This is a genomic window from Stutzerimonas chloritidismutans, from assembly GCF_020783375.1.
Lineage (GTDB): Bacteria > Pseudomonadota > Gammaproteobacteria > Pseudomonadales > Pseudomonadaceae > Stutzerimonas > Stutzerimonas kunmingensis.
Genome location: NZ_CP086067.1, coordinates 791,226 through 847,943, shown reverse-complemented (window position 1 = coordinate 847,943; position 56,718 = coordinate 791,226). Strand labels below are relative to the sequence as shown.

Annotated in this window: 48 protein-coding genes and 1 pseudogene (2 of these 49 running past the window's edge); 19 read left to right on the top strand and 30 right to left on the bottom strand. The window is 62.9% G+C overall.

Annotated elements, in window-relative coordinates:
- The 5 genes and pseudogenes from LLJ08_RS03865 to LLJ08_RS03845 form a co-directional block, all read left to right on the top strand.
- Window positions 1-434, top strand: partial view of a tyrosine-type recombinase/integrase gene (locus LLJ08_RS03865; RefSeq protein ID WP_228208261.1) — the 3' end only. Its footprint begins 805 nt before the window's first position; 434 of the gene's 1,239 nt are visible here — the last part of the coding sequence; its start codon lies off the left edge, out of view; its stop codon occupies window positions 432-434.
- 226 nt (window positions 435-660) lie between these two features.
- Window positions 661-915, top strand: a pseudogene (locus LLJ08_RS03860) (helix-turn-helix transcriptional regulator); the annotation flags it as partial.
- 147 nt (window positions 916-1,062) lie between these two features.
- The gene (locus LLJ08_RS03855; protein WP_228208260.1) at window positions 1,063-1,800 is read left to right on the top strand and encodes a phage antirepressor KilAC domain-containing protein; all 738 of its coding nucleotides are present in this window, start codon (window positions 1,063-1,065) and stop codon (window positions 1,798-1,800) included.
- Between the two features lie 80 nt (window positions 1,801-1,880).
- Entirely contained in the window at window positions 1,881-2,717 is an 837-nt protein-coding gene (locus tag LLJ08_RS03850; RefSeq protein ID WP_228208259.1) for a helix-turn-helix domain-containing protein, read from the top strand.
- Window positions 2,698-3,525 carry a hypothetical protein gene (locus LLJ08_RS03845; protein ID WP_228208258.1) on the top strand — a complete coding sequence of 276 codons (828 nt, stop codon included), beginning with the start codon at window positions 2,698-2,700 and terminating at the stop codon, window positions 3,523-3,525. Before LLJ08_RS03850 ends, LLJ08_RS03845 begins: the two co-directional genes overlap by 20 nt.
- Before the next feature lie 433 nt (window positions 3,526-3,958).
- Here LLJ08_RS03845 and LLJ08_RS03840 read toward each other — a convergent pair whose 3' ends face one another.
- The 6 genes from LLJ08_RS03840 to LLJ08_RS03815 all read right to left on the bottom strand — a co-directional run bounded on the left by LLJ08_RS03840 (window position 3,959) and on the right by LLJ08_RS03815 (window position 15,427).
- A complete protein-coding gene (locus LLJ08_RS03840; protein WP_228208257.1) occupies window positions 3,959-7,831 on the bottom strand; it encodes an RNA-directed DNA polymerase in 3,873 nt (1,290 codons plus the stop codon).
- Window positions 7,828-9,462, bottom strand: a complete 1,635-nt coding sequence (locus LLJ08_RS03835) for a restriction endonuclease subunit S (protein ID WP_228208256.1) — start codon at window positions 9,460-9,462, stop codon at window positions 7,828-7,830. The genes LLJ08_RS03840 and LLJ08_RS03835 overlap by 4 nt, the downstream gene beginning before the upstream one ends.
- Window positions 9,459-10,928, bottom strand: a complete 1,470-nt coding sequence (locus LLJ08_RS03830) for a type I restriction-modification system subunit M (protein ID WP_228208255.1) — start codon at window positions 10,926-10,928, stop codon at window positions 9,459-9,461. The genes LLJ08_RS03835 and LLJ08_RS03830 overlap by 4 nt, the downstream gene beginning before the upstream one ends.
- 8 nt (window positions 10,929-10,936) lie before the next feature.
- The gene (locus LLJ08_RS03825) at window positions 10,937-12,115 is read right to left on the bottom strand and encodes a restriction endonuclease (protein WP_228208254.1); all 1,179 of its coding nucleotides are present in this window, start codon (window positions 12,113-12,115) and stop codon (window positions 10,937-10,939) included.
- 24 nt (window positions 12,116-12,139) lie between these two features.
- Window positions 12,140-14,503: an EcoAI/FtnUII family type I restriction enzme subunit R gene (gene hsdR / locus LLJ08_RS03820; protein ID WP_228208253.1), complete on the bottom strand. Its 2,364-nt coding sequence runs from the start codon at window positions 14,501-14,503 to the stop codon at window positions 12,140-12,142.
- Window positions 14,504-14,779: 276 nt separating this feature from the next.
- Window positions 14,780-15,427 carry a peptidase M15 gene (locus LLJ08_RS03815; RefSeq protein WP_228208252.1) on the bottom strand — a complete coding sequence of 216 codons (648 nt, stop codon included), beginning with the start codon at window positions 15,425-15,427 and terminating at the stop codon, window positions 14,780-14,782.
- Window positions 15,428-16,245: 818 nt separating this feature from the next.
- Between LLJ08_RS03815 and LLJ08_RS03810 the strand changes: the two genes are divergently transcribed.
- Complete coding sequence (locus LLJ08_RS03810) at window positions 16,246-16,530, top strand: hypothetical protein (RefSeq protein WP_228208251.1); 285 nt, start codon at window positions 16,246-16,248, stop codon at window positions 16,528-16,530.
- 401 nt (window positions 16,531-16,931) lie between these two features.
- Here the strand turns inward: LLJ08_RS03810 and LLJ08_RS03805 are convergent, their stop codons facing one another.
- Window positions 16,932-17,387, bottom strand: coding sequence for an NUDIX hydrolase (locus LLJ08_RS03805; RefSeq protein ID WP_228208250.1), 456 nt, complete (start codon window positions 17,385-17,387; stop codon window positions 16,932-16,934).
- A gap of 224 nt (window positions 17,388-17,611) precedes the next feature.
- Between LLJ08_RS03805 and LLJ08_RS03800 the strand changes: the two genes are divergently transcribed.
- Complete coding sequence (locus tag LLJ08_RS03800; RefSeq protein ID WP_228208249.1) at window positions 17,612-18,226, top strand: LysE family translocator; 615 nt, start codon at window positions 17,612-17,614, stop codon at window positions 18,224-18,226.
- 191 nt (window positions 18,227-18,417) lie between these two features.
- Here LLJ08_RS03800 and malK read toward each other — a convergent pair whose 3' ends face one another.
- From malK to LLJ08_RS03785, 3 genes are all read right to left on the bottom strand, one after another.
- Window positions 18,418-19,533, bottom strand: coding sequence for a maltose/maltodextrin ABC transporter ATP-binding protein MalK (gene malK / locus LLJ08_RS03795; RefSeq protein WP_228208248.1), 1,116 nt, complete (start codon window positions 19,531-19,533; stop codon window positions 18,418-18,420).
- An 82-nt stretch (window positions 19,534-19,615) separates the two neighbouring features.
- Window positions 19,616-21,244, bottom strand: a complete 1,629-nt coding sequence (locus LLJ08_RS03790; protein ID WP_228208247.1) for an alpha-glucosidase — start codon at window positions 21,242-21,244, stop codon at window positions 19,616-19,618.
- 144 nt (window positions 21,245-21,388) lie between these two features.
- The gene (locus tag LLJ08_RS03785; RefSeq protein WP_228208246.1) at window positions 21,389-21,937 is read right to left on the bottom strand and encodes a sugar O-acetyltransferase; all 549 of its coding nucleotides are present in this window, start codon (window positions 21,935-21,937) and stop codon (window positions 21,389-21,391) included.
- A 175-nt stretch (window positions 21,938-22,112) separates the two neighbouring features.
- Here LLJ08_RS03785 and LLJ08_RS03780 point away from each other — a divergent pair, with 175 nt between their 5' ends.
- Entirely contained in the window at window positions 22,113-22,736 is a 624-nt protein-coding gene (locus LLJ08_RS03780) for a glutathione S-transferase family protein (protein ID WP_228208245.1), read from the top strand.
- 38 nt (window positions 22,737-22,774) lie between these two features.
- On the opposite strand, the gene LLJ08_RS03775 is transcribed toward LLJ08_RS03780, so the two are convergent.
- The 5 genes from LLJ08_RS03775 to malE all read right to left on the bottom strand — a co-directional run bounded on the left by LLJ08_RS03775 (window position 22,775) and on the right by malE (window position 29,908).
- Window positions 22,775-23,203 (bottom strand): hypothetical protein, encoded by a 429-nt coding sequence (locus tag LLJ08_RS03775; protein WP_228208244.1) that lies wholly within the window; start codon window positions 23,201-23,203, stop codon window positions 22,775-22,777.
- Window positions 23,204-23,339: 136 nt separating this feature from the next.
- On the bottom strand, window positions 23,340-26,087 hold the full coding sequence (gene malT / locus LLJ08_RS03770) for an HTH-type transcriptional regulator MalT (protein WP_221103231.1): 2,748 nt from the start codon (window positions 26,085-26,087) through the stop codon (window positions 23,340-23,342).
- Between the two features lie 99 nt (window positions 26,088-26,186).
- Window positions 26,187-27,077: a maltose ABC transporter permease MalG gene (gene malG, locus LLJ08_RS03765; protein WP_179485742.1), complete on the bottom strand. Its 891-nt coding sequence runs from the start codon at window positions 27,075-27,077 to the stop codon at window positions 26,187-26,189.
- A 10-nt stretch (window positions 27,078-27,087) separates the two neighbouring features.
- Window positions 27,088-28,653, bottom strand: a complete 1,566-nt coding sequence (gene malF / locus LLJ08_RS03760) for a maltose ABC transporter permease MalF (protein WP_228208243.1) — start codon at window positions 28,651-28,653, stop codon at window positions 27,088-27,090.
- A gap of 67 nt (window positions 28,654-28,720) precedes the next feature.
- The gene (gene malE, locus LLJ08_RS03755) at window positions 28,721-29,908 is read right to left on the bottom strand and encodes a maltose/maltodextrin ABC transporter substrate-binding protein MalE (protein WP_228208242.1); all 1,188 of its coding nucleotides are present in this window, start codon (window positions 29,906-29,908) and stop codon (window positions 28,721-28,723) included.
- Window positions 29,909-30,160: 252 nt separating this feature from the next.
- Between malE and LLJ08_RS03750 the strand changes: the two genes are divergently transcribed.
- Together LLJ08_RS03750 and LLJ08_RS03745 are read left to right on the top strand one after the other, a co-directional pair.
- Window positions 30,161-32,230 carry an alpha-amylase gene (locus tag LLJ08_RS03750; RefSeq protein ID WP_228208896.1) on the top strand — a complete coding sequence of 690 codons (2,070 nt, stop codon included), beginning with the start codon at window positions 30,161-30,163 and terminating at the stop codon, window positions 32,228-32,230.
- On the top strand, window positions 32,227-33,342 hold the full coding sequence (locus LLJ08_RS03745) for a protein kinase family protein (protein ID WP_228208241.1): 1,116 nt from the start codon (window positions 32,227-32,229) through the stop codon (window positions 33,340-33,342). The genes LLJ08_RS03750 and LLJ08_RS03745 overlap by 4 nt, the downstream gene beginning before the upstream one ends.
- Before the next feature lie 160 nt (window positions 33,343-33,502).
- Here LLJ08_RS03745 and mta read toward each other — a convergent pair whose 3' ends face one another.
- Window positions 33,503-35,164, bottom strand: a complete 1,662-nt coding sequence (mta, locus tag LLJ08_RS03740) for a glucan 1,4-alpha-maltotetraohydrolase (RefSeq protein WP_228208240.1) — start codon at window positions 35,162-35,164, stop codon at window positions 33,503-33,505.
- Between the two features lie 387 nt (window positions 35,165-35,551).
- Here mta and LLJ08_RS03735 point away from each other — a divergent pair, with 387 nt between their 5' ends.
- Complete coding sequence (locus LLJ08_RS03735) at window positions 35,552-36,844, top strand: maltoporin (RefSeq protein ID WP_101275073.1); 1,293 nt, start codon at window positions 35,552-35,554, stop codon at window positions 36,842-36,844.
- Between the two features lie 122 nt (window positions 36,845-36,966).
- Window positions 36,967-37,890, top strand: a complete 924-nt coding sequence (locus tag LLJ08_RS03730) for a MalM family protein (protein ID WP_228208239.1) — start codon at window positions 36,967-36,969, stop codon at window positions 37,888-37,890.
- Between the two features lie 61 nt (window positions 37,891-37,951).
- Here LLJ08_RS03730 and LLJ08_RS03725 read toward each other — a convergent pair whose 3' ends face one another.
- From LLJ08_RS03725 to LLJ08_RS03665, 13 genes are all read right to left on the bottom strand, one after another.
- On the bottom strand, window positions 37,952-39,793 hold the full coding sequence (locus LLJ08_RS03725) for a nitric oxide reductase activation protein NorD (RefSeq protein WP_014819182.1): 1,842 nt from the start codon (window positions 39,791-39,793) through the stop codon (window positions 37,952-37,954).
- 82 nt (window positions 39,794-39,875) lie between these two features.
- A complete protein-coding gene (locus tag LLJ08_RS03720; protein WP_015275765.1) occupies window positions 39,876-41,300 on the bottom strand; it encodes a cbb3-type cytochrome c oxidase subunit I in 1,425 nt (474 codons plus the stop codon).
- A gap of 44 nt (window positions 41,301-41,344) precedes the next feature.
- A complete protein-coding gene (locus LLJ08_RS03715; protein ID WP_014819180.1) occupies window positions 41,345-41,785 on the bottom strand; it encodes a c-type cytochrome in 441 nt (146 codons plus the stop codon).
- Window positions 41,786-42,053: 268 nt separating this feature from the next.
- On the bottom strand, window positions 42,054-42,560 hold the full coding sequence (gene ahbB, locus LLJ08_RS03710) for a siroheme decarboxylase subunit beta (RefSeq protein WP_014819179.1): 507 nt from the start codon (window positions 42,558-42,560) through the stop codon (window positions 42,054-42,056).
- A complete protein-coding gene (locus tag LLJ08_RS03705) occupies window positions 42,535-42,978 on the bottom strand; it encodes an Lrp/AsnC family transcriptional regulator (protein WP_041016046.1) in 444 nt (147 codons plus the stop codon). Before LLJ08_RS03705 ends, ahbB (LLJ08_RS03710) begins: the two co-directional genes overlap by 26 nt.
- Entirely contained in the window at window positions 42,971-43,483 is a 513-nt protein-coding gene (ahbB, locus tag LLJ08_RS03700; protein ID WP_014819177.1) for a siroheme decarboxylase subunit beta, read from the bottom strand. The genes LLJ08_RS03705 and ahbB (LLJ08_RS03700) overlap by 8 nt, the downstream gene beginning before the upstream one ends.
- The gene (locus LLJ08_RS03695; RefSeq protein WP_014819176.1) at window positions 43,480-43,938 is read right to left on the bottom strand and encodes an Lrp/AsnC family transcriptional regulator; all 459 of its coding nucleotides are present in this window, start codon (window positions 43,936-43,938) and stop codon (window positions 43,480-43,482) included. Before LLJ08_RS03695 ends, ahbB (LLJ08_RS03700) begins: the two co-directional genes overlap by 4 nt.
- Window position 43,939: 1 nt before the next feature.
- A complete protein-coding gene (locus LLJ08_RS03690; RefSeq protein ID WP_014819175.1) occupies window positions 43,940-45,115 on the bottom strand; it encodes a cytochrome D1 domain-containing protein in 1,176 nt (391 codons plus the stop codon).
- A complete protein-coding gene (locus LLJ08_RS03685) occupies window positions 45,112-45,453 on the bottom strand; it encodes a c-type cytochrome (RefSeq protein ID WP_014819174.1) in 342 nt (113 codons plus the stop codon). Before LLJ08_RS03685 ends, LLJ08_RS03690 begins: the two co-directional genes overlap by 4 nt.
- An 18-nt stretch (window positions 45,454-45,471) precedes the next feature.
- Window positions 45,472-45,786, bottom strand: coding sequence for a c-type cytochrome (locus LLJ08_RS03680; protein WP_045665498.1), 315 nt, complete (start codon window positions 45,784-45,786; stop codon window positions 45,472-45,474).
- Between the two features lie 322 nt (window positions 45,787-46,108).
- Window positions 46,109-46,984, bottom strand: a complete 876-nt coding sequence (locus tag LLJ08_RS03675; RefSeq protein ID WP_101275077.1) for an ethylbenzene dehydrogenase-related protein — start codon at window positions 46,982-46,984, stop codon at window positions 46,109-46,111.
- Between the two features lie 47 nt (window positions 46,985-47,031).
- The gene (locus LLJ08_RS03670; RefSeq protein WP_003298726.1) at window positions 47,032-47,637 is read right to left on the bottom strand and encodes a cytochrome c3 family protein; all 606 of its coding nucleotides are present in this window, start codon (window positions 47,635-47,637) and stop codon (window positions 47,032-47,034) included.
- Window positions 47,638-47,706: 69 nt separating this feature from the next.
- Entirely contained in the window at window positions 47,707-49,389 is a 1,683-nt protein-coding gene (locus tag LLJ08_RS03665; protein WP_045665496.1) for a nitrite reductase, read from the bottom strand.
- A 332-nt stretch (window positions 49,390-49,721) separates the two neighbouring features.
- Between LLJ08_RS03665 and LLJ08_RS03660 the strand changes: the two genes are divergently transcribed.
- The 7 genes from LLJ08_RS03660 (at window position 49,722) to LLJ08_RS03630 (ending at window position 56,092) form a co-directional block, all read left to right on the top strand.
- Complete coding sequence (locus LLJ08_RS03660) at window positions 49,722-50,534, top strand: CbbQ/NirQ/NorQ/GpvN family protein (RefSeq protein ID WP_014819171.1); 813 nt, start codon at window positions 49,722-49,724, stop codon at window positions 50,532-50,534.
- Window positions 50,518-51,105 carry a cytochrome c oxidase subunit 3 gene (locus LLJ08_RS03655; RefSeq protein WP_228208238.1) on the top strand — a complete coding sequence of 196 codons (588 nt, stop codon included), beginning with the start codon at window positions 50,518-50,520 and terminating at the stop codon, window positions 51,103-51,105. The genes LLJ08_RS03660 and LLJ08_RS03655 overlap by 17 nt, the downstream gene beginning before the upstream one ends.
- A 3-nt stretch (window positions 51,106-51,108) precedes the next feature.
- Window positions 51,109-51,357: a cytochrome C oxidase subunit IV family protein gene (locus LLJ08_RS03650; RefSeq protein ID WP_014819169.1), complete on the top strand. Its 249-nt coding sequence runs from the start codon at window positions 51,109-51,111 to the stop codon at window positions 51,355-51,357.
- A 169-nt stretch (window positions 51,358-51,526) separates the two neighbouring features.
- Complete coding sequence (gene nirJ, locus LLJ08_RS03645) at window positions 51,527-52,708, top strand: heme d1 biosynthesis radical SAM protein NirJ (RefSeq protein WP_228208237.1); 1,182 nt, start codon at window positions 51,527-51,529, stop codon at window positions 52,706-52,708.
- A gap of 70 nt (window positions 52,709-52,778) precedes the next feature.
- Window positions 52,779-53,615 (top strand): uroporphyrinogen-III C-methyltransferase, encoded by an 837-nt coding sequence (gene cobA / locus LLJ08_RS03640; RefSeq protein WP_014819167.1) that lies wholly within the window; start codon window positions 52,779-52,781, stop codon window positions 53,613-53,615.
- Window positions 53,606-55,129, top strand: coding sequence for a nitrite reductase (locus tag LLJ08_RS03635; RefSeq protein WP_228208236.1), 1,524 nt, complete (start codon window positions 53,606-53,608; stop codon window positions 55,127-55,129). Before cobA ends, LLJ08_RS03635 begins: the two co-directional genes overlap by 10 nt.
- Window positions 55,130-55,231: 102 nt before the next feature.
- Entirely contained in the window at window positions 55,232-56,092 is an 861-nt protein-coding gene (locus LLJ08_RS03630; RefSeq protein ID WP_014819165.1) for a LysR family transcriptional regulator, read from the top strand.
- Window positions 56,093-56,116: 24 nt separating this feature from the next.
- On the opposite strand, the gene LLJ08_RS03625 is transcribed toward LLJ08_RS03630, so the two are convergent.
- Window positions 56,117-56,718, bottom strand: the 3' portion of a protein-coding gene (locus LLJ08_RS03625; protein WP_179485726.1) for an HPP family protein. 538 nt of this gene lie beyond the right edge of the window; the window shows 602 of its 1,140 coding nt (coding positions 539-1,140); its start codon lies off the right edge, out of view; the stop codon is at window positions 56,117-56,119.

The following is a 56,718-nucleotide window of genomic DNA, read 5'->3' as shown; positions in this document are numbered from 1 at the left end:
CAGGGCTTTGGCTAATCCCGGCGGCAAGAATGAAGCGCCGTCGCGAGCACTTGGTTCCGCTGCCAACTCAAGCAGTTCAGCTCCTACGCGACCTACATTTCCTGACCGGAGCATACCCGCTGCTGTTCCCAGGTCGCGGCAACACCACTAAGGCACGCAGCAACACCGTATTCTTGATGGCACTTCGCCGTCTCGGCTATGAAGGGCGCCAGACCGGCCATGGCTTCCGCCATCTCGCCAGTACCATCCTCAACGAAAACGGCTTCGACTCGCAGCATGTGGAAGCCCAGCTATCCCATGTCAAGGAAGGGGTGCGGGGCGTCTATGACAAGAGCACTTACCTAGAGCAGCGCAAGGTCATGATGCAGTGGTATGCCGACCACCTGGACATGCTGGCAGGTGGAAATGTGGTGGAGCTCAAACGTCAGGCGTAAAGGGCATCGGTGATACGTGCCCGGGTGCTGGAATTTGAGGTAACTGGGGGAACTGAGGCGCGGCGTGTAAATACGGAGGGTCCAGCGGTTCTCGCATGCAAAAAGGCTATTGAAATAGAAAGGCGCTGTCAGGTTACAGAGGCATAAAAAATCTTGCTTCTACTTGTTTACAGACACGGAGAGTCACATAGCGTTGGGGACCACACCAGCCAATGTGGTTCTCAAAATGTTTATTCAGCCTACTCATCTCGTCCCTGATGCTGCGAGCGTTCAGCCTTTCGACCCCTCTCTGGTCATCATCCGGATCCCCGACGTCGAGAAGATCACCAGCCTCAAGCGACCGACCATCTACAAGCGCCTCAAGGACGACCCGACCTTTCCAAAGCCTGTCCCTCTGAGTGACAGCACTGCCCGCGGAGCTCCAGTTGGCTTCGTTTTGGCTGAAGTCCAACAGTGGGTACGTTCTCGCATCGCAACTCGCACGAAGGTTAAATGCCTTCCGTTCCAAGGTGGCGGCTCGCCGCTCCATGGACGTGATGAGCTGGCGTCGCGTGAAATCCTGGCGGCACAGAGAGTAGCGTCGAGCACGGATGGCGTGCTTCAGTTTGAAAAACACGAGGTGGTCTAAATGAAAACGACCACCCGTCCCGGAGGCCTGAGCAGCTGGGCGCACAGCCAGAACTCCTTCTCCTGCGTAAGCAAAGTGACTATATCTAGCCGCGAGGTTGCGGAACTGGTTGGTTCGCGTCACGACAATGTGCGCGTGGCCATTGAGCGACTGGCCGAGCGCGGCGTGATCGCTTTACCTGCAATGCAGGAAAAGCTCACCGCAGGCCGCCCGGCCATCGAATACGTCTTCGCCGGTGAACGCGGCAAACGCGACAGCATTATTGTTGTCGCCCAGCTCTCGCCGGAGTTCACTGCGGCACTGGTGGACCGCTGGCAGTCGCTTGAGGCCCAGCAGACTCCGCGTATTCCGGAGACTTTCGCCGAAGCCTTGCGCTTCGCTGCCGACCAAGCCGAGCAGATCCAGAAGCAGCAAGCATTCCTTGCCATCGCAATGCCCAAGGCCGATTTTGTCGACCGCTACGTCGGGGGAACCGGCCTGAAGGGCTTCCGCCAGGTGGCCAAGCTGCTGCACGCAAAGGAGAACGACTTCCGCGTCTTCCTGCAGGACAAGCGCATCATGTACCGCTTGGGCGACGAATGGATGCCGTTCGCCGAGCACATTGACGCCGGCCGCTTCTCGGTGAAGACCGGTCAGGCAGAAAACGGTCATGTCTTCAACGCCACCAAGTTCACCCCGAAGGGCGTGCAGTGGATCGCCGGTCTGTGGGCTGTGCATCAGCCGGAGGTGGCAGTGTGAGCTTGCATGACCTTCTTGACCGTCCGATTGCCTTTCAGCGCGCCTTCGTCTCCCTCGGTGCCGGCATCACTGGCGCTCTGATGCTGAGCCAGGCGATCTACTGGTCGAAACGCACCAACAACGCTGACGGCTGGTTCTACAAGACCATGGAGGAATGGGCGTCCGAAACCGGAATGACCCGCTCCGAGCAGGAGAGCGCGCGCAAGAAGCTGGTGAGCGCCGGCGTGCTTGAGGAGAAAAAGAAGGGCGTCCCGTGCCGCCTGTTCTACCGGGTAAACATGGATGCGATCCGCACAAGCTTGCTTGCAGAAAACCCGCATTCCAGTCTGCAGGATTCCTGCAAACACGGCTGCAGAAAAGCTGCAAGCAAGCCTGCAGGAAAGCCGCTCGCTATTACAGAGACTACAGCAGAGATTACTGCAGAGACTACGACAGACACCTTTCCGGGCCAGCCCGCTGAAGCGGCCTTGCCGGCTGTCGTGGACGCATCACCTCGCATCGAGATCCCCGCAGACATGCCAGGCCCAAAGGAGCCGAGCTCGAAGACCTTCAAGGCCTGGGCCAACTACGCCTTCGCCTACCGCAAGCGCTACAGCGTCTGGCCGAAGTGGAACGCCAAGGCCGGCGGGCAGATCAGTCAACTGGTTGACCGCCTAGGCGCCGACGAGGCGCACCACGTCGCGGCGTTCTACGTCACCGTCAACGACGCGCGCCTAGTCAATGACTGCCACAACCTGAACAACCTCCTCGCTAAGTGCGAGGCCTTCCACACCCAGTGGGCCACCGGCCGCCAGATGAACGCGACCACCGCCCGCCAGATCGAGGCCACTCAGGCGAACATCAACGCAGCACAACAGGCGGCCGAGCGCATCCTTGCTCGCGGCCCGGGAGGCAACAATGCCAATCCTTTCCTGTGAGCAGCAGGCCCAGCTGGCCGCCGCTATCTGCGCCACTGCCGAGACGCTCGGCCAGACCCTGAGCGCGAGCGCCGCCGAGCTGATGGCTTCGGACCTGGCCGACTACCCGACTGAGCTGATCGCCGGTGCGCTGCAGGCCTGCCGCCGCGACCTGACCGGAAAGCTGACCCTGGCCGCCATCATTGAGCGCTTGCAGGCCCGTGACGGGCGTCCGGACCCGGACGAGGCGTGGGCCATCGCCCTATGCGCCTACGACGAGAGTGACAGCGTAGTGATGACCGAGGAGCTCCACATCGCACTATCCGCCGCCCGCCCAGTGCTGGAGCGCGGCGACAAAATCGGCGCCCGGATGGCGTTCAAGGCCGCCTACGTGCGATTGATGGACGCAGCCCGTCGCGAGGCCAAGCCGGTCAAGTGGACGCTGAGTCTCGGTACAGACCCCCAGCGCCGCGTAGCCGCCGCCGAGGAGGCAGGACGCCTTGGCCGTCTGCCGGCATCGCAGGTTGCCGAGCACCTGGCTCAGCTGACCCATGCGCCGGCCACCGCCGAGGGCAGCACCATCGCCTGCCTAATCACCGGTAAGGTGGCTCCGTTCGCCAGCGCCAAGGTGCGCGAACACTGCGCGGCCATCAAGGCGCAGCTCGAGCGCAACGCCGAGGGGGCCAAGGCCAAGCAGGAAGGCGGGCGCGCCGTTAAGGCCGTGGATCTGGAGAGAAGGAAGACAGAGGCCGCCAGGGCTCTGGCCGAACTGGAAGCGAGGAAAGCCCGACAAACACCTACACCCGACCGTCGCGCCGAGCGGCGATAGCAGGGAGTTCCACAGCACACTCCGACTGGCGTGCGTGCTAGCGCGGGAGCTCATGCGCACCAGCCCACCGTATAAGTTGCCCGATCCGCGAACAGTTGGCCGCGTCGCAAGCGCCCTTCCCTTGCTGTTCACAATGCCAGCGGCCGCGGGTGCTGAGCAGTAGGACTACACCCACGATGCCTGTCGCAGAGCGACGCAGGCCCGATGACGCTTGAAGATGACCGGCACCGCCACATGAGCCTAACTCAAGTCCTACAGCTACCCGTTCGCAAGCAGGTTCGCGCGGAAACCACGTTTGCCGAAGTGGTACGCAGGCTGGTACGCACGCTTCTGCGCACTTTGCCTTGCGTACCAGCGCTGAGCGCCGGGCCTTCGAGCAAGCTTCGCCTCAGCGCTTACTACTGGACTCACCGCTATATCTTGAAGGTTTCGTTCATGAAGTAGCCCCTAAATTGCGCCCCTTAAATCCGGCCGGTGTCGCTTTCTTCTCTTTGGGCGGGTCTATCTTATGCGTGTCTTTGAACGCCAGCAGGTCCACCTCAAAGATGCTGATCACTGCCTGGTTGTTGCCATGCACGTGTGCAATCTGCCGCTCATGGTGTGCCTTAAACGGGGCTTGAGCGCTTGATCCGCCAAACTGGCCAGTGTTGGCCAGCATAACCGGCTGATACATATGGAACTGCAATGCAGTGGTCATGGTGTCGAAGGTACCGATGTCTTTGTTCAAGGCGGCGATGACAAACCCATCACTGATGTCACGTATATCTGCGCTCAGTTTGAGGTCTGTCGCGTCATAGCAGACTGCCCCTGTCAGGTTGGCTTCGGCACCTGCCTGATCTTTGAGCTGAACAATGACTTGATAGGGACGGTGCCCCGCCACTCCAGAAGATATCTCCCAAGGAATGCCATGCTGCTTGCCCTGATAGGCACGGATGATCTGCCTGCCGGCGGCACTTTCCTGCCGCAGCAGCCAGACCGCACGGTTAATAGGCTTTTTCAGGTAGGCGTGCTCAACGAATGTTTGCCCAGCGAAGATTAAGGCTCCCGTGCTGTCTGACAGCCGATGAAGCAACCACATGTCGTCCGGATGAATAGCCAATTCTGGAAAGACGATTAGATCAAGCTGGTTCTTCTGTTGCGCTGAGGTGATCCGATTTGCGAATCGACTTGCAGCCAGTTGCTGCCCAAGCAAGCGGCACATGGCGGCTAAATGTGCTCTATGTCTAGCCCGGTAGGATGAATTCCAAACCAGCGGGTCGCTACTAGAGAAATCACTATTCCGTGGCAATAGCGTCTGCACCAACGCAACCTTGAGTTCACGCAGGTTGGATTTCGGGGAGCAGTCAACAGGCAGCAGATAGGCCGGTAGATTAGACTGTCTGCCGTATATGCGGCCTTGCTCCGCCAGGCGAGCTTTAACTAGCTTAAGTAGGTCTGATGGCTGGCGAACCTCAGCAAAGCCCTCAACATCCCTCCTATTGATCTCTAGGCCAGGCCACTGCAAAAGACGCATGACCAGTTCATTGAGCCACGGCGAAATGGGGGTCGGTTCCTCTCCTATGCCACGGCTTAGCGGCATCAGACCCATACGGCGTTTATACCAGCTGCTTTGTAGACCACGATAACGGTCAGACTGCTCTTCTCGTATTGGGAAGAAGCGAGTGGTGAAGTCACTTTCACCGATGATGGCTGAGCGCAGGAGACGTCCTAAACGGTAAGCCCAAGCCATTTCTCCCGAGCACCATGATGGTTTCTCGTTCCATGGATGCACGATCTTGTTCGGAGCTTTTACGGTCAATGCCAGGGGCGTATCGGGATGTTGAATCTTGTTCCAGTCACCACACTCGACTGATAGCCAATCCAAGCCCAGTCCATCGTTATCAAGGCAGCCGGTGTGTTCAGCCTTTAACAGCTCAGCGGCCAGTTTGAGCAATGCGTTTTCCTGAACAAACGGGTTTTCAGGGTGAGCCACGATTGCCGGCAACGAGCGTTTGCCCTTGGGCCAATCCTTCAATCGTGCGGATGTGTTCTGAGCGTGGCCTTTAGGCAAATAACGCTCTAGATGCTTGACCCATCCCGCTTTTCCGCTGCCCTGCCATGAGCTGTGCAGCTCCCTAAGAAGCCTCGCCTCGATCATCGCGATATCGTCAATCAGCGTATTGGCTTCTGTGACCGTTAGCCTTTGCAGCCAATTACCCAGCCAGATAACGAACTTATCCCGCTGACCGGTAATTCGCATAACAAGCAGACCGGCTGTGAGTGCGTTGGAAGCATCTGCAGTCGTTGGCTGCTTAAGCTGCAAGGCGTCATGCAGTGCGCTATACGGAGCCAGTTCTGTCGAGGGAGTCAAATTCACCGGGTACTGCATGACAGCCAGAAAGAGTGCAGCCTGCTGATGCAGATACCACGGGAGTGTTTCGTTCTCAGTTACCTCTAGTGCTGCCTGCGACAGCTCCTTGCGGTAGCCAGTTATGTCCGCCGACTCTGGGTAGCTTTCTGGACGGTGCAGTCCTGTTTCTACTGCGCCAGCCCTCAACAGATCAGCAAGCACAAACAACGCGACTTCGCGCTCGGATTGAGGGGCGGAGGGCTCTAGCTTCAGCATCAGTGCCTGAAGCACCGGCTGCAGCAGCTTGGCAGAGGGAAATATGTCCAAGCCGCAGCGCAGAACGCTGGCCAGGGCAGGATTGCGTGACCAGCAAGCGATCAGCTTACGGGCAATCGTTTCCATTTCATGATCAAGTGCCTGGCGCTCACTGACTTCTATATTGGTCAGCGCATCCTCGGCGGGCAGCTCGGGGTCGGCCATGCTGCGGCGCATGCGTAGCACTTGGCGTAATCGATTGGCCGCAAAGCGTTTGACGGTATCGTCACGCACGTCCGCCCGAGGCAGGGAGATACGGGCCAGCGCTAAAGGGTTCTCATCGACATCGTTCGCATCATCCAGTGCGTCGGCAAGCCAAAGCAGATGGTCCAGGCTGCCAGTAGCCTGCAGCAAAGTAGTGGGGTCGGGTGCTGTGCTGATTTGCCCGTTCACGCCTCGCATAAAGCGGGAGGTACTGCCCTGAACGGCGAAGTCCTCCCAAGCGACTGCTTCTGACTTTTCTTTCTTGGTTTCCAGACCATTCGCCGCATCGTTAAAGCAGTGTCTGATGAGCAGATTTGCCCAACTGCTCATGTCGCCTGCGAGCGTCTCAAGCGCTAAGTTTTGCGCTGACTCGGTTGGGATGGCCACGACTAAGCGCATGTCATCGACATAGCGGCAGTAGTCAAGCAGCCTGGCGACGACCGTAACGCCATTGATACGGATAGGAATGCCTATACCTTGGCGTACGCTTGCAACCACCATCTGGTCGAAATCATGCATGTAAGCGTTGGCAAAGAAGCCGCTCGCTACCAGGCCCTGTGGGAGACCAAGTTTGAGCTCGCTGCGGCCGGCTGAGTCGCTGGGGTTCCAACACCAGCTAATGATCTTCTCAACTGCTTGCCAAAAAGGTTCGGCATCAACCTCGGAGTAGTAAATGGCGAATTCGCTGGCATAACGTTGGTACAGCTTGCGCAGACGGCTGACAACGGCAGATTGACTGACACAATCATAAAACTTGGCCAGATCCAGCTTGACTACAAACAGACGCTCGTCATGCAGGCTGGGCAGTGCTTCGCGGCATACCTCTGCGGGGCGCTCCAGAAAGCGCTCATAGTCCACGAAAAACTGCGAATAGGTGGTGGCATTGCCCCAGCGAAAGCGTGCGTGCTGCTTGCCCTCAGACTCTTCAAGCCAGTCGCAGAACAACCGGTTGCCGTAGCTGCAAACTCGCTGTCTGGCCTGGGCCTTACTGCTGTAACTTGCGGGGTCGGTATTGCCTTGCAGTGTTTCTACGGCATCCGCGAGACACAGCATGACGGCAGAAGCCAATACCTGCTCACGAATGCTGACATGGGCCAGTGGGCGTAGATCCGGCTCAGTTTGTAGTGCCCCGTCATCTTTGTGTATGGGTTTGAATTTCCAATCGCCGCTTTCAGCTTCAGCTTTCGAAGGGAAGTACCACTTGCCATTTTTGGGGGCCGGCACCAGGCGTAATGGGCTTGCTGCACTATGGTCGCCGATGGATATCTGCCGCTGCCACTCCTTAAGTGTTTGCGGTAGCAGCAGGGAAACCTGCTCCAGCTCCAGAATATCGGCGTACCAGTTATGTCGGCGAATGTAGGCGTCAGACTTTTTCCAAGCCTGAGCCAGAACGGCTTCATCGGTTAGCAGCTCAAGTGATGGCATTAACCGTTCATAGCGGGCGTCAACAATGCTCATGCTACGGCATGCTCAACCAAGGTGTTGGCCAGTTGTTCGTTGAGTTGGCGGGCTTGGGTCAGGCGGGTTTTCAGTTGGTCGCAGAGGGCCATTAGTTGATCGACTTTGGCGACTATGCGGTGTTGTTCGGCGAGCGGAGGGAGGGCAAGAACTGAACCTGCTATCCGATGCAGTGCAAGCTTTGGTTGAGCCAACTGATTGGTGCTATCTGAAAACTGTCGTTGAGCGAACTGGCTACTCAGCGCTTTCTGTAACCAGCGCCTATCAATTTTTTGGAAAACTATTTTGGCCGCATTTTCAGTAAGGTTCATTCCATCGAAGTGCTCAGGAACTATCCCTACATCGCCGATAGTACCAGCAATAGTTATGTAAACATCATCCTTCGAGATGGTGTATTGCTTGATGGCTGCCTTCGTGACCTCATCAATATATTTGAGGTTTTCATCAATAATGGTGCCGTCCTTCATATTAGTAACTTGAATGTACACATGCGGAGTTTTTGCAGGTGCAAATGCTGTTCCCGCAGGCAAACGCTTACCTCCTTTTACTTGACTCAGGCTACCAAGGCGAACCCACTCCCATCCTGCTGGAAGCTGAAAAGGCTTTTCCTCCTCGCCAATTTCCGGCGACGGCTTCTGCTTTTTGAGTTTGCCTTCCGCCACCAACCGCGCCTTTTCCTCGGTAATCCGCTTAAGCAATTCACTGGCCGGCTCATCGTTGGGATCTTGCGGCACCAGTTTGCCCATTACGGCCAGTTGCAGCAGGGTTTGTTTGAGGGCGTCGATGCTGGGTTCGGTGGTGAACAGGGTGTGGAAGTGTTCGGCCAGGCGTCGCCAGTTCTGGGCAAAATCTTCGGCATCGCTGGCTTGGGTCAGGCTGTCGAGCAGCGCTTGCACCAGTTGGGCGTGAGCGCTTTCGGCGTCGGCCTGCTGGGCTTCCAGCCGGTCGCAGAGGGCCATCAGCTCATCGACTTTGGCGACGATGCGATGTTGTTCGGCTAACGGAGGAGCAGCTACAACTAGCTCGTATGCTTCATTACGATTCAACCCAGGCTTGATCCCCTTCCCTAGAGAGTCCAGGCCAAGGGTGTGAAATAGCTTGAATGCATAATCAAGTGAAAAAGCAGATGGTGGGATGCAATAGTAAGCGACATCTGTAACGCAGCAGCCTCTGGAAAGACAAAGATTCAGCGCACCAGCTGATCCCTTCCGGCCAACAACAATACATGGTGAGTCCACAAAGCAAGTGCTGTGAGTGCCGACAACACCATTTGATCCATATACAGGGTATTCGCCAGTATTTGATCTCTTGTCAGCTGGCAGGTTATCTCCGTATTCAAGAGAGAAAACCTCCCCAAACCGCCTCCATACCCAACCATTGGGTAGTTCGAATGGTTTCTCTTCCTCTTCAATCTCCGCCAACGGCTTCTGCTTCTTGATCTTGCCCTCCGCCACCAATCGCGCCTTTTCCTCGGCAATCCGCTTAAGTAACTCACTGGCCGGCTCATCACTGGGATCTTGCGGCACCAGCTTGCCGCGCACCGCCAGTTCCAGAATCAGCTCGCGCAGCTTCTTGATGCCATTGGGCGCACCGGCCAGTAGTGGCAGATTGTCGGTGAGCAACGCTGTCATACCTGGCGCTCCAGGGCTTCGGCCAACACCGCCTTGAGCTGGCCGCGCAGGTCGCTGATTTCGTCTTGCAGGCTGGCGTAGTTGCGCAGCAGCTCGTCCGGGTCGTGGCTGATCTGCTCGCCGATATGCGGGTTTTTGCAGTCGAGGTTCCAGTTACGCGCTTGTAGCTCTTCGACGCTGACCTTCCAGGCAAATTCATTCTCCACCCGCGCAGCAAAGCCATCGGCCTCGCTGCCCCACCAGGCCTCTTCCACGGCGAACTCCTCGATGCGCATGGGTTTGGTCTTGGAGTAGCTCTTGTAGCCAGCCGGGTACTGATGCTCGTAGAACCATACCTCTTTGGTCGGCGTGCCCTTGGTGAAGAACAGCAGGTTGGTTTTGATGCCAGTGTAGGGGTTGAACACGCCGTTGGGCAGGCGAACGATGGTGTGCAGGTTGCACTCGGTGAGCAGCTTTTCCTTGATGCGGCTCTTGATGCCTTCGCCGAACAGAAAGCCATCGGGCAGCACCACGGCAGCGCGGCCACCATCCTTGAGTAGCTGCATGATCAGCACCAGAAACAGGTCGGCGGTTTCGCGGGTGCGGAAGGCGGCGGGGAAGTTGGTTTCGATGCCGTCTTCTTCCATGCCGCCGAACGGCGGGTTGGCAACGACGCAATGCACACGCTCACTTGGGCCCCAGCTGATCAGCGGTTTGCTCAGGGTGTTGTCGTGGCGGATCTGACTGGGCACCTCGATGCCGTGCAGGATCATATTGGTGGTGGCCAGCAAGTGCGGCAGCGGCTTTTTCTCCACGCCGAAGATGCTGGCCTGCAGGGTGCGTTCGTCCTCGGCGGTTTTTACATAGCGGCTGCGCTTGTGCTCGATGGCGCAGGTGAGAAAGCCGCCGGTGCCGCAGGCCGGGTCCATGACCTTTTCGTCCAGCTTGGGGTCGACCATGTGCACCATGAATTCGGTGACCGGGCGCGGGGTGTAGAACTCACCGGCATTGCCGGCGTTCTGCAGGTCGCGCAGCAGTTGCTCGTAGAGGTTGCCGAACTCGTGGCGTTCCTGGGCCTTGTTGAAGTCCACACCTTCCTGAATCTTGTTGATGACCTGACGCAGCAGCTGGCCGGACTTCATGTAGTTGTAGGCATCTTCGAACACGCTGCGCACCACGAAGGCAGATGGCGTGTTGCTGTACTCGTGCAGGTTCTGCAGCTGCGGGAAGAGGTTGTTGTCGATGAACTGCTTGAGCTCGTCGCCGGTCATGCCCTCGGGGTCGGCGGCCCAGGTGCGCCAGCGGCAGCTGTCCGGGATAGGCGAGCGGTAGTTGTCGTCCAGCAGCTCCCATTCCAGCTCGCGGTCATCGAATATCTTCAGAAACAACAGCCAGACCAATTGGCCGATGCGCTGGGCGTCGCCATCGACGCCAACGTCTTTACGCATGATGTCCTGGATGGATTTGATGGTGGAGCTAATGGACATGGAAAACCTTATTCGTTCAGAGGCTCTAAGGGCGAGCTTTCAAAGTAGCTGTCGTCAACTTCCAGCAGCGATAGCTTTTTCTGTTTAACGCCGACGCCGTGCTTGATCAGCAGCTCAATGAGCTTGTCGCCGTCGATCAGGGTGATAGGGGCTGCTCCGGGGAACAGCGCCACATCCTTGCACCCCTTGGCAAAGCCACCGATCGTGATGATGGTCCCGCGCAAGGCGCTATGCAGTGGCAGGGCTCCGCGCAACTGGTCGAGCACCGGACGGGTAATGTTGGCTTTGTGGCGTTTGACCTGAACCACTTCCTTGATTTCGGTGATACCGAACTGGAACTTGGCAATGACATCGATCCCCTTGTCGCCGCTCTGTTTGGTGACCTGGACATCTTCATAGTCCATGGCTTCCAACAGGTCCTTGATCAGTTCCTCGAAGCGGTAGGGATCAAGGCATTCCAAGCGCTCTCGCAAGGCGATGGTTTGCGCGGCATTGTAATCCTTGATGGCGCTAAAAACGTTGTGATGAGCCTGCAGCTGCGGACGAGGACCCTGCGGAGCGGCGTAGTCCAACCCAGCGCTGGTGATGCTGTATGTATTGCCCTCACGACTGACGTAGCCGCGCGCTGTTAGGTTGAGCAAGCGTTGGCGAAGGGTGGCGTTGATGCTTGATGGTGTTTTGTGATTGGAGTGTTCCAGCAAAAACTCCGTCCACTCCTCCAGCAGATCAGCGCGTTTACCCGGCGAATGGGCGGCCAGAATGGCTAGCAGTTGCGGCAGTCCTTCGGACTCATCCAACTCCCGCAGCAGGGTAAGGTCGAAGGCGATGAAATCCTTTCCACGACGCTCAAGCGAGTATTGCCCGAGGGCATTGAGGCTCAGAAGCTGGTAGGTGTTGATAAACAGATAAGCCCCATAGATGTGCCGGGGGTTTACTGTGTGCTGGCTTTCATCCCAGATCCGTTGAGCCAGCTGTCGGTCGGCACCGCTCAGCCGTTCGGGTATCCAGACGCTCGGCTGGCTCCAGTCGACGGTGTTCTGTGGCGTGCCCGTCTGCTCGTGAACGGCTTTGATTAGGCTGCGCACCTGATCCTTGTTGATACCATCAAAAATACGCAGCAGTGCTGCCACCTCCGAATAAAGAGGAAATAGCGGTGTGCGCACCAGGGGCTGACGTGCTCCCGTCATGGGTTAACTCCTAAATAATTCGCCTCAGGCGCTATACAACTCGTCTTCCAGCTCATGGATGGCCTTGTTGTAGCCAGCCTTGCCGCCAAAAGCCCTGATTAGTTCGATGGGCGCGCCGTATTGGCTGAAAGGGTCGAGCTGGAGGATTTTGATGTCTTCGATATGCTCGATGCCGGTGTCGGCGTATTTATCCAGCAGCGCTTCCAGCACCTGGCGGGCTGCGCCGGAATATTTGGCGAAGTAGTTGCGCTTTTTCACCTGTGCGGCGCGCTCGCAGCGTGAAAGAGCTGGCTGATCGAAGGCGACATGGCAGATCAGGTCGAACGGGTCTAGCGGCTTGCCCTGTTTCTTTTCCACTTCCTCGGCAAGGGCTTCCCACATCACGCCTTGGGCGGCCATTTCGTCGATGATGGCTTTCTTTTGCTCGGCATCACTCCAACGGCGCAAGAAGTCATCCAGCGAGGCGAACTGCTTGTGCACGCAGGCGCGGGTGTAGTCGTGCAGCGACTCGGTGATTAGTCGGCCATCCGGGCCGTAGTACTGCACACGCTCTGCGATGACGTAGATTGGCAGATTGTCGATGACGTACTTAATGCGCTTTTTGCCGTCACTCTCGCCGGTAAAGTCCAGATCATCGCCATCCCCCTCATTGCCAGCGCTGATGCCGTCGCCTTCAAGTAAATCGTCGGACGGAACGGGAGGCTCGCTACCTTCGGGGGCGTAAACCACCACCGGGTCACCGTCAAAGGCCGGGTCGGCGAACAGCTCGGTGGCCTTTTTGAAGTCCATGATGGTGAACCAGTATTTGCCATAATCCTCGTTGATACGAGTGCCGCGACCGATGATCTGTTTGAACTCAGTCATCGACTTGATGTGCTGGTCGAGCACGATCAGCTTGCAGGTTTGCGCATCGACACCGGTGGTCATCAGCTTGCTGGTGGTGGCAATCACCGGGTAGCGCTCTTCCGGGTTGATAAAGTTATCCAGCTCGGCTTTGCCTTCCTGGTCATCGCCGGTGATGCGCATGACGTACTTACGATTCTCGGCCACACGCTCGGGATTGAGATTGACCAGAGCCTGGCGCATGCGCTCGGCGTGGTTGATGTCATCGCAGAAGACGATGGTCTTCTGGAACGGATCGGTGGCCTTGAGGAATTCGCTGACTTTCTGCGCCACCAGTCGGGTGCGCGCCTCGATCACCAGGGTGCGGTCCATGTCCTTGAGGTTGTAGATGCGGTCTTCGATCAGCTCGCCGTTCTTGTCGAGCATGCCCTTGGGCGGCCGCCAGCCTTGCAGGTCCTTGTCGAAGTCGATGCGAACCACCTTGTACGGTGCGAGAAAGCCGTCTTCGATACCTTGCTTCAAGGTGTAGCTGTACACCGGCTCACCGAAGTAGGTGATGCTGGAAACCTCTTTGGTTTCCTTCGGCGTGGCGGTAAGGCCGATATGGGTAGCACCGGAGAAGTAGTCAAGAATCTCTCGCCACGCTGAATCCTCCGCTGCGCTGCCGCGGTGGCATTCGTCGATCACGATCAGATCGAAGAAGTCTCGGGAGAATTGCTTGTAGACGTTCTGCTCTTCCTCGGCGCCGGTGACAGCTTGATACAGCGACAGATAAATCTCATAGGACGTGTCGATCTGCCGCTTGGCGATCTTGGTCATCGCCTGGCCGAAGGGTTTGAAGTCGTTGTTCTTGGTCTGATCGACCAGGATGTTGCGGTCGGCAAGAAACAGGATGCGTTTCTTCTGCTTGGACTTCCACAACCGCCAGATGATTTGGAAGGCGGTGTAGGTTTTGCCGGTGCCGGTGGCCATGACCAGCAGCACACGATCCTGCCCGCGAGCTACAGCCTCAACCGTGCGGTTGATGGCGCTCATCTGGTAATAGCGCGGCATGCGTCCGGAGCCGTCGTCGTAGTAAGGCGCCTCGATCTTGTGCTGGGCCTGGGCGTCCAACCCCTTCCATTGGCAATAGCGCTGCCAGAGTTCTCCAGGGCTGGGGAACTGGCCTAGACTCAGTTCCGTTTCGACCTGATCACCTGTGCCGCTGCGGTCGTGGAACAAAAATCCATCGCCATTACTCGAGAACACGAAGGGCACATCCAGCGCCTCGGCGTAACCCAGCGCCTGCTGCATACCCGAGCCCAGGGAATGCTTGTTGTCCTTTGCTTCAATCACAGCAATTGGCAGGTTCGACTGGTGGTAAAGAATGTAGTCAGCGCGGCGTGACTCGCCGCGGCTGTGCAGCTTGCCGCGCACGATGATGCGCCCTTTGGTGAAGCTGACTTCTTCACGGACCTGCTTCTGAATATCCCAGCCCGCCATGGCGATCGCAGGCGAGATAAATTTGCTGCAGATATCCCGCTCGGATAATGACTTCTTGTCCATGCGCCGGTCCCAAAACGATAGCAATTCGGACGCCCCGACAAGGGCGATTAATGCCCGAGCCGAACAGCCTGAGGAAGCGAGTATGCATTAATGAAAGCGCGCTTGAAGGCCATCCTTGACGTGCAGCAGCACCGCTAAGAGATGCTGCGATAGCCACAGTATCTTTGTGCCATCATCGGGTAAAGCTAAACCCCTAGCGGTCCGCTAAACGGATCTATGCAGATCCACTCGCTCAACTTGAAGCTACTTCGAGCGAACGACCATGCCGGTTTGAATTTATTCCAAGCTGGCTAACCAAGGCCGGATGATCGCTTTGCGCTCCTCTAAACTAAGCGTGGCGACGCCCTCCTTCACCAGCGCCCGCTTATCTCCGGTATGCGGATTCGCCACATAAGTGCTGATAGAGGGCAGCGTTTTCGGATTCGCGCTCCACCGTAAATTGAACGCCGCCAGTTTTGGAAACCAGAACTGGCTGGCGTAGGGCAAATTGTCGTGAATCCACCAAGCCAGCGGCGTCCAGTCCTGCCGCTCCTCATACCAGGGCAACAACGCCGGCACCACAACACAAGCGGTCGCACCCAGATAGCCGTCGGTATCCAAGTAATCCCAAATATGCCCACCGAAGTTGCTCTCATTTGCGGCGCAACTATATTGGTTTTTGTTTTCTGCGCCCTTCGCATTAACTGCCGGAGCCCGATAGGCGGAGCGAATGCAGATCCGGCCAAAACGATCTTGGAGCGGCTCCAGCAATAATTCGCAAAGCTGACGCCCAGCTTCAATGGCACGGTCAGGGTAATCCGGGATGTTGGGAATGCCTTCAATCTGCGAGATTTCCGAATACAGGAAATCGCGCATGAAGAAGTGTTTGGAGAGCCTTACGCGTCCTAGGTCCTCTAGGGCGGCTACCGTAGCCGGTTTTTTCATCTGTATTTGCTCCTTGTTACCGCGCTGGTCTGCAATTGTCTTTGCCGACCGCCATTTCAGTTGCAGGCTGAACGGCTCGCTTGTTGAGTCAGTCGCTCACACAATATGTCCACAGAGAGGACACATCTAGTCTAGCTACGTGTACAGGTAAAGTTTACGGACGGACTATTTCCCGTGATAGCTCCTTGCGGACCAGGCCGCATAGCCGTAAGGGCCTCCCTCTACCGTTAAACGGCAGCTTGAAAGGTGCGGGATTAGGATTACATGGCAAACGCTGTCCTATGGAGGCTGGCACCGACCAGGCAGCTGCAGACTCCGAGTTAAAGAATCAAGGCAAATGGTGCGCAACGTTGAAACGTCCATTTCCGTGCGTACCAGCTTGCGTACCAGACTTTTGCGTACCGACCACGGCACAGCTTTACCGCCCTTAGCGTTCTTGATTCAGTGGTATCCAAAATTGCGGTATCCAAGCTGGTATCCAGTCAAACCAGCAAATTTCGAAGGTTTGGGTGTGTATATCTAGCATTGGTTGGGGCCATGAGGGCCATGAGGGCCATGAGGGCATCATGAACTCATTTCGAGACTACTTGCGGCAGCGACTCCGCCTACCAGATTGGACAGAGCGACAGAGTCCGCAACTGGCTGTAAAGGCAAGAGTGCATCCATTCTCACTGCGTTATGTTCGGCGCCGGTTCAGATGCCTCGAAAGCAGTCATTCCCGAGTCGGACGTGCAGGCAACCAAGGTCAGCAGGCATAGACTAGCTTACGAAGAACCCGATGCACCCCGTAACCGTCGCATGGAATCGTCGGAGACACTATGAACACTCTCACGCTCGCAAGCGTCATCCTGATCACCGGCTTTGTTCTAGTCGGCCTACTGCTGTATTTCAGGCAACGCCCTAAACAGCACCGCGCCGCCGCGATAGATCAAGAGCAGCCAAGTAGGGACGAAACAGATGATGCGGAGGATCGTGCGTATGCTGAGAATTTTTACTGCATCATGCTGACTGACGGAACCTGTCGCCCCGGCTTCATGATGGACCCGCCGAAACAGGCACCCGACGTACGAAAGCAGGGTGAAAAGTTGCCGCCCGAATCATGAATGCATGGCGGCTTGACTCGGCTTGGGAGGTTCGCACATTCAGCGAGGCGACCAAAGACATAAGGACCGGCCCGCAATGGCCTTCTGGAAAAAGTCGAAAAAAACAGCCCAGCAGCTAGAAAAATGTATCCCTACATGTATCCCTTAGATTTTATAAACCAGTAAAAGATATAAGTATCAGTAGGTTACGATCCGAGTTCAGGTGACCCCGGCACCAAATACAAAGCCCCGAGAATCTCAAGATTCTCGGGGCTTTTTTTCGTGTATCGGAAAATACTGGAGGCCTCGGCACGCTTCCCCTTGCACGTTCACGCTCTCGTGCAAGGCTTTAGTAGCGACTCGGCCACTCCGCTGGGTCACCCCACCGCTAACCCCGTCCTAGAAGTGAACGCCGATCAGAATCAGCTGCTGCACTGACGATCACTTAAGAGAGCGCCCAGAAGTTCAGGCAGCCACGTGGGCTTGAATAGGGATGCGGTCTGGTCTTGCAGTTCGTTCAAGCTCCACCACTTCCATTTCTGAATGGTGCTCTTTTCTTCTTCGGTCCATTTTGCCGCGAACACGCTCGTGTCCGCAGGGCATTCCACGAGGAAGTACTTCTCCAGCCAGCGCGCCGGTGTCGAGCGTGCTACGGCATATACCTCATCTCGTTCTTTCAGCAGCTTTCCGACGTGAAGCGTTAGGCCGGTCTCCTCATACAGCTCCCTTGCTGCTGCATCGGCGTAGCTTTCGCCAGGTTGTAGCTCGCCCCCGGCGGTCGCCCAGAAGGGCGCTTCATGCTCGTCTTTGTACAAGAAAAGTAAAAGGCGTCCATCAGCATCCACGATGAACAATCGAGAGGATTTTCTGACCTGCATTCGTACCTCACTGTGGCTCCGAGCGAATGCGCCATAACCGACGCGAAGCGCCAGACTACCGCGGTTGACTCTCGCGGGGCAGACGGGGTCCAGCGCTCAGGTCTCGAGGCTTTCGCGGCAGCGGCCTTCGACGAACCATGCGATGCGATAAGCGCCCGGTTGGGGCGGTGCCCGTCAATGCTCTATGCTGGTTCAGTCGATCAGCCCCTTATCAAGGAGCCCAAATGCCCAGCCTCGAATATCTGACTACCTGCCTGGTCGTCGTGCTGATACCCGGCGCGGGGGTGATATATACGGTTTCGACGGCGCTGATGCACGGCCGTCGCGCCGGTATTCTGGCCGCGACAGCCTGTACGCTCGGGATTCTGCCGCATCTGCTGGCGACCATTCTCGGTATCGCGGCGATCCTGCATTCCAGTGCGCTGGTCTTCGAGACTCTGCGCTATGCCGGTGCTGCCTACCTGCTCTATCTCGCCTACGCGACCTGGCGTGAACGCTCTGCGCTGGCGGTGGGTGGCGATAGTGAACCACTCAGGGTTCGATCATTGGTTGCTAAGGCGCTGCTGGTCAATTTGCTGAACCCGAAACTGACCATTTTTTTCCTGGCCTTCCTGCCGCAATTCATCCGGCCGGGCGCCGGCGATGAGCTTGGGCAGCTGCTCGTTCTCAGCGCGACTTTCATGCTGATGACATTCGCGATCTTTACTGTCTACGGCCTGCTGGCGCACGCCTTCCGCAAGGCGGTCATCGAATCGCAGCGCGTTCAGGCCTGGCTGCGCCGGGGCTTCGCGGCATCATTTGCCGGTCTCGGTGTGAACCTGGCCTTGGCCGACAGATGAGCCCCCAGGCCTTTGACGCGACCAAGCAAACGCCACGGCAACGGTTCTAGCTTCACCGATCAGGCGGACCGTGCCTCTCTGTATGACGTCGGCACTGAGCAGCCTGAAGGAGCCGATTTACCGCACTCGATCAGGCGCAATTAGAGCTGGCCTAGCTAAACCCTGCCGCCAGACCAGCGGGGCGGTCTCACTCACCCATAAATCGCCGGCTCCCGATAGTGCCGGGCGCAGGCCTCGCCGTTTTCACGGAACAGGTGGCATTTGTCGGCTTTTAGCCCGGCGGCGAAGGTTTCGCCTTCGGTGACACGCAGATTGCCGTCGACGCAGAGGGTGATGACGTCCTGCAGGCGTTCCAGGGTGAGGTACAGCAGGTTGTACTGGCCCAGCCGTTCGGCCACGGTGATCTGGCCGTGGAAGGTGAAGTCGGCTTCGTCCGGCATGACGAAGTGTTCGGGGCGGATGCCGAGGGTGAGCGGGTCGCCAGCGCTGACGGCGCTGCCATCCACCGGCAGGGTCAGTGGATAGCCGCTGGGCAGTTCCACGGTGACGGCTTCCGGGCTGGCGGAGATGGCGCGCACCTCGACGAAGTTCATCTGCGGCGAGCCGAGGAAGCCGGCGACGAAACGGTTCTTCGGGTAGTGGTACAGGTGCAGCGGTTGGCCGACCTGGGCGATTTCGCCGGCGTTGAGCACGACGATCTTGTCGGCCAGGGTCATGGCTTCGACCTGGTCGTGAGTCACGTAGATCATGGTGGAGCGGATGCGCTGGTGCAGACGGGCGATCTCGATGCGCATCTGCACGCGCAGGAAGGCGTCGAGGTTCGACAGGGGTTCGTCGAACAGGAACACCTTCGGCTCGCGGACCATGGTGCGGCCGATGGCGACGCGCTGGCGCTGGCCACCGGAAAGGTCCTTGGGTTTGCGTTCGAGCAGTTTGTCGAGCTGCAGGATTTCCGCGACCGCTTCCACGCGACGGGCGACCTCGCGCTTATCGACGCTGGCGAGCTTGAGGCCGAAGGCCATGTTCTCGGCCACGGTCATGTGCGGATAGAGGGCGTAGGACTGGAAGACCATGCCCACCGAACGATCCTTGGGCGGCAGGTCGTTGACCCGCTGGTCACCGATCAGCAGATCGCCCGAGGTGATGTCCTCCAGCCCGGCGATCAGTCGCAGCAGGGTGGATTTGCCGCAACCGGATGGACCGACGAAGACGACGAACTCACCGTCCTCGATTTCCAGGTCGATATGCCGGGTGATCGGCGTACCGTCGTAACTCTTGCAGATGTCGCGCAGCGTGACACTGGCCATCGTTGTTGTTCTCCGTTGGATGCCGCCAAGCTCTCGTTATCTGGTGCAGCGGAGGGCCAACCCCGCCGCTGCCGGATCTCCCTCAACCCTCGAGACGCACGTAGCCGAAACCATGGGCCGGCAGGCGCGCCCATTGCCCATCGTATTCGGCGAAGCTCGCCGGCACGTCCACCAGCGGCACCGCCTGGGCCGGCAGCTCGTAGCTGCGCGGTAGATCGCCGAGGTTGAACAGGCACAGCCAGACCTCCCCCCCGAGCCGGCGCTCGAACACCAGCAAGGCGTCGTCATGGTAGACCATGCGGATGTCACCCTCGATCAGCAGACGCTGCTCGCGCCGCCAGCCGAGGAAGCGCCGGTAGCAGTTGAGCATCGAGTGCGGATCGGCTTCCTGCGCCGCCACGGAAAGCGAACGGTGCGAGTCGTCCACCGGCAACCACGGCTGGCTGCCGGTGAAGCCGGCATGGTGCGCCTCGCTCTGCCACGGCATCGGCGTGCGGCAGCCGTCGCGGCCCTTGAATTCCGGCCAGAAGGTAATGCCGTACGGATCGACCAGATCCTCGTAGCGCAGTTCCGCTTCCGGCAGGCCCAGCTCCTCGCCCTGATAGAGGCAGACACTGCCGCGCAGGGACAACAGCAGTGCCATCAGCAGCCGGCCGCGCTCCGGGTCGGGCCGGCCGTCGAGGGCCCAGCGCGTCATCACCCGCACCACATCGTGGTTGCCCATGGACCAGCACGACCAGCCGTCAGCCAGTTCGCGCTCGATGCCCTCGACGGTATGCCGGATATAGGCCGGGCTGCACTGTTCGGTCAGCAGGTCGAAGGAGTAGGCCATGTGCAGGGTGTCGCCGCCGCTGGTGTAGGCGGCCATGGTGCGCAAGGATTCGTCGCAGCCGATCTCGGCCACCGAGGAGGCGCCGGGATAGCGCTGCAGCAGGGCACGCAGACGGCGAAGGAATTCCAGATTCTCCGGCCGCGTCTTGTCGTAGATGTGGCGCTGGTAGGCGTAGGGGTTGTCGATGCGCACGCCGATGCTGCCCTCGCGGATCTCGGTGTTCGGCGGGTTGTCGCGCAGTTCGGCGTCGTGGAAGTAGAAGTTCGCTGCATCCAGGCGAAAACCGTCCACACCGAGCTTGAGCCAGAACTCCATGTCGTCGAGCACCTGATCCTGCACGGCCGGGCAGTGGAAATTCAGGTCCGGCTGGCTGGAGAGGAAGTTGTGCAGGTAGTACTGCCGGCGCCGGCTGTCCCAGCTCCAGGCCGGGCCGCCGAACACCGACAGCCAGTTGTTCGGCACGGTGCCGTCCGGCTTGGGATCGGCCCAGACGTACCAGTCGGCCTTGTCGTTGTCGCGGCTGGAACGGCTTTCGACGAACCACTGATGCTGGTCGGAAGAATGGTTGAGCACCTGGTCGATCAGCACGCGCATGCCGCGTTCGTGGCAGGCCTCGACCAACCGGACGAAGTCGTCCAGCGTGCCGAACAGCGGATCGACGCCGCGGTAGTCGGCCACGTCGTAGCCGAAATCCTTCATCGGCGAGGTGAAGAAAGGCGACAGCCAGATGGCGTCGACGTTGAGGCTGGCGATGTAGTCCAGCTTGTGCAGCACGCCGGGCAGGTCGCCCACGCCGTCGCCGTTGCTGTCGAAGAAACTACGTGGGTAGACCTGATAGATCACCCCGCCGCGCCACCAATTCTGAAGTTGCTCGGACATGCCACGTTACCTATGAGTGACCAGTGAAGATGTGGCCACTCTAGGTGCGGCATCCGGTCGCAACATCCTCCGGCGGCGAGCTCTTGCAGGCGTAAGGGCCGGGCGTAGACGGCTCTCTTGCCGAGGGCGTAGACAGCGAGCCGGTCAGCGCATCCGCGCCGGGTTGCCGACCACCGTGGCGCCGGCCGGCACGTCACGGGTCACCACACTGCCGGCGCCGATCACCGCATCGTCACCGACCGTCACGCCGGGGAGGATGATCGCTCCGCCGCCAATCCAGACATTCTTGCCAATACGGATCGGCCGGCCGAACTCGACGCCCGAGCGGCGTGCTTCAGGGTCACGCGGGTGATCGGCGGTGTAGAGCTGCACCGCAGGACCAATCTGCGCACCGGCGCCGATATGCACCGCGACCACATCGAGAATCACGCAGTTGAAGTTGAGGAAGGCGCCCTCGCCCAGGTGGATGTTGTAGCCGTAGTCGCAGTGGAACGGCGGGCGGATCACCGCGCCGGCGCCGACCGCAGCCAGCCGCTCGGCCAGCAGCGCCCGACGCTCGTCCGGCGAGGCCGCCAGCGCTGCATTGTAGCGCACCATCCAGGCCTTGGCCGCGGCCTGATCGGCAAGGATCTCCGGGTCACCGGGGTAGTACAGCTCGCCGGCCAGCATCTTCTGTTTCTCGCTCATCGCCATGGCAACGCCTCCATCTCTGAAGGCCCGAGGGTGCCACAGCCTGGCGCTGCGCTCCTCCTCCCCCGCCCGGCGGTGAGCGGGCGAGGCGATGGACGGTTCGGCCCGGCGCCTTCGCATCCACCGGCGGGCTCGACTAGGGTTGATGCACTGTCCAATCGCCTCTGGAGCACTGCCTGTGAAACTGATCGGTCGCTACATGTCGCCTTTCGTCCGCCGCGTCGGCGTCAGCCTGCATCTGTTGGACATACCATTCACCAACGAACCGCTCAGCGTCCTGACGGATAGTCTGAAGATTCGCGAATACTCGCCGCTGGGTCGCTTGCCGGCGCTGGTGCTGGACGATGGCCAGGTGCTCATCGACAGCAACGCCATTCTCGATTATTTCGATCAGCAGGCGGGCGCCGAGCGCGCACTGCTGCCGCTGGCCGGCCCCCAGCGCAGCGAGGCGATGAACCTGCTGGCCTTCGCCGTCGGTGCCTGCGAGAAAACCGTGGCGGCGTACTACGAACGCGATCGGCGGCCGGAAGGGCTGGTCTGGGACGACTGGTATCGTCATTGCGAGGATCAGGCACGCGGCGCACTGGCATTGCTGGACGCTTGCCAGGCCGAACGCGGCGAACGACCGTTGCTGGGCGAGTGCCTGGGTCAGGTGGATATCAGCGCGGTGGTCGCCTACGACTTCGCCCGTCTCACCCTGCCCGACACGCTGGCGCCGGACGGCGCCTTTCCGCATCTGGCCTCAGCCTCGCAGCGCGCCAACGCCCTGCCCGCCTTCGCCCAGACGCAGTGGAAGGGCTGAGCGGAGTCCTGACGCAGCACAGCCCGGTCGCCACCCGCTCAGCGCGGCGCGCGTACCTGGGCCACCACCTCGTCCAGGGTCGGGTTGGCCTTGCCCATGCCATTGAAGAACACCGCCGGAATGCCACCGTTTAGCACCGCGACGGTGCGCTGGAGCTGGGCCTGCTGTTCGGCGTCGGGGTTGGTGGCCTCGGTAGTGAAATGACTGGAACGCTGCACTGCGATGCCCAGGCGCGACAGCCCGGCCGCCAGCTCGTCGGCGCGCCGCGCTGCGTCGGAAGGGCAATTGACCGGTGCGAAGACCATCACCACACCCGGGCGCGCGCCACCGGGCATCGCCACCGAGATGAACCCCGAGGGGCTACTTGTCGTGCCTGCCTGGAGCAGCATCTCCTGCTGATGGCCGCTCCACAGCTTGTAGCCGAGGCCCAGGACGGCGGCGATAAACAGCACGCGGGTCAGGCTCATGGGCGGCCTCCGTCGTGCTGTACTGCGCCCGGCGCGCGCCGGGCGGTTCGATGAGCTGTCGTCATCATCCGCCACATCCCTGTTGTGCTGTACGGCCCGCGAGCATAGCCGGTCGCCTCGGCGGCGGCGAGCGGCGCTAGTCGCCCTGAATCTTGCTCAGCAGGTCGCGCGCCAGCTGCACCGCTTCGCTGCGGTGGGTGATGTTGAGCTTCTGGTAGAGGCTGCGGATGTGCGTCTTGATGGTGGTGGGCGCAACGTTGAGGTGATCGGCGATCTGCTCGTTGGACTGCCCGGCGTGGATCAGGCTCAGCACCTGCCATTCGCGCCGGGTCAGCGGTGAGCGGCGGATCAGCTCCGGCACGTCGGGGCGATTGATGATGTCCTGGATCACCGCCTCGTCGAGGGTGATGCGGATGGCGCGGCTGAAGTCGCGCTGCTGCTGCGCCAGCTGGATCAGCCGCGTGGCGCGCTGGGCTTCCGGTTCGTCGAGGGTGCGCTCGTGCAGCAGGCACTTGAGCATGCCGATGATCGGCTTGCCGACCCGCAGGAAGCTGCCAACGGCGCCGCTGCCACTGGCCAGGGTCATGGCCCGTTGCAGGTGATCCAGCGCCTGCTGGCGTTCTTCACGCAGCCAGTGCAGCTGCGCCAGAAGGATGTGGTTGCGGTTGCGATCCATCACCAGGCCGTGGCGCTCGGCGTCGGTCAGCAACTGGCGCAGGATCGGCAACGCGCTGTCCAGCTGCCCCAGCGCCACGTGGGCACGGGCATGGTTGCGCGCGTTGAGCTGGGAGAAGTGGTTGGCGCCGGCGCTGACCGGCGGCGCGCTGATCAGCCATTGGCGAATCGCCTCACGATCCTGGCTGGAATCCCAGTAGGCGAGCATCACCGCATGAGCATTGGCCAACCAGTCGATGTGGTAGCGGTCGTCGGCGAGCATCGTCTGCATCTGGCTGATGTAGTCGGCACAGGCGTTCTGCTGACCGCGGGCGTAGGCGACGCCGGCCAGCAGTGCGTGGCTCTGCAGGCGCCAGCGCTGGTCGCCGAGCTCGTCGAGAATCTGGATACCCTGCAGTGCGCACTGCTCGGCGGCATCCAGCTGGTGCCATTCCAGCAGCACCTGGCCGCGCACCCGGTAGATGAACTCGACGATCGGCGTGGCCTGCAGGTTCTGCTGTTCGATGTACTGGATGGCCCGTTCCTGCAGGGTGTAGGCCTTCTGCAGATGGCCCTGGGCGATGGCGATCTCCGACAACTGGCCGAGGCTCCAGACCACCAGATGCGAGGCGTTGATCTCACGGGCGCGGCGTTCGGCTTCCTCGTACTGCTTCTGTGCCTGCGGCAGTGCACCCTGGACGAAATGCACCTCGGCCAGGCCGGACATCGCCGCCACCCGCGAGGTGCGCATGATCAGCGGCTCGCAGGTCAGCGCCTCCTGAGCCAGGGCGATGGCGCGCTGCTCGTCGCCCTGGTTCATCGCCACCTGCGCGCGCACCGCGTTGAACTCGCAGACGATGCGCGCCCAGTCCTGCTCCGAGCAGCTGCGCTGCAGGGCCAGTTCGGCGGCCTTGAACCAGCGCTCGACGTGATCGAACTGGTAGGAGTTCTGTGACACCCAGGCCTGCAGGAGAGTGAGCAGCGGCGAGCCGGCGATCACCGGCTCCGGCAGGGTTTCCAGGCACTGCTGCAGCAACCCGAGACGGCCTTGACGATAGAAGGCACGCCCATGGCGCTGCAGGATTTCCGCAACCTGCTGCGGGTCGCCGGCCTGCACCGCGTGCCGCGCGGCTTCCTCGGGCATGCCCTCGGCCAGCAACGCCTCGGCGGCGCGCAGATGCAGCTGGTTGACCCGCTGCGGCTGGTGGGTGCGCAGCTCGCCCTGCAGGAACACGGCGAACAACGGGTGATAGCTGTACCAGCGGCGCAGGCTGTCCAGCGGCTGGATGAACAGGCCGCCGCGTTCGAGCCGTTCGAGCATCTCGCGACCGTGGCAGGCTTCGGTCAGGCGGTCGGCCAGCGCCGCATCGAAGCGGTCGAGCAGGCAGGTCGCCTCGAGAAAGCCGCGCAGGTCTTGCGGCAGGCCGTCGATCACCTGTTCGCGCATGTAGTCACGGATATCCGGGTGGCCGAGCAGCAGGTTTTCCAGGAACAGGTCCATGCCACGGCTGGTCTGCACTTCCTGCAGCGCCAGCTGCAATGCGCAGGGCCATCCACCGATGCGGCGGTTGAGCCGCTCGACCTGCTCGCGGTTGATGCTCACCGGCACGCCCAGCTCCAGCAGGGCCTGCACCTCGTCGTCCTCGAAGGCCAGCTGGCGGGCATCGAGCAGCAGCAGCTGATGCTTGACCCGCAGCTCGGCCACGCCCAGCTCCGGCAGCCGGCGGCTGCACACCAGCAGGGTCATCCAGCTCGGCATATGCCGCAGGAAGAAACGCAGCCCGGCGATCAGCTCACGCTCGTGCAGGACTTCGAACTCATCGAGCACGATCAGGATCGCCTCGTGCTCGCCCGGCAGTTCGGCCAACAGCTGGGTGAACAGCGCATCCAGCGAGACCTGTCCCTGCTCGGCGAGTGCCGCGGACAGCGGGCAGCCGGCATCGAGCTGGCGGTCCAGCGCCTGGGTGAGGTAGCGGCCGAACTGCAGCGCCAGGTTGTCGCTGGCATGCAGCTGCAGCCAGGCGACGCGTCCATCGAAGGCCCGCGCCCACTGCGCAGCCAGGGTGGTCTTGCCGAAGCCGCTGGCGGCGTGCAGCACGGCCAGGCGTACCTGCGGTAGGCGCAGCTGCCACTCGTCCAGTCGCGGGCGTTCGAGCAGGCCCGGCGGCAGCACGGGGATCGCCAGCTTGGTGGGGATCAGCGGCAGCAAGGCTGGCATCGAGGCATTCATGGACGGCTCCCTGTTCTCGTTATTGTTCTCGTCGTGGCCTGGCGCACCGGCTCGCATGGCGTCCGCTCCCCGGTCTGGCGCCCTGTTTCGCTACATCCTTCAGCCCTTCACGCCGCCCGCGGTAAGACCGCCGACGATCCACTTCTGGCAGTAGAGGAACACCGCGGTGATGGGTATCCCGGAGAGCACCGCCGCCGCGGCGAAATCGCCCCACAGGTAGTTCTGCGGATACAGGTACTGCTGGGCGCCCACCGACAGAGTGAGTTTGTCGACGTCCATCAGCAGCACCGAGGCGATGGGGTACTCGGTGACGCTGGTGATGAACGCGAGGATGAACACCACCGCCAGGATCGGCACGCTCATCGGCAGCAGGATATGGAAGAACGCCTGCCAGGTGGTCGCGCCGTCGACGATGGCGGCCTCCTCCAGCGAGGCATCGATGCTCTCGAAATACCCCTTGATGGTCCAGATGTGCAGTGCCATGCCGCCCAGCGAGGCGACGATCACCGCGCCGTGGCTGTTCACCCCGAGCCAGCTGACGTGCTGGCCGAGCTGGTCGAACAGCGCGTAGATGGCCACCAGCGAGAGCACCGGCGGGAACATCTGGAAGATCAGCATGCTCTTCAGGATCGGCGCCTTGCCGCCGAAACGCATGCGCGCAAAGGCGTAGGCGCTGGTGGTCGACAGGAGCAGGATCAGCACCGAGCTGGCCAGCGCGATCTTCACCGAATTCCACAGCCACAACAGCACCGGGAACGGCGGCTGGGTGACGCTGCCGTCGTCATGGGTGTAGGGGATGCCGAGAGCCAGCGACCAGTGCTCCAGGGTCGGGCTCTCGGGGAACAGGCTGCCGGTGGCGAAGTTGCCTTCGCGGAAGGAAATCGAGATCACCATCAGCAGCGGAAAGAGGATCACCGCCACGAACGCCAGCAGCGCCGCGTGGGTTGCCCACAGCCGGTAACGGGCGGATCTGGGTTGCACCATGGCCATGTGGGTCTCCTTATACCTTCACTTTCGAGAGTTTGAGGTTGAGCAGCGCCATGGCGCCCACCAGCAGGAAGATCATCGTGGCAATCGCCGCGGCCAGGGCAAAGTCCTGCCCGGAATCCTGGAAGGCGATGCGGTAGGTGTAGCTCACCAGCAGGTCCGTGGTGCCGGCCGGCGTGGTCGCACCGATGATGTCCGGGCCACCGCGGGTCAACAGGGTGATGAGCACGAAGTTGTTGAAGTTGAAGGCGAAGCTTGCGATCAGCAGCGGCATCAGCGGCTTGATCAGTTGCGGCAGGGTGATGCGCAGCAGGTTGTCCAGCGGACTGGCGCCGTCGATGGCCGAAGCCTCGTATTGGTCCCGCGGGATCGCCTGCAGGAGACCCATGCACAGCAGCAGCATGTAGGGGTAACCGAGCCAGGTATTGACGATGAGGATCATCGTGCGCGCCAGGGCCGGGTCGCTGAACCAGTCCGGGCGCATGCCGAACAGACTGTCGAGCAGCAGGTTGATCTCGCCGAAGTTCTGGTTGAACAGGCCGCGGAACACCAGGATGGAAATGAATGCTGGCACCGCATACGGCAGGATCAGCATCAGCCGGTAGAACGCCTTGCCGCGCACCAGCTCCCATTGCAGCAGGCTGGCCAGCACCAGGCCAACGGCGAGGGTGAAGACCACCGTGAGGCCGGCGAAGGCGAAGGTCCAGGCGAATATCTGCATGAAAGGTTCGCGGATGCTCGGTTCGGTCAGCACCCGGGAAAAGTTGGCGAAGCCGGTGAACACGGTAAAGCCCGGTGGCACCGCCTTGCCCGCCTCGTCGACATAGAAGCCGCGCTCCATGTCGGCGGTCAGCCGCGCGCCGCTGCGGGTGTCGACCAGAACGCCGGGGCCATCCTGACGATAGACGGGTTGCACGGCGGCGACTTCACGCAATCCGTACAGGCGCAGCAGGCTGCCATCCGGCACCTGCATCACCCATTGCTCCAGGGCTTTGCGCCGCTGAATCACCTCGCGCAACGCCAGCGCATCGCCCAGCCCCTCGACGCTTTCGGCCGGCTGCAGGAGCAGCGGCGATTCGGCGTCAGGCTCGCCGGTCAGCGGCGGGCTGACGAACACGCCCTGCTCGCCCTTGTCGATGCGCAGGCGCTCGCCCTCCGGGCTCGGGTGCAGGCTGAAGCGGAAGCGCTCGCCAGCGAGGTAGGTCTGGCTCAGGTGATACTGCTCAACCTGGGCCTGACTCAGCAGATTGGTGCCACTGTAGTTGGTGAAGCCAATGCCCACCGTATAGAGCAGCGGGAAGATGACGAATACCAGCATGCCCGCCACCGACGGGAAGATGTAGCGCTGGGCGTACATGCGCCGATTGATGAACAGGTAGCTGGCGATGCCGGTGACCACCAGCCCGAGCAGAGCGAAGGCCATCTGCTTCTGGACGTAGAGCGCGACCACCAGATACAGCGCGAAGGCGTTGAAGGCCAGCCAAAGCAGCCAGCGCAGGCCGGTGGTCAGGGAGCGGGGCAGGCCCCGGGGAGTCGAACGGGTCATGGCAGGGCTGGGCAACTCGGCACGGGCATTCACGGGAGAAGAACCTTTATGAACGGAGCTTAGTCTGCCGGCGCGCCTGTGCAGGCGGCCGGCGAGCGGTTCAACGGGTGATGCGCTTGGCGGCATCGTCCAGGGCGGCGTCGACATCCTGTCGACCGGAAGAGATGTTGGTCAGCGCGGCAGCCATGGCCGACCAGAACGCCCCCATCTCCGGCACATTGGGCATCGGCTCGCCCATCTGGGCGTTCTCGAAGGTCGCCTTGATGTGCGGGTTGACAGACAGCTCTTCCATGTAGGCGGTGTTGGCCACGGCGCCCAGCGGCACGTCGGCATTCACCGTCTTCAGGCCCTCGACCTGCAGCAGGTAGTTCTCGAGGAATTCCACGGCCAGGTCCTTGTTCGGGCTGGCCGCGTTGAGCAGTGCCGCAGCGACACCGACGAAGGGCTTGCTCGGCTCGCCATCGACCGCCGGGATCGGTGCCACGCCGAAGTCGATACCGCTTTTCTCGATGTTCGACCAGGCCCAGGGACCGCTGATCATCATCGCCGAGTCACCCTTGTTGAAGGCCGCTTCGGCCACGCTGTAATCCGCGCCCTTGGGCATCACGCCCTTGTCGATCAAATCGCGCAGCACCTGTGCACCGGCCTTGGCGCCGGCGTTGTTCACCCCGGTGGACTTGACGTCGTAGCCGCCGTCGGTCTGCTCGAACACGTAGCCGCCCTTGGCCGAAAGCAGCGGCCAGGTGAAGTAGGTGTTGTTGTAGTCCCACAGGATGGCGCGCTTGCCCTGAGCGGCAAGCTTCTCGTTGAGCGCCATGACGTCATCGAAGGTCTTGGGCGGGGTGTCCACCAGCGCCTTGTTGTAGATCAGGCCGATGGTTTCCACCGAAATCGGGTAGCCCCACAGCTTGTTGTCGTAGGTCACCGCCTGCCAGGAGAAGTCGGCGATGCCCGACTTGGTCTCGGCGCTGGGGCTGACGGGGGTGAGCAGGCCGCTCTTGGCCCATTCGCCTATGCGGTCGTGGGCCCAGATAAAGATGTCCGGGCCGTTGCCGGTGGCGGCTGCCTGTTGGAACTTGTCGGTGGCGCTGTCCGGGTGGGCCACTTCGACGGGAATGCCGGTTTCGGCGGTGAACTTCTTGCCGACTTCGGCCAGGCCTTTATAGCCCTTGTCGCCGTTGATCCAGACGACCAGCTTGCCTTCCTCGATCGCCGCCAGCGCCGGTAGCGGCAGGCTGAAGGTGGCCGCCAGGCCGACGGTGGCGATACACCAGAATTTCTTGTTCATGCTTCGCTTTCCTCGTGGCTTCTTATTAGTTGTTCCACCTGCTGCCGGCCTGAGGCTCTGGCAGTCGTTCCATCCTCGGCGCGTCCTGGGCCATGTGCATCCTCCTCCCCGAGGGGGCGGAGGGCGTAGAAGCGGGGCGTAGACAGACCTTCGAAACGGCACAAAATACGCCATCAGCCTGGCGTTTACGCCTATACCCGACTGCCAACGTGCGGTCAAATGTAACGAAAAAGCATAATGGAGCCACATTTGATGCGTGCCCACCGGTTATCCGCCCTGCCGCTACTGTTCGGCCTCGCCCTGCCCTTGTCCGGCCTCGCCGCTCCCGAGCTGAGCGTTCGCCTGAACGACCAGCCGCTGTCACCGAGCTGGAACGCCCTGGCAGCCGATCGCTACGACACGGAGCTGGAACTCGAACCCGGTCGGCTGCATGTGGCGATGCCGCAAGCAGGCGTCGAAAACACCGCGCTTGCGCCGTTCCGTCGTCAGCCGCTTGGCAAAGACAGCGCCTACCGCTACGAAGTGCCCGAGGCGGGGCGCTATCGTTTGATCGTCGAGACCGGCGCCTCAGCGGCGCTGCGCCTGTTACCAGTCAAGGCCGCCGAGCCGAAGGCAGCGGCACCGGTCTGCCAGGCCTGGGATGGCAGACCGGTAAACGTGGCGGTTGGCGACGTGTTCCGCGATGGCTATACCCTGCGCGATGCGCTATCCGGCGCCACGGCGGTGGTGCGCAACGGCCAGGTGACACTGCAACCCGACGCCGGCAGCGACGGCCTCTTGCTGCTCGAAGCCGCCGAGCCGGCCAAACCGGCACCGCGCGACTGGCGTAACGCGATCGTCTACTTCGTGCTCACCGACCGCTTCGCCAACGGCGATCCAGGCAACGACCGCAGCTATGGCCGCGAGCCAGACGGGGCCGACGAAATCGGCACCTTCCACGGCGGCGACCTCAAGGGGCTGACCGAACGGCTCGACCATATCGCCAGCCTCGGCGTCGATGCGCTGTGGATCAGTGCGCCCTACGAGCAGATCCACGGCTGGGTTGGCGGCGGCGATAGCGGCGACTTCCGCCACTACGGCTACCACGGTTATTACGCGCTGGATTTCACCCAACTCGACGCCAACATGGGCGACGACAACGACCTGCGCACCCTCATCAGCGCGGCCCATGCCCGCGGCATCCGCGTGCTGTTCGATGTGGTGATGAACCATCCGGGCTATTCGACCCTGCAGGACATGCAGCAACAGCGCTTCGGCGCCCTGCGCGACGGCATGGCCGAGTATCTGCCCGAGCAATGGAGCACCTGGCAGCCGGAAGCCCACGAAAATCTGCACGCCTACCACAACTTGGTGGACTACGAGCACCCGAGCTGGTCTGCCTGGTGGGGCCGCGACTGGGTGCGCGCCGGCATCGCCGATTACGACACACCGCCCAGTAGCACGGTTGATCCGCTCAAGGGCTCGCTGGCCTTTTTGCCGGATTTCCGTACCGAGTCCGAAGCCATCGTCGAGCTGCCCGAGTTTCTCGCGCGCAAGGCGCAGACCCGTGCCGAGCCGCGCGAGGGCTATCGCGTGCGCGACTACCTGATCGAATGGCTGACACTCTGGGTCCGCGAATACGGTGTCGATGGTTTCCGTGCTGACACTGTCAAGCACGTCGAGCCATCGACCTGGGCCGAATTGCGCACCGCTGCCGAGCGCGCGCGTGCTGACTGGGCGCGCGCCAACCCGGACGACCCCATGGCCGGCGAGCCGTTCTGGATGGTCGGCGAAGTATTCGGCCACGGCCCGGAGGCCAGCGACTACCTGGACCAAGGCTTCGACGCACTGATCAACTTCGACTTTCAGGAGCAGGCCGTAGCCGCCAGCGACTGCCTCGCGGCCGCCGAGCCCAGCTACGCCGACTATGCCCGGCGCCTGGCCGAGACGCCCAGCCATAACCTGCTGAGCTATGCCTCGTCCCACGACACCGCCCTGTTCAACCAGTTGGCCAAGGGCGACCTGACCCGCCAGCGCGGCCTCGCCGCCGCCCTGCTGCTGGCGCCCGGCGCAGTGCAGGTCTACTACGGTGACGAAAGCGCCCGCGCCTTCGGGCCCAGTGGCTCGGACCCGTATCAGGGCACCCGCAGCCCGATGAACTGGGCCGAGCATGAGCGACCCGAGGTCGCCGCACTGATCGAGCACTGGCAGCGAATCGGCCAGTTCCGTGCGCGCCACCCGGCCATCGGCGCGGGAACGCATCGCCTGCTTTCGCCCAGCCAGCCCTATGCCTTCGCCCGCGTACTGGGCGCGGACAAGGTCATCGTGGTGCAGGCCCGATGAGTGCCGCCTCGCTGACCGCAGCGGCACGGCGTCAGGCCCAGCTGGCCTTTCTTGCCAGCGGCACCGAGTTTCGCCTGGGCCGCGTGGAGGATTGCCCGCTGCCACCGGAACAACTGGCGGCGGTGCGCGGCGACGAGCCCTGGGTGCGTGCCTGCCTCGATGACGGTCTGACTGCGCGCGTCTACCGCGTACAGCTGGATGGGCGCGACTGGGCGCTGAAGGTCGCCCGGCGGCCCTGTCGGGTGCAGAACTCCGACGGCCAGACGAGCTTTCTCAACGAGCTGCAGCGCCGCCGCGACCTTGCCCGGCTGATGCGCACGCCGGAGCAGGCCGAACGCCTGGCCGGCATCGTGCCGACGCAGTACGCCTCGCTGCAGCAGGGCATCGTGCTGTCGCCCTGGGTCGAAGGCCGGCGCATCGATCGCTGGGATGAGCGTCAGCTCGTCGAGCTGTTCGACCTGCTGATCGTCTTGGTGCTGGCTGGCCTGTTCGAGTGGGATCTGGCACCGGGCAACACCCTGGACGATGGCCGCATCCGCCTGTTTGATTTTGGCTACCTCTACCCCTTCGACCCGCTGCGCCAGTACAACAGCGACGGCCTGGCCTCGCCTGGCTTTCATCCCGCCGAACGTTTCGAGACACGGCAGCTGTTTGCCTGCCTGCTGCGTATGGAGCAACAAAGCGAGACATGGGCACTGGCCGATTTCGAGCTGGAGAAACGCATCGCGCTGGATGCCTACCAGCGGTTGCATCGAGAGCTGACTGGCCGCGGCGCAAGCGAAACGGTATTGGACTGGCTGAGCGGCCTGATGCGTCGCTGGCGCAACGCGCTGGCTGGCGATCTGGGCGGGCTGTACCTGCAGGAAGCCTGGCGCTCGCACTGGCTGGACGTCAAGGACGACCTCAGCGGACAGAGCTGCACGCCACTGACCCTGCAGCGCCTGGCCTGGCTCCGGGATAAAGCCACCACCCAACATGCCGAGCTGCTCGCCAACGGTGCGCTGGCCAACGAACGACACCCAGACCGCGAAGCGCTGCTGAACGACCTGCGCCTGGCGGAAGCACAGGCAGTAGGCTGGCAGCTGGGCGATATGCAGAGCGCCGAAGGGTAGTGAGCTGCGCTGCTGCGGCAGCGGTGGAAAGTGCGCTAGCCGAGGGGGACGTTGCCTGACCGAAGCGCTGAAACGCTGGGCTTCAGCCCATCGCGACGGTGCCAGCGACGAAAAGAGCCCGCCTCACGATGGCGAGGCGGGCCGCAGATACCGCGTCCGGCTAGAGCCGGCCAACCGTGGTGGCGCCCTCACTGGGCGTCACGCTGTTGTTGGCCCCGCCCTGCCATTGCCGCACCAGCGTTGCGTTGGCCTCATTGCGGATCAGGCATTTCCATTCCACATCCTGGCCGGCAGGCAGGGAGATGCTGCCCTTCCAGGTCGGGTAGGCGCTGGTATCGGTCAGGCGCACGGCGGAGGCCGGGCTCCAGTTGCCGAGCTGGCTGACGTTGCCCACCGCGTAGACGCTGTCGCCCATCTGCGTCACGCCGTTGTCGCAGCGGAAATTCACACTGACCAGGCCACCCTCGCCACCGTCATCCCCGCCGCCATCACCCGTGCCGCTGCGCCAGACCCGCACCTGGCCGTTGCTGGCGTTGACCGCCTCGCTGAAGCTGCCGCTGGCGACCTGTCCGGGATTGCCCAGATCGGAGTTGAGCGCCACCACCAGGGTCTGCTGGCTGCCGCTGACGGTGGCGACCAGGCCGCTGTAGCCGCTGTGGAAGGTGATCGCCGAATCGGCACGCACGCCGGCTGCGCGACGTACCTGAATCAGCTGGCGGATGAAGTCGCCGTAGCCCCAGTCGTACATGTGCGACCAGTACACCACCGGCGTGCCGGGGCTGGTGAGGATGTAGGCGTAGGCCTGGCGGATCAGCCCGTCCTGCAGCGCCCAGTGGTGCTGGCCACCGTTTTGCCCGGGCGAGTAGCCGGTGTCATGGTTGTCGACGAAGGTCACCGCCACCTCGCGCCAGCGCGGGTCCGGGTTGCCATTCAGACCGTTCTTCCAGTCGGCGACCGACCCGTTCTGCATGCGCTCCTTGAGCGCGAAGTCGAACACCGGGCACTTGGCCCGGTCGGACCAGTCCTTGATGATCTGCTGCCAGCTGGCCGTGTTGCGCCAGTCCCAGCTTGGGTATTCGGAGGGGCCTTTCCACAGTTCGCCGACGCAAAAGCTGTTGTCGGCGCTGTCGGTCATCCAGCTGTCGACCCGCTCCGGCGCGTAGCCGCGGACGAAGTCGAAGCGGAAACCGCCGGCACCGTATCCGCTGCGCAGGTTGGCGAATTCGTCGCGGAACATGCCATAGACCTGCGGATGGCCGGTATTGAGGTCCGCATCGCCGCCGATGAAACGATCACCGTCGTCGCAGTCGTTGGGGTAGTTGCCCGGGTCGGCGCAGTCGTTGCGCCAGAAGCCCTGGCCGGCCGGGAGGTTGATTTCCTTGTCCGGGTAGCCGCGGTTCATGTGGTTGGGCACGACGTCGTAGAGCACCTTCACCCCGGCACCGCCAAGCGCGCCGGCGGCCTGGCGCAGCTGGGCGTCGCTGCCGTAGCGGCCGTTCTTGTTGAAGTCGTGCCAGAAATAGCCCTCACCGCCGCCGGACTTGCTGCCGTCGCTCCAGCTGGAGAAGTCACGCCAGGGCACCGGCATCCAGATTGCCGAGAAGCCGTCGGCAGCGATGGTCGAGGCCTGTTGGCGGAGGATGCTGTACCAGTCGTTGGGCGCCTCGCGGACGACGTTCCAGTGGAAGCCCTGGAGGATGATTTCGTCGCCGCCGTGGTAACGCACGGCGTTGGGGCTCTTGCCGGCCTGGTCGGCCATTGACTGCAGCGGCAACGGCAGCAGGATCGCCGCCAATACGGCGGCACGCAGGATGTGGCTCATCGCAATACTCCGGTTCTTGTGCTTGTTCGGGTATCCGACGGCAGGGCCGCCAGACGAGGATGAACGCCGGCCGGGTCTTCGGCCGGCACCCGCAGGCTGCCCCTGCACGCCCCCGTCACCAACCTCCCCCGCTCCGTTGCAGGCGGCGTAGTGGCCAGGCCGAAGGCCCCTGGCAATCATCTGCGCCCCTCCCGTCTCATCCCCGCCCCGGGGATTACGCCGTTCTCATCCCTGGTACGCCCTCACCCTGCGCCAACGAAATCCGCTGCCGGGAGGATGCCGCCCCCTGCCCTTTCCCCGAGGCTTCTGCCACCGAGCTGCGCCGCCCCTGGCTGGCAGCGACGGCGTGATCGATTCGGCATTAACAAGAAAAACAAGGACCTCGTCATGAAGCACACCGCGCACCCAAGCTTTGCCCGCAAACCCGCCTGCCTGCTCGCCGCCCTGCTGGTCAGCGGCCCGGCCCTGGCGGTCGACTTCCACGGTTACCTGCGCTCGGGCGTCGGCGCCACGGCGGGCGGCGGCGACCAGGCCTGTTTCCAGGCCGCCGGCGCTCCGGCGAAATATCGTCTGGGCAACGAATGCGAAACCTACGCCGAGATCGGCCTCGGCCAGGAGGTGTGGAGCGAAGGCAACCGCAGCTTCTACGTCGACAGCATGATCGCCTACCGCTCCGACCAGGGTAACGACTGGGAAGCCGGCGGCACCGATACCGACGGCGGCGAGAACAACCCCTTCGACGAGGCCGGCACCACCTCCATCCGCCAGTTCAACGTGGTCGGCAAGAATCTCATCCCGAGCCTGCCGGGCGCGGCGATCTGGGCCGGCAAGCGCTACTACAAGCGCCACGACGTGCACATCAACGACTACTACTACTGGGATGTCTCCGGCCCCGGCGCCGGCATCGAGGACATCGACCTGGGCTTCGCCAAGGCCAGCGTGGCGTGGATCCGCAACACCGACGGCGACTGGGTCTACCAGGGCTCGGGCACCGGCACCAACCTGGCCAACGACACTCTCGACTTCCGCCTCGCCGAGATCGACGTCAACCCGGGCGGCAAGCTGGAAATCGGCTACGACTACGGCAAGGCCAACCTCACCGACGAACAGGAACGCGATCCCGGATACGAGGACCAGAAAGGCCATCTGGTCACCCTCGAGCACACCCAGAGCGACTGGTTCGGCGGCTACAACAAGCTCGCCCTGCAATACGGCACCGACGGCATCATTGGCAGCAGCGGGCGCAACAGCACCGGTAACAGCGACGGCAAGATGTTCCGCCTGGTCAACCAGGGCGTGGTGGGCCTGAGCGACAACATCGAGATGATGTACGTGCAGATCTACGAGGACCGCGACTTCGACAACGACTCCGGGCAGACCTGGGCCAGCTTCGGCGTGCGCCCGGTGTACAAGTGGAGCGACGTGATGAGCACCGCGCTGGAGTTCGGTTACGACCGGGTCGATCCGCAGGCCGACGGCGAAAGCACCCGCGACCTCAAGAAGCTCACCCTGGCCCAGCAGTGGTCGGCCGGCAACAGCTTCTGGGCGCGCCCGCAGATCCGCGTGTTCGCCACCTACGCGCAGTGGGACGGCGGCCGTTACCAGGCGGCCAGCGAGTCCATCGATGCCGGTGACGACGACGGCCTGACCTTCGGCGTGCAGGCCGAGGCCTGGTGGTAAGCCGCAACGTTTAAGTGCCGTCGCGGACCGACCGCGACGGCGCCCTTTCCGCTCCCACCGTCCAGACGGTGCCTTTGCCCCGACGCTGGCAGGTCGGGGCATTTTTTGTTCGGAGAACCACCATGCATCGCTTGTCCTTCCTTACCGCCGGGCTATTGGCCCTGGCGCTCGCCGGTTGCAGCAGCGAGCCGCTGCGCCGGGTCGATGCCCTCACCACGAGCCCCAAACCGCTGGAACAGCCGATCGGGCAAGCCCGTAGCGCGCTGGCCGCGGCGCCGACCTGCTGCAGCGGTATCGAGCAGTTGCCGTTCGAGCCGCTCAAAGCCGGTTTCGCCGGTGACGTACTGATCGACACCCAGGCACCGGCCTACAGTTTCAAGACCGGCAAGAGCTTCTTCCGCGCCTTCGCCCTGCCGGCCGGCGGCCCCTCGTTCGAGATCCGGCTCTACAGCCAGGCCGGCAGCAGCGTGCTGGCGCCCAACGCCATGCTGCTCGACAGCCGCATGCGCCCGACCCGCCTGCTCGACGCCGACGACTTCGCCTACGTACCGCCGACCGGGCTCAAGGGCGACAGCCTCGACGCGCGCCTGCGCATCGATCGCTCGCAGCCCGATCATCCGGGCAACGAGCGCTACCTGATCCTCTACACCAGCGACGCGCAGATGGCCGGCCAGACCGTGCTGCAGCACCCGGCCAAGGCCTACGCCAAGGCGCTGGGCAACGAGCCGCCGAGCATCCCCGACCCGGTGGCGAAGCACTCGCCAGCAGGCGTGATCCGGCTGGTGATGATCCCCGACAACGCCGCCGGCTCGACCGCCAAGGGCTACGTACCGGGCTACAGCATCGGCCAGGAGATGGGCAACGAACTGCCCAGCGCGCCGGCGCCGACGGTGCTGCCGGAGACCTCGGCGTACTATCGCCAGGCGATCGATGCCGCGCTGGCGCAGAAGGATCTCGAACGCGCGCTGCGCCTGGCCGACGAAGCGGCACGGGTTGGCGACAGTACGGCCAAGCAGCACCTGCTCGAACGCATCGAGATCCGCTGAGAGACGAGGTTCGCGGCACGGCAAACGCGTCGCGAACATCGCTATGGAGGGGTGAAGCGCGTTAGGACTGGGTCAGCTGCTTGTACAGCTGCGGCAGGCGGAACGGCAGCTGTTGCGGCTCCTTGATCAGGGTGTAGCCGTTGGCGCCGAACATGTACGGCAGATAATCACCGGCCTCGCGGTCGATGGTGATGCAGAACGGCAGCAGACCCTGCTTGCGCGCTTCCATGACGGCCTGGCGGGTATCTTCGACGCCGTAACGGCCTTCATAGAGGTCAAGATCGTTCGGCTTGCCGTCGGTGACCAGCAGCAACAGCTTGCGCCGCTGCTTGCAGTTGCCGAGCAGTTCGGTGGCCTGGCGGATGGCCGCACCCATGCGTGTGTAATAGCCGGGCTTGAGCGCCTGGATACGGCCGCGGGTTTCATCGCCATAGGGCTGGCGGAAGCTCTTCAGCTCCTGCATGCGCACCTGCTGGCGACGCAGCGAGGAGAAGCCGTACAGCGCGAACGGATCGCCCACCGCCGACAGCGCTTCGCCGAACAGCAGCAGGCTGTCGATGACCACATCAATCACTCGGTGCTCGTTGTCCAGGTGCGCGTCGGTGGACATGGACAGATCGGCCAGCAGCAGGCAGGCCAGGTCGCGGCGATTCTGCCGTTGCTCCATGAACAGGCCACGTTCGGCACACTGGCCGTTCTGCCGCTCGACGTGGAAATCGAGCCAGGCCTGCATGTCCAGCTCCGAGCCCTGGGGTTGCTGGCGCAGCCACTGGCGGTCGTTGCGCAGGTGCTCGAACTGCCGACGCAAACGTCGCGCCAGCGGCGACAGGTGCAGCGGCAACGGCTTGGCCTCGGCGCCGCGCGGCAGCATCAGCTGCAGGTTGACGAAATCCTTCTGCAGGCACTGCTTGCGATAGTCCCACTCGGGCAGCTTGATGCCTTCGCCCAGCGGCACATCGTCGAAATCCGCGGCCGGCAGGTCCAGGTCCAGCTTGAGCCCGCCGCCCTGGCGCATGCGCTGACGGGACAGCGCCAGCTCGTCGAGATCCTCGGCAACACGGGCCGCGTCGAGGTCCTCGGTGTCGTCGCCGCAGCGGTCCAGTTCGATGTGCTCGGACCAGCTGAACAGGTTCTCCAGACGGAACAGCAGCAGACCGCCCTTGCTGGAGCTCTCGTCCACCCGCCGGGCGCGCTTGCGCTGGCGCGATTCGCCGCCGGGTGGGGTTTCCAGATTGCCCTCGCCTTCCTCGGCGCGCTGGGCGGCCTGGGGTTCACCGAGGTTGTCCGCCGGATACAGCCACAGCGGCAGCGGCCAGGGCGCGCGCTCACTGCGCGGGAACTGGCTGACGCTGCCCGGCTCGCGCAGGGCCTGGCATAGCGCCGCTTCCAGCGCGGCCTCGGCCTTGGGCAGCTGGCTCGGGTCCGGGCGCAGCTGCAGATGGGCTTCGACCAGGCGTTGATAGCGCGGGCGCATGGCCGGAAAATGTTCAAGGATTGCCTGCGTCCAGCGCTGGTTGTCGCGCGCCCAGTGGCGCATCGGCCCGGCCTGCGCGGCGAGCAGCGCCAGCCAGCGATACAGATCCTGGTTCAGCGAGACTTCCGGATAGACCGCCAGGCTCTGCGGCAGCCGCAGGTTGCTGGCGTCACACCAGGCCACCGGCAGTTGCTTGCAGGTCCCGGCGACCTGTTGCAGCAGGTTGCGCCTGAGCAGCAGATCACGCGCGCTGGCGGCTTCGACGCCGACCCCGCTGGCGCCACCCATGGCGCGGAACAGCAGCGACAGCGGCCGCTGCATGCTCTCGAGCTCGACCCGTGCTTCCGGAAAATCCGGGTTGGCGCGACGGGTGATGAAGCGGTGCCAGACACTACCGACCCACTCTTCCACTTCGATGGTAAAGGCCATGGCGGTTACTCCGTGCAGGCACTGAAAAAGCAAAACGGCCCGCTGTTACCAGTCGGGCCGTCGATCCTCATTGCGACTTGTCTCAGGCCGCGGCGGCAGCTGCTGCTACGACCGGTACCCGACCGCGCTGGCGGAAGCTGTACAGGTAGCAGACCAGGCCGATCAGGAAGAACACCCCGGCGATCAGACGCAGCCAGAAGAAGATGGCCAGCTGGTCAGCGGTGTTCATGAACGACATGGCAGCGCCATCGGCAGGGATCCGCTGCAGCCACACCTGCACCACGCCGGCTGCGGTGAGGAACAGGGTGATCGCGACCATGGAGATGGTCATCAGCCAGAAGCCCCAGACTTCGATGCGCTGAGCACGTGCATCCGGTGCTTCGCCCAGGCCACGCAGACGCGGCATGGCGTAGCTGATCATGGTCATCACGATCATCGCGTAGGCACCGTAGAAGGCCAGGTGGCCGTGTGCGGCAGTCAGCTGCGAACCGTGGGTGTAGTAGTTCACCGGAGCCAGGGTGTGCAGGAAGCCCCACACGCCGGCACCGAGGAAGGCAGTCACGGTGGTGCCGATGGCCCACAGCGAAGCGGCCTTGTTCGGATGCTCGCGGCGACGACGGTTAACCATGTTCAGCGAGAACAGCACCATGGCGAAGAACGGCAGCGGTTCCAGGGCGGAGAAGATCGAGCCCAGCCACAGCCACACGGTCGGTGCGCCGATCCAGAAGAAGTGGTGACCCGTACCGATGATGCCGGTGATCAGAGCCATGGCGATGATCACGTACAGCCACTTCTCGACCACTTCGCGGTCCACGCCGGTGATCTTGATCAGGACGAAGGCCAGCATCGAACCCATGATCAGTTCCCACACGCCTTCCACCCACAGGTGCACGACGAACCACCAGTAGTACTTGTCGCGTGCCAGGTTCTCGGGGTTGTAGAAGGAGAACAGGAAGAACACCGCGAGACCGATCAGACCGGTCATCATCACCGTGCTGACCACGGTCTTGCGACCCTTGAGCATGGTCATGCCGACGTTGTAGAGGAAGCCCAGGGCCACCACCACGATGCCGATCTTGGTGATCGTCGGCTGCTCGAGGAACTCGCGTCCCATGGTCGGCAGCAGTTCGTTCTTGGTCATTTCCGCCAGCCCTGCATAGGGCACGAAGAGATAACCGAGAATGGTCAGCACGCCGGCCGCGGCGAACACCCAGAACAGGATGATGGCCAGTTTCGGACTGTGCAGTTCGCGGTCCGCTTCCTCGGGAATGAGGTAGTAGGCCGCACCCATGAAGCCGAACAGCAACCAGACGATCAGCAGGTTGGTGTGAACCATCCGTGCCACGTTGAATGGCAGCAGCGGGAACAGGAAGTCACCGATGACGTACTGCAGCCCCATGATCAGACCGAACAGGATCTGACCGACGAACAGGATCAGTGCAAACACGAAGTAGGGTTTGGCAACGGCCTGCGATTGGAATTTGAGATGCGGATTGATGATGCTCATCTCGTGGCCCCTCCAGTGAAATCGGAAACAAAGACGTCCATCAATCAACCCTCCCTGTTTGGCGGCCAGTTGTTGGTATCGATCTTCGAAGTCCACTTGAGGAACTCCGCCATATCGTCAACTTGCTGTTCGGTCAGATTGAACTGGGGCATCGCACGACGACCGGGGGCGCCGAGTGGCTGGGCCTTCATCCAGGCGTGCAGGAAGGGCTTGAAGGCCTCTTCACCACCACGACGGACGAACACGTTGCCCAACTCCGGCGCGAAGTAGGCGCCTTCACCGAGCAGGCTGTGGCAGCCGATGCAGTTGTTGTTTTCCCAGACTGCCTTGCCGCGTACTACCGCTTCGGTCATTTCCGATTCGTTCGTGCGTTCGGGGAAAGTCTGCTCTGTGTGGTAGGTAAGACCGAGGAACACCAGGAAGAAGAACACGCTTCCTCCGAAGTAGATATTCCTGGCCATTCCTTTGGTGAAGGTCTCGGACATGGTCGCCTCCTCATGGCTTGGCGTGGCCAGTTTAAGAAGGGGGCTATCGAAACCTGCTTGATGGCAATCAAGAAAAACCTGAACGTGGCAGTAGGGCTTTCTGGAGACCCTGCAGGAGGAGCGCAAAGCCAGACGCCACGGGGGCTACAGCGCGCTGCGGAACACTGGCCTGCATTTTCGGCGGCGTGACCGTGGCTATATGAGTGCCCCGCGCGGCGATCGCACGCAGGCACTGCCGACACCCTGATGGGCGCCGGCAGGCCGAGAATCAGGCGCGGCGTTGAGTCGCCAGGCGCAGGCCGGTCTTCTTCAGAATGCGGCTGGACACCAGCATCTCGTTGGCCCGGCAGGCGTTGCCCAGCAGCGCACGAATCTGGTTGCGGTATGCCTCGATATCACTGGCATCACGCCCATGCACCATGGCGAACAGGTTGTATGGCCAGCCTTCCTGCCGTGGTCGGCGATAGCAGTGACTGACGAAAGGCTGGGCACCGATCAGCGCACCCAGTCGCGCGATCTCGGCATCGTCGACGTCCCACACGGTCATGCCGTTGTGCCGATAGCCGAGGCGGTAGTGGTTGGGTATCGCCGCGATACGCCGGATCGCGCCGTCCGCCTGCAGCCGCTGCAGCAGCGCCAGGGTGGCGTCGACGTCGATGCCCAGCTCCCCGGCGAGCCAGGCCCAGGGATCGGCCACCAGCGGCAGCCCGGCCTCGGTCAGCTCGATCAGGCGGCGGGTCAGGCCATCGTCAGACGGGGAAGTGCAAACCGACATGGAAGGTTTCCTCTTTCGGCAGATTCAGCACCGCCAGGCCGGTCTTGGCCTCGATGCGCGCGATGCTCTCGGCGATGCCCTGCGGGGTCTCGCAACCGAGCACGAACCACATGTTCCAGCGGTGTTCGCGGCGGTAGTTGTGTGCCACTTCGGGCATCGCCTCCAGCTGCGCGGCGACCTCGTCGAAGCGCGCCTCCGGCACCGACAACGCGGCCAGGGTGAAAGCGCCGCCAAGCCGGTCGATGTCGAACATCGGCCCGAAGCGGGTCAGCGTGCCGTCGTCGAGCAATGCCTGGACCCGCTCGCGCAGGGCCACGGACGTGCTGCCCAGCTCCTCGGCCAGCGCCTCCCAGGGGTGGCGCACCAGCGGCAGGCCATGCTGCAAACGATTGATCAACAGCCGGTCGAATTCATCCATTGGCGACCTCGAGCAGCGGCGGTGCAAAACGGCCACCGCACTGCTTGAAGGCCCGCGTGCTGAACAGCAGCTGATGCGGTACATCGCTCAGACCGTTGTCCGCCAGCAGGCGCTCGATCAGCTGGCAGACCTGCTCGCGCTCGCGGCCATGGACCATGCAGAACAGGTTGTAGGGCCACTGCGGCAGACGCCGCGGGCGCTGGTAACAGAGATTGACTCCGGCAGCCTGGCCAAGACGTCGACCGACTTCGTCGACCTGCGCGTCGGGGATGTCCATCACCAGCATGGCGTTGGCGCGAAAGCCCAGCGCGCGGTGCTTGAGCACCAGGCCGAAGCGGCGGAACAGCCCTTCTTCCTGCCAGCGTTGAATCTGCTCCAGCACCCGCTCCTCGACGCTGCCGATCTGCTCGGCGAGCCGCTGGTAAGGCCGCGCGGCCAGCGGCAGGCCACCCTCGAGCAGGCGGCGCAGCTGCAGCGCCTGCAGGTCATTGAGACAACCGGTCATGATGGATCTCCCAGCGGGAAGCCGAGGTCGATGCGAAAGGCCTGCTGCATCGGCAGGTCGAGCGGTGTCAGCCCGGTGTCGGCTTCGATCTCGGCCAGCAGCCGGTCGATGTGTGGCCGATCCGGCCCGGTCAGCACGAACCAGAGGTTGTAGCGATGCTCGCGCAGGTAGTTGTGGTTGACCTCGGGAAACGCATTGATGCGCGCCGCGACCTGCTCCAGCCGCGCCGCGGGCACGGCCAGCGCGACCAGGGTGCTGGCGCCGGCACGGCTGTGCTCGAACACCGGGCCGATGCGCGACAGGCCACCGCCCTCATGCAGTTGTTCGAGACAGGCGAGCACCTCGTCCTCGCTGCAGCCAAGCTCGTCGGCCATGGCGCGGTAGGGCTCGGCGCACAGCGGCATGCCGTGCTGGTAGCGGTCGATCAGGCGGCGACTGAGGGCGTCGATGTGCATGTCACAACCCCGTCTCGTGGGCGCGGCTGCTGAAGAAGATGCCGCTCGGACTCTGCGCCGGCAGTCGCTTGAGCAGCTTCAGGGTGTAGGGGTCCCAGACCTGGATTTCCTCGCCATCGCGCACCGACAGCCAGAGCTGATCGCCGCGGGCGGTGAACTCCATGTGCAGCACGGCCGGGCCCGGTTCCAGATCGGCGATGACCTCGTGGGTCTCGCTGTCGATGACCTGGACCTTGCCGTTGTCGGGGTGGGCGAAGTTGACCCAGATCTGCCGCGCGTCAGGTCGTGCCATGACGAAGATCGGCTGACCGGCAACGTCGATGGCGTCGGTCTGCTGCCACTTCTCGGAATCCATCACCAGCACACGATGCTGGCCGACGGCGGGGACAAAGGTCTGGTTGCCGGCCACGGTCCAGCCTTCCAGGTGCGGCATCTTGTAGACCGGCAGTTTCTGCTGGCCGCGGCCATAACCATCGAGAATGCGCTCGACGCCACGCTCGGGATGCCAGAGGTCGATCTTGGCCATGCCGTCCTCGCCGAACAGGCCGGCGATGTAATAGCGCCCTTCAGGAGTCAGCAGCGCATCGTAGGGTTGGCGGCCGATACCCTCGAAACGGGTGATCTGCGGCTCGTTGCCCTGGCTGAAATCCAACAGCCAGGTTTCATCGGTATCGAACAGGCTGTAGATGAAGCGCCGACCGGGCACGTCGATCACGCCGACCACCCGCGAATTGCGGCTGCCGTCGGCCAGCGGCGTCGCCGGTATGTCGGCGACCAGCTCCAGGGTCTTGGCATCGAATACCTTCACCCCACCCGGCTCGTAGTTGCCGACTGCGATCAGCGTGCCGTCCTGGCTGATGGCGCCACCGATGCTGTTGCCACCCTGGATGACGCGACGATCGATGCGCTGGCGCAGCAGGTCGACCTTGGTCAGCCCGCCGTCGCGGCCGAATACGTAGGCGTAACGCTGATCGCGGGAAAACACCACCGAGGCATGGGACAGGTCGCCCAGCCCCTCGATGCGGGCGAGCTGGCTCTGGTTGCTGCTCTCGATGATCTGCAGACTACCGGTGGCGCGCTCCACCACCACCCCGAGGTCACCGGTGCCGCGCAGCGGTTGCTGTGCACAGGCCGCGAGCAGACCGGCCGCAGCCAGCAGCAGAAAAGGACGAATCATGGCTTGGGATATCCTTCGAGCAGGCGGTCGACCAGGTAGGCGATGTCCTGCTCGTCGAGCAGGGCATTCCAGCCGGGCATGGCCGTACCGGGGCGGCCGTGGGTAACGGTGGCGATCAGACTGTCACGGGGTTTGCCGGCTAGCGCCTCGCGGGTGAGCGCGGGGCCAAGACCGCCGGTCATGCGCAGGCCATGGCAGGAGCCACAGTCCTGAAGCAGCAGATGGTCGAGCGTTGCCTGGCGTTCGGCAGTAGGTGCTGCGGCCAGGGCAAGGGGAAACAATAGAAAGGACGCCAGGGCCAGCCCCAGACGTGAAACGGCGTGTCGGGCAACTGTCATGGCGTCCTCCGGTGCAGCTTACTTGAGGCTAAGAACCCACTCGGCGAGGGTCTTGGCTTCTTCTTCGGTGACCGGGTTTGGCGGCATCGGGATCGGACCCCAGACGCCCTGGCTGCCGTTCTTGATGTGGCCGGCCAGCAGATCGGCAGCGCCGTCCTGCCCTGCGTACTTGGCGGCGACTTCCTTGAACGCCGGGCCTACCAGCTTGGCATCGATGCTGTGGCAAGCCGCGCAAGGCTTGCTCTTGAACAGCGCCTCACCATCCTGCGCCAGTGCCGGCTGCAGGGTCAGCGCGCCGCCCAGGGCGAGCATCGGGATAAGGATTTTCTTCATTAGATCTTTTCCTCAAGGCTAAAGGGGAGAGCGTTACCGCCCACCCAAAGGGTGCTCAGCAAAACGCACTGAGCAAGTGCACGGTAAATTTACCGCTTGTGCTAGGCAACCTTTTGTCCTTGGTCATTGTTTGTGGGTTCCGGGACTTCGAACGGCTGCTTCGCGACCGGTGCGGGCAGGCTCAGGATGAATGAGCCACCATGCCGGTTCCTTGATTGCAATCAAATCATCCCATTGGCACGACTGTGCCGTCGCCGGCCGGTGGTCGGACACCGGAAAAGCACAAGGCCGGCATTGCGCCGGCCCGTTGCTTGCCGCCTGGTTACTGCTTGGCGGCAGTGATATCGCCCTGGGCGTCGATACCCAGCGTGTAGCCGAGCGAAACGTGGTGGTAGCGCCCGGTGGCGTTGTCGTCATGAATGGCGAAGCCGAAGTTGTAGACATTGCCCGGAGCCAGCGTCACGTCACCCTCGCCGCCCGCGAACTTGCGGGTGAACACGACCGTCCAGGTATCGCCGTCGAGCTGGCCCTGGGCATCGACCAGCGCCTGGCCGCCCTCCATCACCCGCTCGGTGGCGACATGACCGTCGAAGGCCTTGTTCTCACCGCTGCGCCACTGGTTCAGGTCATAGAAGATCCCGTTGGCCAGCGAGCCGTCCTTGACGTACTTGGTCTTGGTGTCGGCTGCGCCCGGCATGGTCCGCGCGTCGCCGTGGCAGCTGCCCCAGCAACCGCCCGCCTCGGCCAGCTGGACCTTGGAACCACCTTCGAGCATGTAGGCGATCTTCACCGGGTTGTCGGCGTCCATCGGCGCCGCGCCGGATGCTGCTGGCTGTTTCCAGGTGAAGCGCAGGTAGAGGTTTTCGCCGTCGTTGGCGGCCTGCACCTTGGCATTGATAAACGGCGCCTTGCCATCGATCGGCGTGGGCTCGAGCGTCTGGCCGCTGGCCATCTTGCCGCCCATGTCCTCGACTTCTTCGGAGTGGCAGCCAGCGCAGGTTTCGCCTTTCTTCAGGGCCCGTGCACCACCGTGCTCGGTACCCTTGGTGATCCATTCCACCGGCGACACGCCGGGGTAGAACAGGGTGACGTCGGTCGCTGCCACCGCGTTCCAGTCGGCCGGCGCCGCGGCCATTGCAGTCTGTGCGCCGAAGGCGATTACCGCCCCCACCGCACTGGCCATCAGAGTCTTTTTCATAATCGGTTCCTCATCATCGATGGTTGGCTGGCCCGACGGACCGCAGTTCAGTCTTCGTCTTCTTCGGTCATCCCTTCGGGCAGGTGGTGCGCGATGCCCTTGTGGCAAGCGATGCAGGTCAGGTTGTCTTCGCGAGCCATCTCGTGCTGCTTGCGGGCTCGCTGCTTCTGCATGTCGGAGCTCATGCTTTCCAGGCTGTGGCAGTTGCGGCATTCGCGGGAATCGGATGCCCGCATCCGCGCCCATTCGCGACGCGCCAGGGTCAACCGCTTGGCCTCGAACTTCTCGGCGGTGTCGATGGTGCCGACGATCTTGCCCCACAGCTCCTTGGAGGCCTCGACCTTGCGCACCATCTTGTGCGTCCAGTCGCGCGGTACATGGCAGTCCGGGCAGGTCGCACGGACACCGGTGCGGTTGGCGTAGTGAATGGTCTCCTTGTACTCGGGGTAAACGTTGTCACCCATCTCGTGACAGGAGATGCAGAAGGTTTCGGTGTTGGTGGCCTCCAGCGCGGTGTTGAAGCCGCCCCAGAAGACGATACCGGCAACAATGCCCACCACTAGAATGCCGCCGAGCGAGTAGCGCGCGCTCGGCCGCCGCAGTAGCGCAAGGATGCCGCCCTTCTTTTGCTTGTTGCCGTCTTGATCTGTCATGGAATCTGTTCCCTTGCCAGACCCACCGCGCCAGGCGCGGTGGGTGTTAACAGGCAATCCTCGGGCGGATTAATACACGTCGTGCATGGTGTTGAAGACGTTGAACTTGCCGGTCGGCGTGACGATCGCCGGGTCGGTGATCACCTTCTTCAGCTTCAGCGTCTTGTCGTCGTAGATGACGATTGCGGACTGGTCGGTCTTGCCGCCCCACAGGGAGATCCACACTTCGTCACCGGCCACGTTGTACTCGGGGTGGGTGGCGCGACGGATCGCCTTGCTTTCCGGCAGCCCGGAATCCTTGGCGACGTCGAGACGCTTGGGCTCCTTGCTCAGGTCGTTGAGGTCATAGACGTAGACGGACTCGGCGACTTCCCGCTCGGGGTTCATAGGCGCGTCGGCCCAGAGGTTCTTCGACTTCGGATGGGTCTTGACGAACAGGTTGCCGGCACCCGGCATCTTCAGTTCCTGCACCACCTTCCAGTTGTGCTCCTTGTACTTGGCGTACTTCGGATCGTCGGAAGCGGTGGAGATCAGCGAGACCACGTCATCGCCAAGGTGACCGGTGGTCCAGACCGGGCCGAACTGCGGATGGATGAAGTTGGCGCCGCGACCCGGGTGCGGGATCTTCGCGGTGTCGACCAGCGCGGCCAGCTTGCCGGTCTTGGTATCGACCGCAGCGACCTTGTTCGAGGCGTTGGCAGCAACCATGAAGTAGCGCTTGGAGTAGTCCCAGCCGCCGTCATGGAGGAACTTGGCCGACTCGATGGTGGTGGTCTTGAGGTTCTTCAGATCGGTGTAGTCGACCAGGATGATCTGCCCGGTTTCCTTCACGTTGACCACCCACTCCGGCTTGATGTGCGAAGCGACGATGGACGCCACGCGCGGCTCGGGGTGGTATTCGCCGTCGACGGTCTGACCGCGGGTCGACACGACCTTGATCGGCTCCAGGGTCTCACCGTCCATGATCGAGTACTGCGGCGGCCAGTAGGTGCCACCGATTAGGTACTTGTCCTCGTAGCCCTTGAACTTGGAGGTGTCCACGGAACGGGCATCGGAGCCCAGACGCACGGTGGCGACGGTGGTCGGCTCTTCGTACCACATGTCGATGATGGTGGTCAGGCCGTCGCGGCCAACGGTATAGACGTAGCGGCCGGAAGCGGACAGGCGCGAGATGTGTACCGCGTAGCCGGTGTCCAGCACCTTCCAGATGGTGTGGGTATCGCCGTCCACCAGGGCCAGCTTGCCGGCATCGCGCAGGGTGATGGCGAATACGTTCTGCAGGTTGATCTTGTTCAGCTGCTTCTTCGGACGCTGATCAATCGGAACGATCAGCTTCCAGCTGTCCTTCATGTCCTGCAGGGAGAACTCTGGCGGCACATCCGGAGTGTTCTGGATGTAGCGCGCCATCATGTTGATCTCTTCCTTGGTGAGGATGTCGTCATAGTTGACCATCCCGCCCTCGGTGCCATAGGCAATGATGTTCTCCAGGCGCTTGGTGCCCAGATTGAGGGTGCCGCCCTCGGTCTTCTTGCCATCCGCGTCGGTCTTGCTCCAGTGCGGCTCGAGGTTCTTGCCCGTGGCTCCTTTACGCAGAACGCCGTGGCAACCGGCACAGCGTTCGAAATAGATCTGCTTGGCCGCTTCCTTTTCTTCGGCGGTCATCTCTGGGGCAGCAGCCTGGGCGACGGCCAGACCAAGCAACGAAAGGCCGGCGATCAGGCCAGCCAGAATAGGTTTACCGACATTGCTCATCCTTCTCTCCTATGGGAGCGCTTCTGGCGACTCCTGCTAGTTACGGCGGTGTGGCAGTTCCCGGGGACTTCTTCTTTTTGCGATTTGGATGCTATGAGAGCGCCGTTGCGAAGACGCTTGACGACAATCAAGAGAGCCCCCGGCACCCCCTCAGCGTGACGCCTTGTCGCGGGCGTAACGGGTCGAAACGTCTGGAATCGGCTTCGATTGGCCGGCATCAGGTGCGGGACTTGATCGCAATCAAGCTTTGCCGGCGGATGGCTTGAGAGGGGTCGGTGGGGCCGGTAGCTTGGCGATGGAAATAACCAACTGCTGCCGTGAGGTACTTGCCTGTGAATGCGATTGAAATCCCGACTGCCGCCGGCACGCCTGACGCGCCCTTCTACCAACCGCTGGGCAACGAGGAGCAGCTGTTCCAGCAGGCCTGGCAGCACGGCATGCCGGTGCTGATCAAGGGCCCGACTGGCTGCGGCAAGACCCGCTTCGTGCAGCACATGGCGCATCGGCTGAACCTGCCGCTGTACACCGTGGCCTGCCATGACGACCTCTCCGCCGCCGACCTGGTCGGTCGTCACCTGATCGGCGCCCAGGGCACCTGGTGGCAGGACGGCCCGCTGACCCGAGCGGTGCGCGAAGGCGGCATCTGCTACCTGGACGAAGTGGTCGAGGCGCGGCAGGACACCGCCGTGGTACTGCACCCGCTGGCCGACGACCGCCGCGAGCTGTTCATCGAGCGCACCGGCGAGGCGCTCAAGGCGCCGCCGGGCTTCATGCTGGTGGTGTCCTACAACCCCGGTTACCAGAACCTGCTCAAGGGCATGAAGCCAAGTACGCGCCAACGCTTCGTGGCGATGCGCTTCGATTACCCGCCGGCCGCCGAGGAGGTGCGCATCGTCGCCAACGAGGCGCAGGTGGATGACGAACTCGCCGCTCAGGTAGTCAAGCTCGGCCAGGCGCTGCGCCGGTTGGAGCAGCATGATCTGGAGGAAGTCGCCTCGACCCGCCTGCTGATCTTCACCGCGCGGATGATTCGCTCCGGCATGACGCCGCGTCAGGCCTGCCTGGCGTGCCTCGCCGAGCCGCTGTCGGATGACCCGCAGACGGTCGCCGCGCTGATGGATGTGGTCGATGTCCACTTCGCCTGAAGCCACCAGCCAACTGTCCCGGCGCCTGCCGGGCGATCTGGCGATGTGGTTCTTCATCCTCGCCGAGCTGACCGTCTTCGCCATCCTGATCCTGGCGTTCGCCGCCACGCAGATGCTCAATCCGCAGCTGTTCAGCGAGAGCCGCGCGGCGCTGGACAGCTCCATCGGCCTGGCGCTGACCCTGAGCCTGCTGACCTCAGGCCTGTTCGCCGCCCTGGCGGTGGAACAGGTACGCGAGGCCAGGTCCGGGCGCGCGACGCTGTTGCTGCTCGCCGCGCTGGGCTCGTCCTGCGTCTACGTGGTGCTCAAGCTCAACGAGTACAGCCACCTGGCCGGGCTCGGCCTGGGCATGGAACACAACACCTTCTTTACCCTGTACTGGATTCTGACCGGCTTTCATTTCCTGCATGTGCTGCTGGGCATGGTGATTCTCGGATGGCTGGCCATGCGCTGCCGCCGCGGCGCCTACAGGCCGGACGAGCACAGCGGCCTGGAATCCGGAGTGCTCTACTGGCACATGGTGGATATGGTCTGGGTGCTGCTGTTCCCGCTGGTCTACGTGCTGAGGTAAGTCATGTCTGCTTCGAAGATTCTGGTGGCCTGCTGGCTCGGTCTGGCACTGCTGTCGGTTTCCACCGTGCTGCTGGGTAATGCCGGCGCCACGCTGGCATTGGCTGGTGCCGTTCTGCTCACGGCGTTCGGCAAGGCCTGGCTGATCACCGACGGTTTCATGGAGCTGCGCCACGCTCCGCGGGCGTGGCGTCTGCTGCTGCTCGCCTGGCCGCTGGTACTGGTGCTCGGCGTGCTGCTGACCCTGCTCTGACCAACGGTACACCGCCGCAAGAAGCTGACGATGCGGTCAGCCACGCCCCGCGACTTTTATTGTTTCCGATCAAGGCCAGCCCTACCCCGCTCGTTGATCCTGCTGCTCAAGGAACGGGCGCCCGAGACGGCGCGCCCGGTGAGATACGCTGCCGAAGCGGAGCCGCCCCATGTTGAGAATCAGCCATTACCTGCGCGCCCTGGCCCAACCGGCCACCAAGGTGCTCGGTGCCCGCAGCGCCAGCGGCAAGCGCCCACCCGTGGTGATCTGGAACCTGCTCAGGCGCTGCAACCTGACCTGCAAGCACTGTTACGCGACCTCCGCCGACAGCGAGTTCCGCGACGAACTGGATACCGCCGAGGCGCTGAAGGTGATCGACGATCTGCACGAAGCCGGTGTGCGCGTGCTGATACTCTCCGGCGGCGAACCGCTGCTGCGGGCCGACATCTTCCAGCTGGCCGATTACGCCCGTGAAAAAGGTTTCTTCGTTGCGCTGTCCACCAACGGCACGCTGATCGACGAGAGCAACATCGAGCGTATCGCCGCGGCGCAGTTCGACTACGTCGGCATCAGCATCGACGGCCTGGAGGCAGTGCATGACGAATGGCGCCAGCTCAAGGGCAGCTTCGCCGCGTCCATGCATGCCATCGACCTGTGCCGCCAGCGCGACATTCGCGTCGGCCTGCGCACTACCCTGACCCAGAACAACTACCCGCAGCTGCCGGCACTGCTGGCGCTGATGCGCGAACACGACGTGCAGAAGTTCTACCTCTCGCACCTCAACTACAGCGGCCGCGGCAAGCGCAGCAGCAAGGCCGACGCCCATCACCAGATGACCCGCGACGCCATGCGTCAGCTCTTCGAGCAGGCCTGGGACGACGTCCAGCACGGCCGCGAGACCGATTTCGTCAGCGGCAACAACGACGCCGACGCGGTCCTGCTGCTGCAGTGGGTCGAGGAGCGCCTGCCCGAGCATCGCGACCGCCTGGAAGGCATGCTGCGCGCATGGGGCGGCAACGCCTCCGGCAGCGGCATCGCCAACATCGACAACATCGGCGACGTGCACCCGGACACCTACTGGTGGCAGCACACCGTCGGCAACGTGCGCCGCCAGCGCTTCAGCGACATCTGGCTGAACGAGCCGGCGCCGCTGCTACAGGAGCTGCGCCAGCATCCGCGCGCGGTCGGCGGTCGCTGTGCCGACTGCCGCTGGCTGGCGATCTGCAACGGCAACACCCGTACCCGCGCCTGGGCGCAGGGCGATCTGTGGGCCGAAGACCCGGGCTGCTACCTCTCCGACGAGGAGATCGGCCTACCCGCCGCCGAGCGCATTCCCAGCATCGCCATCTGACCGATCGAGCGGCCGACCAAGCGCCGCAGCAACGCACTCCGTAAGCCCGATGAGAATTCAGGAGCACCGCATGGACCAGCCACTCACATTTCCCGCCTCGCTGAGCGCCGCGTTCGCCCCGGGCGAAGTCGCTCTGGTCGGCGCCGGACCGGGCGACCCCGGCCTGCTTACCCTGCGAGCCTGGAGCCTGTTGCAACAGGCCGACGCGGTGGTCTACGACCGCCTGGTCAGCGACGGGTTGATGGCGTTGCTGCCGGCCGACTGCAGCCGCCATTACGTCGGCAAGACCAGTGGCTACCACAGCCTGCCGCAGCCGGAGATCAACCAGCTGCTGGCCGACCTGGCCCTGCAGAACAAGCGCGTGGTGCGACTCAAGGGCGGCGACCCGTTCATCTTCGGCCGCGGTGCCGAGGAACTGGAATTCCTTCTGCAGCGCGGTATCGACTGCCAGGTAGTGCCGGGCATCACCGCCGCGGCCGGCTGCAGCGCCTATGCCGGCATCCCGCTGACCCACCGCGACCTGGCGCATTCCTGCCAGTTCATCACCGGCCACCTGCAGACCAACGGCGAGCTGCACCTGCCCTGGGATGCCTTGGCTCAGGGCGGGCAGACGCTGGTGTTCTACATGGGACTGGCCAGCCTCGGCGAGATCTCGCGCAACCTGATCGCCGCCGGCCTGCCGGTGGACACGCCCGCCGCACTGATCGGCAACGGCACCCGGGAGAACCAGCAGGTGGTGCGCTGCACGCTGCGCCAGCTGCCGAGCATGGCCGACGAGCAGCACCTCACGCCGCCGACCCTGACCGTGATCGGCCGGGTGGTCGGCCTGTTCGCCGAGCGCCAGGTCCAGCACCCGGCGCGGCTGCACGGTGATCCAGCCCCGCAAACGGAGGCCTTATGCAACTGATACCCGCCCTGCTGCTGGCCGCCGCGCTGCCGGCGGCCACCTTCGTCGCCCTCGACCTAGCCATTCCGCGGGCTGCCGCGGCGACCCAGCCAGCCGACAGTCAGGCGCTGTATGAACAGCACTGCCAGAGCTGCCACGGCGTCAATCGTCTCGGCGGCGCCGGCCCGGCGCTGTTGCCGGAAAGCCTCAGCCGCATCAAGCCGGCCGAAGCCCAGGCGGTGATTCGCGACGGCCGTCCGGCGAGCCAGATGGCCGCCTATTCCCACGTGCTTAACGAAGCGCAGATCACCGGCCTGGTCGACTACCTCTATCAGCCCTCTGCCGTGCCGCCCACCTGGAGCGACGCCGACATCCGCGCCAGCCATCGCATTCTCAAGGACGTCGCCACGCTGCCAACGACCCCGCAGCACGGCGCCGACCCGCTCAACCTGTTCGTGGTGGTGGAAGCCGGCAATCACCACGTCCGGGTGCTGGACGGCGATCGTTTCGAGGAGCTGGCGAACTTCCAGTCGCACTTCGCCCTGCACGGCGGGCCGAAGTTCTCGCCGGACGGCCGCTTCGTCTACTTCGCCTCCCGCGACGGCTGGGTCAGCGTCTACGACCTGCACAACCTGAGCATGATCGCCGAGGTTCGCGCCGGGCTGAACACGCGCAACCTGGCGGTCAGCAACGATGGCCGCTGGGTGCTGGTGGGCAACTACCTGCCGGGCAATCTGGTGCTGCTCGATGCCCGCGACCTGTCGCTGGTCAAGCACATCCCCACCGTCGGCCAGGATGGCACGCCGTCACGGGTCAGCGCCGTATACACCGCGCCGCCGCGCGACAGCTTCGTGGTCGCGCTGAAGGACGTGAAAGAGGCCTGGGAGCTCTCCTACGCCGGCGAGCCGACCTTCGAACCCCGGCGCATCGAGGCCGCCGATTACCTCGACGACTTCTCCTTCACCCCCGACTACCGCCACCTGCTGGCCACCTCGCGCAAGGCCCACGGCGGCCAGGTGATCGACCTGGATACCGGCAAGGCGGTCACCGACATCCCGCTGCCAGGCATGCCGCACCTGGGTTCGGGCATCTACTGGAAACGCGACGGCAAGTGGGTGTTCGCCACGCCCAACGTCAGCAAGGGGCTGATCTCGGTGCTGGACCTGGAAACCTGGAAGCTGATCAAGGAGATTCCCACCGAAGGCCCGGGCTTCTTCATGCGCAGCCAGGCCAACTCGCCCTATGCCTGGACCGACGTGTTCTTCGGCCCGAACAACGACGCCGTGCACCTGATCGACAAGCAGACTCTGGAAGTCGCCCACACCCTGCGCCCGATGCCGGGCAAGAACGCCGCCCACGTCGAGTTCACCAACGACGGCCGCTACGCCCTGCTCAGCGTCTGGGACACCGACGGCGCCCTGCTCGTCTACGACGCCAAGACGCTGGAGGAGGTCAAACGCATCCCGATGAACAAGCCCTCCGGCAAGTACAACGTCGGCAACAAGATCGAGTTCGCCGAAGGCACCTCGCACTGATCGTGAGCGGATCGCCCACCGATTCAAGGTGGGCGCCCCCACGACGGTCACAACCCCCTACAATCATCGGCTCCGTCACGTTCACTGCATTTAAGGTCGACCATGGATATTGATCTCGCCCGCACCTTTCTCGAGATCATTCGCAGCGGCAGCTTCATCGCCACGGCCGAGCGCCTGCACATCACCCAGACGGCCGTCACCGCGCGCATACAGAACCTGGAAAACCAGCTGAGCTGCCGGCTGTTCGTGCGCAATCGCGCCGGGGCGCGGCTGACGGCCGATGGCGAGCGCTTTGCCGCCTATGCCCGCCAGCTGGTGCAGACCTGGGAGGCCGCGCGGCGCGACCTGCCGCTGCCACGGGGTTATGGCGAACTGCTCACGCTCGGCGCCGAGGTGAGCCTGTGCAACCCGCTGATGCTGGCCTGGGTCCAGCGCCTGCGGCAAGCGCTGCCGGGCCACGCCGTGCGACTGGAAGTGGGCAGCGGCGAAGAGCTGCAGAAGAAGCTCGACCTCGGCGTGCTCGACGCCGCGCTGGTACACCAGCCGGAGTACCTGCCCGGTCTGCAGGTCGAACAGCTGCTGGAGGAAAAGCTGATCCAGGTGGTGCAGGCACAGAATCCCACGCCGTATCTGTACGTGGATTGGGGGCCGGCATTTCGCAAGCAGCATAACCAGGCGCTGCCCGAATACACCCGCGCCGCGCTGTCATTCAGCCTCGGGCCGCTGGCCTTGCAGTATCTGGTGCAATGCGGCGGCCGCGGCTACTTTCGCACCCGCGTGGTCCAGCGCTATCTGGAAGAAGGCGTTCTCAAGCGAGTGGAGCAGGCGCCGGAGTTCAGCTATCCGGTCTACCTGGTGCATGCACGCGCCAGCGAATCGCCCGCCTTGCTCAAGGCCGTCGAACTGCTGCGCGAAGTAGCCCTCGACGATTACGACTGGTCACGCTGGTACTACGATATCTGAGCGTCGCGCCGGACTCGTGGCCGCTCAGTCCGGCAGCTGCTTGAGCCAGTTGCGGTACAGCGCGGCGATCAGATCCGTCTGGGTAATCATGCCAACCAGCCGCTGTTGCGCATCGACCACCGGCAGGCAGTGCAGGCCGCGATCCGAGAGTAGATAAACCAGTTCGACCATGTGCGTATCGGCGGTCACCGAGACTACTGGCGAACTCATGATCGCGCGTAGCTTGGTGCCGCGCAGGAAGTTCAGCTGACCGAAACTGAGCCGCCCGGGCCGCGGGTGGAAGTGCTTGAGCAGGTCCACCTGGGTGACGATGCCGACCAGCCGATGGTCGTCGCCCTGCACCACCGGCAGCGAGCGCAGCCGGTGCACCTGCAGGGTCTGCCAGGCCTGCTCGATGAAGGTATCCGGCGTGTGCCAGTACAGATCGCGTGACATCACGTGCGCCGCGGTGATCTCGCCCATGCTGCGCCGCAGGGCGTGCTTCTCGGTCTGCTTGATCAGCCGTTCGAGGTCGTCACGGGTGACGTCGACATACTCGCCGAATTCCTGCAGCGCGCGATCCACGTCGTCATGGGTGAAGCTCATGCGCTCGCCCGGCGGCAGGTCGCGGGTGTGATGACTGTTCT

What these genes read in the sequence shown, in the direction of transcription:
- LLJ08_RS03655 (WP_228208238.1), top strand. Translation starts at nt 50,518, where the DNA reads ATGTCCACTTCGCCTGAAGCCACCAGCCAACTGTCCCGGCGCCTGCCG.
- malE (WP_228208242.1), bottom strand. Translation starts at nt 29,908, where the DNA reads ATGAACAAGAAATTCTGGTGTATCGCCACCGTCGGCCTGGCGGCCACC.
- LLJ08_RS03805 (WP_228208250.1), bottom strand. Translation starts at nt 17,387, where the DNA reads ATGCAGGTCAGAAAATCCTCTCGATTGTTCATCGTGGATGCTGATGGA.
- LLJ08_RS03745 (WP_228208241.1), top strand. Translation starts at nt 32,227, where the DNA reads ATGAGTGCCGCCTCGCTGACCGCAGCGGCACGGCGTCAGGCCCAGCTG.
- LLJ08_RS03695 (WP_014819176.1), bottom strand. Translation starts at nt 43,938, where the DNA reads ATGCACATCGACGCCCTCAGTCGCCGCCTGATCGACCGCTACCAGCAC.
- mta (WP_228208240.1), bottom strand. Translation starts at nt 35,164, where the DNA reads ATGAGCCACATCCTGCGTGCCGCCGTATTGGCGGCGATCCTGCTGCCG.
- LLJ08_RS03715 (WP_014819180.1), bottom strand. Translation starts at nt 41,785, where the DNA reads ATGTCCGAGACCTTCACCAAAGGAATGGCCAGGAATATCTACTTCGGA.
- LLJ08_RS03665 (WP_045665496.1), bottom strand. Translation starts at nt 49,389, where the DNA reads ATGAGCAATGTCGGTAAACCTATTCTGGCTGGCCTGATCGCCGGCCTT.
- LLJ08_RS03635 (WP_228208236.1), top strand. Translation starts at nt 53,606, where the DNA reads ATGCAACTGATACCCGCCCTGCTGCTGGCCGCCGCGCTGCCGGCGGCC.
- LLJ08_RS03845 (WP_228208258.1), top strand. Translation starts at nt 2,698, where the DNA reads ATGCCAATCCTTTCCTGTGAGCAGCAGGCCCAGCTGGCCGCCGCTATC.
- LLJ08_RS03785 (WP_228208246.1), bottom strand. Translation starts at nt 21,937, where the DNA reads ATGGCGATGAGCGAGAAACAGAAGATGCTGGCCGGCGAGCTGTACTAC.
- LLJ08_RS03725 (WP_014819182.1), bottom strand. Translation starts at nt 39,793, where the DNA reads ATGGCCTTTACCATCGAAGTGGAAGAGTGGGTCGGTAGTGTCTGGCAC.
- malT (WP_221103231.1), bottom strand. Translation starts at nt 26,087, where the DNA reads ATGAATGCCTCGATGCCAGCCTTGCTGCCGCTGATCCCCACCAAGCTG.
- LLJ08_RS03735 (WP_101275073.1), top strand. Translation starts at nt 35,552, where the DNA reads ATGAAGCACACCGCGCACCCAAGCTTTGCCCGCAAACCCGCCTGCCTG.
- LLJ08_RS03650 (WP_014819169.1), top strand. Translation starts at nt 51,109, where the DNA reads ATGTCTGCTTCGAAGATTCTGGTGGCCTGCTGGCTCGGTCTGGCACTG.
- malK (WP_228208248.1), bottom strand. Translation starts at nt 19,533, where the DNA reads ATGGCCAGTGTCACGCTGCGCGACATCTGCAAGAGTTACGACGGTACG.
- LLJ08_RS03825 (WP_228208254.1), bottom strand. Translation starts at nt 12,115, where the DNA reads ATGACGGGAGCACGTCAGCCCCTGGTGCGCACACCGCTATTTCCTCTT.
- LLJ08_RS03830 (WP_228208255.1), bottom strand. Translation starts at nt 10,928, where the DNA reads ATGTCCATTAGCTCCACCATCAAATCCATCCAGGACATCATGCGTAAA.
- LLJ08_RS03855 (WP_228208260.1), top strand. Translation starts at nt 1,063, where the DNA reads ATGAAAACGACCACCCGTCCCGGAGGCCTGAGCAGCTGGGCGCACAGC.
- LLJ08_RS03790 (WP_228208247.1), bottom strand. Translation starts at nt 21,244, where the DNA reads ATGTCCGAGCAACTTCAGAATTGGTGGCGCGGCGGGGTGATCTATCAG.
- LLJ08_RS03815 (WP_228208252.1), bottom strand. Translation starts at nt 15,427, where the DNA reads ATGAAAAAACCGGCTACGGTAGCCGCCCTAGAGGACCTAGGACGCGTA.
- LLJ08_RS03705 (WP_041016046.1), bottom strand. Translation starts at nt 42,978, where the DNA reads ATGGATGAATTCGACCGGCTGTTGATCAATCGTTTGCAGCATGGCCTG.
- ahbB (WP_014819177.1), bottom strand. Translation starts at nt 43,483, where the DNA reads ATGACCGGTTGTCTCAATGACCTGCAGGCGCTGCAGCTGCGCCGCCTG.
- LLJ08_RS03730 (WP_228208239.1), top strand. Translation starts at nt 36,967, where the DNA reads ATGCATCGCTTGTCCTTCCTTACCGCCGGGCTATTGGCCCTGGCGCTC.
- LLJ08_RS03690 (WP_014819175.1), bottom strand. Translation starts at nt 45,115, where the DNA reads ATGATTCGTCCTTTTCTGCTGCTGGCTGCGGCCGGTCTGCTCGCGGCC.
- LLJ08_RS03630 (WP_014819165.1), top strand. Translation starts at nt 55,232, where the DNA reads ATGGATATTGATCTCGCCCGCACCTTTCTCGAGATCATTCGCAGCGGC.
- LLJ08_RS03810 (WP_228208251.1), top strand. Translation starts at nt 16,246, where the DNA reads ATGAACACTCTCACGCTCGCAAGCGTCATCCTGATCACCGGCTTTGTT.
- LLJ08_RS03835 (WP_228208256.1), bottom strand. Translation starts at nt 9,462, where the DNA reads ATGACAGCGTTGCTCACCGACAATCTGCCACTACTGGCCGGTGCGCCC.
- LLJ08_RS03675 (WP_101275077.1), bottom strand. Translation starts at nt 46,984, where the DNA reads ATGAAAAAGACTCTGATGGCCAGTGCGGTGGGGGCGGTAATCGCCTTC.
- ahbB (WP_014819179.1), bottom strand. Translation starts at nt 42,560, where the DNA reads ATGTCGGTTTGCACTTCCCCGTCTGACGATGGCCTGACCCGCCGCCTG.
- LLJ08_RS03720 (WP_015275765.1), bottom strand. Translation starts at nt 41,300, where the DNA reads ATGAGCATCATCAATCCGCATCTCAAATTCCAATCGCAGGCCGTTGCC.
- LLJ08_RS03670 (WP_003298726.1), bottom strand. Translation starts at nt 47,637, where the DNA reads ATGACAGATCAAGACGGCAACAAGCAAAAGAAGGGCGGCATCCTTGCG.
- cobA (WP_014819167.1), top strand. Translation starts at nt 52,779, where the DNA reads ATGGACCAGCCACTCACATTTCCCGCCTCGCTGAGCGCCGCGTTCGCC.
- LLJ08_RS03685 (WP_014819174.1), bottom strand. Translation starts at nt 45,453, where the DNA reads ATGACAGTTGCCCGACACGCCGTTTCACGTCTGGGGCTGGCCCTGGCG.
- hsdR (WP_228208253.1), bottom strand. Translation starts at nt 14,503, where the DNA reads ATGGACAAGAAGTCATTATCCGAGCGGGATATCTGCAGCAAATTTATC.
- LLJ08_RS03750 (WP_228208896.1), top strand. Translation starts at nt 30,161, where the DNA reads ATGCGTGCCCACCGGTTATCCGCCCTGCCGCTACTGTTCGGCCTCGCC.
- LLJ08_RS03840 (WP_228208257.1), bottom strand. Translation starts at nt 7,831, where the DNA reads ATGAGCATTGTTGACGCCCGCTATGAACGGTTAATGCCATCACTTGAG.
- LLJ08_RS03800 (WP_228208249.1), top strand. Translation starts at nt 17,612, where the DNA reads ATGCCCAGCCTCGAATATCTGACTACCTGCCTGGTCGTCGTGCTGATA.
- LLJ08_RS03680 (WP_045665498.1), bottom strand. Translation starts at nt 45,786, where the DNA reads ATGAAGAAAATCCTTATCCCGATGCTCGCCCTGGGCGGCGCGCTGACC.
- malG (WP_179485742.1), bottom strand. Translation starts at nt 27,077, where the DNA reads ATGGCCATGGTGCAACCCAGATCCGCCCGTTACCGGCTGTGGGCAACC.
- nirJ (WP_228208237.1), top strand. Translation starts at nt 51,527, where the DNA reads ATGTTGAGAATCAGCCATTACCTGCGCGCCCTGGCCCAACCGGCCACC.
- LLJ08_RS03775 (WP_228208244.1), bottom strand. Translation starts at nt 23,203, where the DNA reads ATGAGCCTGACCCGCGTGCTGTTTATCGCCGCCGTCCTGGGCCTCGGC.
- LLJ08_RS03850 (WP_228208259.1), top strand. Translation starts at nt 1,881, where the DNA reads ATGCTGAGCCAGGCGATCTACTGGTCGAAACGCACCAACAACGCTGAC.